This is a genomic window from uncultured Lactobacillus sp. (assembly GCF_944327175.1).
Classification (GTDB): domain Bacteria; phylum Bacillota; class Bacilli; order Lactobacillales; family Lactobacillaceae; genus Lactobacillus.
This window is the reverse complement of record NZ_CALVGT010000014.1, coordinates 55,945-109,059: the sequence shown is the minus strand read 5'-3', so window position 1 is coordinate 109,059 and position 53,115 is coordinate 55,945. Positions and strand designations below refer to the sequence as shown.

Below are 53,115 nucleotides of genomic sequence, written 5' to 3'. Positions count from 1 at the left end.
CGCCGTTAACAAGTGCAAATAAAGTGTCGTCTCCACCTTGACCTACGTTCTTGCCTGGGTGAATCTTAGTACCACGTTGACGGTAAATAATAGTACCTGCGTGGATAGTTTGACCGTCACCAGCCTTAGCGCCTAAACGACGACCAGCTGAGTTACGACCGTTGGCAGTAGAACCGCCACCCTTGTGGTGGGCAAATAATTTCATACCTAAAATATTCATAATCATTTCACCTCTGAATTAAGCTTCAATCTTTTCAACTGTAACCTTAGTGTAAGGTTGACGGTGACCATACTTGCTGTGTGAGTGCTTCTTAGGCTTGTACTTGAAAGTTACAACCTTCTTTTCCTTACCTTGCTTTTCAACTTTAGCAGTAACCTTAGCACCTTTAACTAATGGAGTACCAACCTTAACGTCGTCACCATTAGCTACCAGGATAACTTGGTCAAAAACAACTTCTTCGCCAGCTTGTACATCAAGCTTTTCAACGAAGATACTTTCGCCTTCGGCAACCTTGTATTGCTTGCCACCGGTCTTAATAACTGCGTACATTAGTACACCTCCGTATAAAATTACTTAGACTCGCCATCAAAGGTGCTGCCCAAAGCAGGCTTGTCAACCTTATCTGCGCGGTTGCAGAATCGAGGTATCACTCAAATTGCAACTCTGTTAGTATAGCACGCTTTACCCGCCTGGCTCAAGTCTTTTGTCAGGCAAATTCCTGTTTTTGCCGGATTTTTTGCGTTAAACTCAAAAGAGATAATTTGAAGGAAGAAATCGAGGGAAAAATATGCCAAAATTCTATGGATACAAGCGCTGCTCCACTTCCCGCAAGGCCCAGAAGTGGTTTGACGACAAGGGTATCTGCTATGACTTCCAGGACCTGGTAGAGACTCCGCCGGAAAAAGACCAGCTCTTGTCCTGGCTGACCAAGTACCAGGACCGCGGCCTGCGCTACTTTTTCAATACCAGCGGCCAGCACTACCGGCAAATGGGCCTAAAAGACAAGTTGCCAGACATGACAATAGAAGAAGCCGCTGATCTCTTGTCTAAAGACGGCAAGCTGATCAAGCGCCCCTTGGTCGTTGACGACCAGCACTTAACCTGCGGCTTTAAAGAAGAGGTCTATGAGCAGACCTGGAAATAAGCAAAAACAAGTTCCAAAAACTGGAACTTGTTTTTTTATTTCTTTTATTCCCCTAAGGCTTGGGTCAGGTCGGCAATCAAGTCATCCGCGTTTTCCAGGCCAACTGAGAGCCGCAAAAGCCGCGGCGTAATCCCCAGCCGCAGGCGCTGGTCTTCATCAACGTCGTCATGGGTCTGGTAGTAAGGAATGGTCAAGAAGCTTTCCGCCCCGCCCTGGCTTTCCGCGAAAGTAATCAGCTTGACGCTCTTGAGTACCCGGTCGACTTCTTCGTCGCTGTCCAAATAAAAGGAGATCATCCCCGCCTTGCCTGGATAGAGGACTTTTCCACGTGCGGGGCCTGCTCCAGGAAGGAAACGATCTTTTTCGCGCTGGCCGTGTGCTGCTGCATTCTTAAAGGAAGAGTCGTCAAGCTTCTGGTCAAAAGCCAGCTGTCAAAAGCCGACATGGTATCGCCAACCGTGATCGTGTATTGGAAGTAAAAGTCAGCCAAGACCGGATCCTTGACCACCACGATCCCGCCTAAAATGTCGTTGTGCCCGCCCAGGTACTTGGTGGCTGAGTGAATAACCACGTCTGCCCCTTGGGTCAGCGGCTTTTGGTAATATGGCGTGTAAAAAGTATTGTCAACGGCGACCAGGATGTCCGGGTTGTAGTCATGAACGGCATCGGCCACGGCCTGGATGTCCACGCTCTTCATCATTGGGTTGGACGGGGTTTCCAGCCAGACCAGCTTGGTCTTTGGACTCAAAAGTTCCCGCAAATTTTCCAAAGCTTCCCCGTTCCAGAGCTTGAACTTGATCTGGAAGTGGTCTTCCAGGTGGCGGAAGTAGCGGAAGTCGCCACCGTAAAGGTCGTCTAAGCTGACAACCTCATCCCCGGTCTTCAATACGCTCAAGACCAGCTGGACAGCGGCCATCCCGCTGGCCACAGCAAAGCCTTGATAGCCTTCTTCCAGTTTGGCCAGGGTCCCTTCCACAGTTTTCCGGTTGGGGGTTTCCACCCGGGAATAAGTAAAGCCCTGCAAGCGGTCAAAGTTGACCGCCTGGTCCAAGTCTGGGTGCCGGTAACAGGCCGACAAGTAAAGGGGCTGGGCAACCGGATTAGCACCGTCTTTGATACTGCCAGCTTCCGCTACGATGGTCTCAAAAGACCGGTTATCTTTTTCTGTCATCTTTTTTCTCCATTTCCTCAAATCCGTTATCTTTTAGCCTTGGCCAGGGCCTGGTCAATGTCGGCGATCAGGTCCGCCGCATCCTCAATACCCACGGCAAAGCGGATAAGGCCCGGCTTGATGCCGGCGGTCAGCTGCTCCTCTTCTGACAATTCAGCATGGCTCATCTTGCTTGGCAGTTCGACCAGGCTTTCAACCGCCCCTAAGCTTACTGCCAGGCTGAACAGATTCAGACTGTTGACGAAAACTACCGGGTCATAAATTTCCTTGTCCAGTTCACAGGAGAAGACCCCGCCCGCTCCCTTGGCTTCTTTGCGCAGGTCATCATAGCCGGCTAGGTCCGGGTCACCTGGATAGTAGATCTTGGCGATTCCGGCCTGCTTTTTCAAAAATTCAATAATCGCCTGGACATTTTCCATCTGCCGGTCTAAGCGCAAAGACAGGGTCTTGATCCCCCGGGCAAGGTCATTGGAATCTTCCGGCGACAAAATCCCCCCAATGGCATTTTGCACGAAATAGACCCGGTCAGCCAGCTCTTCTCCCTTGGCAATGACGGCCCCGGCACTGACATCAGAGTGGCCGGCCAGGTACTTGGTCGCGCTGTGAACGACCAGGTCTGCCCCATATTCAAGCGGCCGCAAAAGATAAGGGCTAAGGAAGGTGTTGTCGGTAATGGCCAGAATACCGTGCCTATGGGCTAATTGGGCAATCTCGGAAACTGGGGTCACCTGCAAAAGCGGGTTAGTCACCGGCTCAAAGTAGACTGCCTTGGTATTCGGCTGGATGGCTTTTTCTACTGCCGCCAAATCCCGGGTGTCAACTGCCGTGAATTCCAAGCCCCGGTCTTTGAAGTACTGGTAGACGATCCGGAAGGTGCCCCCATAGATCTGGTCACCGATCACGATATGGTCCCCTGCTTCAAAAATTGCCAAAGCCGCGTGAATTGCCGCCATCCCGCTGGCAAAAACAAAAGCCCGGTCGCCGCCCTCCAGGCTGGCCAGCTGTTCTTCAACGGCATTTCTGGTCGGGTTGCCTGACCGGGAGTAGTCATACTTTACTTGCGCCCCGATTTTTGGGTAGGCAAAAGTGGTCGCCTTGTATACTGGCACGGCAACAGCCCCTGTTTGATTGTCATTTTGCCGGGGCTGGTGGACCAGCCTGGTGTTGAATCCCGCCATCTTTTTCCTCCTATTTATATTAAATCTCATTTCATTATTAACTGTTTTTCTTAATCTAAAACTAATTATACCCGAAGGATCAGCCTTTTCCTAGCAGATAAGAAATAAAGAAAAAATAACCTTCGAAAGCAGTTTCCCGCTTTCGAAGGTTATTCTTTTTAACCACCAAGGTAGGCCTTTTGCACGGCTGGATCGTTGAGCAGGGCCTGCCCGCTGCCGGTCATCTTGACTTCGCCTGAGGCCAAAACGTAGCCCCGGTTGGCAATGCTGAGGGCCTGCCGGGCGTTTTGTTCAATCAAGAGGACAGTCATGCCTTCCTTGTTGATGCTTTTAATAATGTCAAAAATTTCCTGGATATAGATTGGCGCCAAACCCATAGATGGTTCATCCAGCAAGAGCAGCTTCGGCCGCGCCATCAAGGCCCGGGCCATGGCCAGCATCTGCTGTTCCCCGCCGGAAAGAGTTGCGGCGTCTTGCTTTTGCCGTTCCTTCAAGATCGGGAAGCGCTTGAACATGGCTTCCATGTCCTTTTCCACCCCGTCCTTGTCCTTTCGGAGGTAAGCACCCAGCTGCAGGTTTTCCTTAACCGTCATCCCGGCAAAAATCCGCCGGCCTTCTGGTACCTGGGAAACCCCGGCAGCCACAATCTTAGGCGCGGTCAGCTTAGCCAGGGACTGGCCCAGAAAGACGATTTCGCCATTAGCCGGCTTCAAAAGACCGGAGATAGTCTTCAAAATGGTCGACTTGCCGGCCCCGTTGGCCCCGATCAAGGTGACGATTTCGCCCTCCTTAATGTCAAAGCTGACATCGCGGACCGCCTTGATTGCCCCGTAATTGACTGAGAGCTGGTCGACTTTCAAAATTTCTTTAGACATCTGCTCCACCTCCGAGGTAAGCGTTGATAACGGCTTCGTCATTTTGGATTTCACTTGGCGTCCCCTTAGCCAGCAGCTTGCCTTCGGCTAACACATAGATTCTTTCCGCCAGGTTCATGACCAGGGACATGTCGTGTTCAATCAAGAGAACAGCAATCCCGTATTCAGTCTGCAGGCGCTTGATCAATCTGGTCAAGTCAGCCGTTTCTTCCGGATTCATCCCCGCGGCTGGTTCATCCAGGCAGATGATCTTGGGGTCAGTAGCCAGGGCCCGGACGATTTCCACCCGCCGCTGGGTCCCGTATGGAAGGCTGCCGGCCGGGAAGTACATGACATCTTCCAGGTCAAAGTCCTTCAAAAGTTCCTTGGCCCGCTCTTCCATGGCTTCTTCCGTCTTATAGTAAGCAGGAAGGCGGAGAACTGCCGTCAAGAAGTTTTCCTTATAATGGTTGGTCAAGGCGATCAAGACATTTTCCAAAACGGACAACTGGCTGAAGAGGCGGATGTTCTGGAAAGTTCTGGAAATCCCCATCTGGGCCACCTTGTAGGCCTTGGTGTTCTTCTTGACTTCCTGGCCACCAATCTTGACCGTCCCGGTTGTGGCTGGTGCCACCCCGGTCAGGCAGTTGAAGAAGGTGGTCTTCCCGGCCCCGTTTGGTCCGATCAGGGCAACCAGTTCTTTTTCGCCTACGTGCAGAGAAACATCGTCGACCGCGGTCAAACCGCCAAAGACTTTGGTGATGTGGTCCGCGTTTAAAGCATCTGTCATTTCAGTTCCTCCTCACTACTTGCTTTCTTTTCCAGCTTCTTTCATGTCGCCGTCTTGCTTTTTCGTCAACAGGCGCTTGAAAGAGAATTCCCATTTACCAAACAGACCGCCTGGCTTGAAGATCATGATGATAATCAAGGCAACTGCGTAGAAGACCATCCGCAAAACTCCTAGGCTTTGCAGGGCCGCGTCCAAAACGCCCAAGAGGGTGGTGGCCACGAAGGTCCCGGTAATGCTGCCCAGACCGCCAAGAACCACGAAGATCAAGATATTGATTGATTCCATGATCCCGAAGCTGGATGGCACGATCGTCTGTAGGTAAGAAGCGTACAGGGAACCGGCGATAGCTGCCGTTGCCGCCCCTAAAACAAAGGCTGACAACTTCCACTTGGTCGTGTTAACCCCCATGGCTTCAGCCGCGATTTCGTTTTCCCGGATGGAAATAACCGCCCGGCCGTCCCGGCTGTGAATGAAGTTGACAGTTACGATCGTGGTCAAACAAACAAAGATGTAAACCACATCCCAGGTCGCGAACTGGGGAATGTTGAACAAACCAGCTGCCCCGTTGGTGATCTTCATATTGTTGATCACGATTCTGATGATTTCCGCTGCCCCCATCGTCGCGATGGCGAAGTAGTCGCCGTGCAGGCGCAGAGTCGGAATACCAACCAGCAAGGCAACGATAATTGCCAGAACTACCCCGACCAGAACTGACAGGTAAAAGCCACCTGCTGAGTTCATTGTCTGGGTCATGATCCCGGTGGCGTAAGCCCCCAGGGCCATGAAGCCTGCGTGGCCCAATGAGAATTGACCAGAAAAGCCGATGACCAGGTTCAGCCCGACCGCCAGAATGATGTTGATCCCAATCGTTACCAGCATGTTTTCCAAGAAGGTATTGATCACGCCGGTCAGCATCAAGGTGTTGATCAAGTAAAATCCTGCCACCATGAGGAGCAGCCAGCAAAGATTGTATTTCCAGTTTTTCTTCATCTGACTTCTTCCTCCTAAACCTTTTCAACTTGCTTCTTACCAAACAGACCGCCCGGCAGAACAAGCAGGATAACAATCAAAACGATATAGACAGCCGCGTCTCTGAAGGCTGAGAAGCCCATGGCCTGGACAGCCGTTTCCAGAAGACCAATCAAGAAGCCGCCGACAGCCGCGCCTGGGATGGACCCGATCCCGCCGAGTACGGCGGCAACGAAGGCCTTGATCCCTGGCGTCATCCCCATCAACGGGTCGATTGAGTTGTAGTACAAGCCGATCAGAACGCCGGCCGCCCCAGCCAAGGCACTGCCCAGGGCAAAAGTAATTGAAACCGTGTGGTTGATGTTGATCCCCATCAAGCTGGCTGCGTCGTAGTCAGTTGAAACTGACCGCATGGCCCGCCCGGTCTTGGTGTAGTTGATGATGTACATCAAGCCCAGCATCAAGATCAAGGTCGTAACCAGGATGATCAGCTGGATGTTGGAAATCGTCACCCCGCCCAGGTCAAAAGTCTTCCGCTTAATGACCTGAGGGAAGTTCCGGGTGTCTGAAGTTACCAGGTAGGACATCCCGTTTTCAAGGAAGAATGAAACACCAATGGCCGTAATCAAGGCCGCCACCCGGGGCGCGTTTCTCAAGGGCCGGTAGGCAACTGCTTCAATAATCACACCGGCCAAGCCACAGACAATCATAGCCGTGATCAAGGCGGTGATAAAGCCAAAGTGCAGGTAGTTGATCGTGTAGTAACCCCAGTAAGCACCTAGCATGTAGACGTCCCCGTGGGCGAAGTTAAGCAGCTTTGAGATCCCGTAAACGATCATGTATCCCAAAGCCAGCAAAGCATAAATGCTGCCGAGGGAGAGCCCATTTATCAATTGCTGGAAAAATGTTTGCAAGTTTAAAACCTCCTTGACTTGCCTGTGGCATTACCGGCTAAAATATTAAATCAAAAATTAATTACTTAACCGTGTAAGCCTTTGATACTTTACCGTCAGTCATTTGTTCAACAACGACTGACTTTTGCGGGTTGTGCTTGGAGTCCATGGTGATGTTCCCAGTTACGCCCTTGAAGTTCTTCAGGTTTGCCAGGCCCTTTTGGATAGCACTTGAAGATACTTCGCCTTCATTCTTGGCTGCGTCGACAATCATGTAAACTGAGTCGTATGCCAGGGAGCTGAAGGTTGCTGGTTCTTCACCGTACTTAGCCTTGTAAGCCTTCAAGAACTTGACAACTTCTGGTTCCTTGGACTTGGTTGAGAAGTGGGTAGTGTAGTAAACGTTGGTTGCGTTCTTATTGCCAGCGATTTGAGCAAGCTTTGGTGAGCCCATCCCGTCACCACCAACAACTGGAACGTTTAAGCCCATTTCGCGGGCCTGCTTGAGGACCAGACCAATTTCAGTGTAGTAACCTGGCAGGTAGATTGCTTCTGGCTTCTTGCCCTTGATGGTAGTCAGAGTTGAGTTGAAGTCCTTGTCACCTGACTGGAAGTATTGGGTAGTAACGACCTTGCCGCCAAGCTTGGTAAATTCTTTAGTGAAGGACTTAGTCAGACCAGTACCGTAGTCAGTTGAGTTGTCAGCCATGATAGCCACACTCTTCTTCTTTAAAGTGTTGTACATGAAGTCCGCAGCCTTCTTACCCTGGAACGGGTCGATAAAGCAAGCACGGAAAGCGTACTTTTGGGTCTGGCCACTCTTGGTTTGGGTGAATTCAGCAGCGGTTGCTGATGGACCAACCATTGGCACGCCGGCCTTGGTCAGGTTGGCAATTGAAGCAGTTGCGTAAGCCGTAGCTGCTGGCCCAACTTGAGCAACGATCTTGTCGCTGTTAGCAAGCTGAGCTGCTACAGAAGCAGCAGTTGAAGTGGATGACTTGTTGTCACTGATATACAGCTTAACCTTATAAGTCTTGCCGCCGATCTTAACACCCTTCTTGTTGATTTCTTGAGCTGCTAAAGCAACCCCCTTCTTTTCTTGTTGGCCGTAGCTGGCAACTGCACCAGAAAGTTCCAGGTTGACCCCGATTCTGATCGTGTTGTCGCTGGCCTTATTACCAGAGTTTGAGCTGGTCTTGGCAGTTGCACAGCCAGTCAGGGCTGCAGCGGACATCATGGTTGCGGCTGCTAAGCCGAAAGCTTTCTTGAATTGCATAATGAATTTCCCCATTTCAATCAAATATATTAGATTCCAAATTCTTTCTTAACACTTAAACCTAAATTAAAAAAGTCTTCACTCATCCTGTGAGTGAAGACTCTTAATCCGGATCATTGAGCTCACTCACAAATGCAGACGAAGAAGAGCTCACACAAAGCTCTACATAATTTGCAAGAGAGTAATGACGGAAGATGAGAACAGTATGGCATTATTCATTTGTTGACACATTTGGCATTTCATAATTCTCAGCTCCTTTTAATTTTAAGTTGCTTTTATTTTATTTGACTTTCTCCTTAAAGTCAAGCTTGTTTATCATTTTTATTTAATTTTTCTTTGGGCAAAATAAAAAGGAGCTAATGGCTCCTTTTTTCTAGCTTTAAAACTTCTTGCCGGTTGCCCGGTAGCCGATATCGCGCCGGTAGAAAGTCTGCGGGATATTCAGCTTGGCCAGGTAGGCATAAACGTGCTCTTGCGCTTCGTTTAAGTCAGCAGCTTCAGCCCGGACCATTAAGATCCGGCCGCCGCTGCCGGTCAAATTATCAGCCGGGCCGGTTACGTTGGCATAGTCAACGAAAATACCGGCTTCAGCTGGCAATTGGCCCAGTTCTTGCCCCTTGAGCGGCTTCTTCGGATAGCCTTCAGCGGCCAAAATGACGCCGAGGACTGCCTCATCCTTTTCTTCAACGGCTGGCATTTCCTCATCATTTACGCAGGCATCAACCAGTTCCGCAAAGTCGCTCTTCAAGCGCGGCAAAACAACTTCTGTTTCTGGATCGCCCAGGCGGACATTGTATTCGATCATTTTCGGCCCCTGCTTAGTCATCATGAGGCCCAGGTACAAAACGCCGTGGTAGTCATAGCCGCCAGCGAGAAGCCCCTTGGCCGTTGGCTCAACCAACTGGTCAACGATTTCCTGGTATTCAGCCTGGCTCAATTGCGGAACCGGGCTGTATGACCCCATCCCGCCGGTGTTCGGTCCCTTGTCGCCGTCATAGGCCCGCTTGTGGTCCTGAGCCAGAGGCAGGAGGCGGTAATTGCCCCCCTGCATAACGGCAAAGACGGAGTATTCCGGGCCAGTCAGGAATTCTTCAAGAACTACCTGCTTTTGCCCCTTAGCAAACATTTCCGTCAAAGTACTTTCCGCCGTTTCCTGGTCTTCAGCGATGACCACGCCTTTCCCGCCGGCCAGGCCGTCTTCTTTCAAAACGACTGGCAGGCCAAAGTCTGGCAAGGCACTAATGGCAGTTTCTGCATTCTGGAAGGTTTCATAACGCGGGTGCGGCACCTGGTACTTTTCCATAAACTGCAGAGCATAGTCTTTTGACCCTTCCAATTGGGCTGCCCTGGCATTTGGCCCGAAGATCTTCAGGTCAAAAGCGTGGAAGTAGTCAACAATCCCGGCTACCAAGGCATCTTCGGGACCCACAAAGGTCCATGCAATGTCTTCCTTAATAGCAAAGTCCTTCAAGGCCTTGAAGTCGTTTTCTGGAATGCCGGTAGCTTTGACGCCAATCGCGGCCATCCCACTATTGCCCGGAGCACAGAAGACTTCAGCAACATGCGGGCTCTTCTTCAAAGCGCGGGCAACGGCGAATTCCCGGCCGCCAGACCCGACTACCAAAATTTTCAGCTTGTCTTTCATTTTTTATCAGCCCTTTTAGTGTCTAAAGTGACGAACGCCGGTGAAGACCATGGCAATGCCGTACTTGTTAGCCATGTCGATGGATTCCTGGTCACGGACTGACCCGCCTGGTTGCACGATGGCCTTGATGCCGTGCTTGCCGGCATATTCAACGCAGTCGCTGAATGGGAAGAAGGCATCGCTGGCAATGACTGCCCGGTCGTCCAAGGCTTCTGCCGCGTGGTCGATGGCAATCTTTTCAGAGTCGATCCGGTTTGGCTGGCCGGCACCAACGCCCAAAGTCCGTTCATTGTTGGCCACGACGATGGCGTTAGACTTGGTGTGCTTGACCGCCTTCCAGGCAAAGAGGAGAGTTTCCAGCTGCTCTTGGGTTGGCTTGGCTTTAGTTACGCATTCCCAGTCAGCAAAGTTTTCGTCCAGAACGTCCTGGTCTTGGACCAGCAAACCACCCATGACGGAGACAGTTTCCTTGCGGGTTGCTTCGTCCTTCTTGCTGAAATCCAGCTTGAGGATCCGCAGGTTCTTCTTCTTGGTCTTCAAAGCGGCCAAAGCATCCTCATCATAGTCTGGAGCGATAATAATTTCCAGGAAGATCTTGTGCATCTTTTCAGCAGTTGCCAGGTCAACCTTCCGGTTCAAAGCAATTACCCCGCCAAAAATTGATACTGAGTCAGCCGCGTATGCCCGGTCCCAGGCTTCTTCCAAAGTGTCCCCTTGACCGATCCCGCATGGGTTCATGTGCTTCATGGCCACGACAGTTGGCTTGCTGAATTCGCGGACGCATCTCAAGGCTTCGTCAGCATCCTTGATATTGTTATAGGACAGCTGCTTGCCGTTTAATTGTTCAGCCTGCAGAACGGAGAAGGCCTTTGGCAGGGCATCTTCGTAAAGCCAGGCCTTTTGGTGACTGTTTTCCCCATAGCGCATTGCTTCCTTTAAGTCGTAAGTTAAAGTCAGCTTTTCCGGAGCAGTTTCGCCGGCCTTTTCAGTCAGGTATTGGGAGATCAGGGCATCGTATGAAGCAGTCAGACGGAAGGCCTTGGCCGCCAACTTAGCCCGGGTTTCCAGGCTGGTAGAGCCATCTTCTTCAATTTCAGCTAAAACCTGGTCGTAGTCGGCTTGGTCAACCACGATAGTCACGTCGCGGTAGTTCTTGGAAGCTGACCGCACCATGCTTGGGCCGCCGATATCAATGTTTTCGATGGCTTCAGCCAGGGTCACGTCAGTTTTTTCAATAGTCTGCTTAAATGGGTAGAGGTTAACGCAAACCAGGTCAATTGGCGTAATCTTGTGTTCCTTCAAGGTTGCCACGTGTTCCGGCAATTCCCGTCGGGCCAGGAGGCCGCCGTGGATGTAGGGATTCAAGGTCTTAACCCGGCCGTCAAGAATTTCTGGTAAGCCAGTTACATCTTCAACTGAAATAGTTGGGATGCCGGCTTCGTCCAAAACCCGCTTGGTACCCCCAGTTGACACGATTTCGTAATCATTGGCTACCAGGCCCTTGACGAAAGGAACCAAGTTAGTCTTGTCTGAAACACTTACAAGTGCACGCTTCATTTATTTGTTCTCCTCTTCAAATTTCAGCAAAGCTTTTCTCAAGGCTTCTGGATACAGGTGGTGTTCACATTCGTGAATTCTTGCTTCCAGAGTATCAACCGTGTCGTCGTCGTAGATCGGCACGTGCTTTTGGGCAATGGCCGGACCAGAGTCCAGGCCAGAGTCGATATAGTGAACCGTTACCCCGGTTTCAGCTGGGTGGTCGGCAAAGGCCCGCTCAATTGAGTGCAGGCCTGGGTAAGCCGGCAAATAAGCCGGGTGAAGGTTGACGATTCTACCTTCATATTCATTCAAAACCGTTGGCCCGATTACCCGCATGTAGCCAGCCAGGGCAATAAAGTCAATTTGGTAGTCCTTTAAGACTTGAAGGATTTTTTCTTCGTACTTTTGCTTGCCACCGCAGGATTTGACCGTAAAGGTCACTACCGGGGTGTGGAATTTTTCCGCCCGCTTAATCACCGGAGCGTCCGGATGGTCACAAAAGAGCAGGGCAAGTTCGCCGGGCAGGTCACCCTTTTGAAAATATTCGGCCAGAACTTCATAATTAGTTCCGTTGCCGGATGCAAAAATTGCTACTTTCATTATTTTACCTATTTGATAATGATCTTCTCGCCGTCAGTTCTCTCACTCAAACGGCCAACTTCAAAGATCTTTTCGCCACTTTCCAAAAGCAGCTGCTTGGCTTCTTCCTTCTTGTCAGCTGGTACTGCCAGGATCATCCCCAGACCCATGTTGAAGGTCTGCCAGCAGTCATCATCTGACAAATTGCCAACTTGCTTGAGGTAGTTGAAGATGTCCGGGACTTCCCAGCTGCCAGCGCTAATTTCTGCTCGCAGGCCGTCATTGAACATCCGCGGCACGTTTTCAATGAGGCCGCCCCCGGTGATATGAGCCACGCCGTGAACCAGGCCCTGCTTGATCAAAGGCAAAACGGACTTAATGTAGATTCTGGTTGGAGCCAGGAGACTTTCGCCCACGCTCTTGCCCTTAAGGTCAGCTGGCTTGTCAGTCAGCTTGGCGTCATGGTCCTTAAAGAGAATCTTACGGACCAAGGAAAAGCCATTGGAGTGGACCCCACTTGAAGCCAGGCCCAAGAGAACATCACCAGCTTGCGGAGTGTCAACTGACAAAAGGCGGTCTTTTTCGGCCACCCCAACCGTAAAACCGGCCAGGTCGTATTCATCTGGGGCGTACATGTCCGGCATTTCCGCGGTTTCACCGCCGATCAAGCTAGCTCCGGCCTGCTTGCAGCCTTCAGCCACGCCCTGGACAACTGATGCTAAGAGGGTTGGATCATTGTGCCCGCAGGCGATGTAGTCCAGGAAGAAGAGCGGTTCTGCCCCTTGAGCCAGAACGTCGTTGACGCACATAGCCACCACGTCAATACCGACGGTGTCATTTTTGTCCATCTTTTGGGCAATCATTAGCTTGGTGCCGACCCCGTCAGTCCCGGAAACCAGGACCGGGTGGTCATAGCCCAGGGGATCAAGGTCAAACAGGCCGCCAAAGCCGCCGATATTGCCGACGTAGCCTGGCCGCTTGGTTGAGGCTACCGCCCCCTTGATCCGCCTTACCAGTTCATAGCCGGCATTAACGTCAACGCCTGCATCCTTATAGCGATTCACGATCATTCACCTCTGTTTTGCTTCTTTAAAACTTCTTCAACCGGTACCACATTCAGCGGTTCCTTGATTTGTTCTTCGTAGTCGTACAAAGGAGTCGGGTACTTGCCGTCAAAGTAGGCAACCGTAAGGCCGCCGTTTGGCGCGTCGCCGGCATCCGGCATGTCGACTGCCTTGATCAGGCTTGGAATGCTTAAAAAGCCCAGGCTGTCGGCCCCGATCAGCTTGCACATGTCGCTGACGCTGTACTTGGCCGCCATCAAGTCTTTTCTTTCAGAAATATCAATCCCGTAGAAGTGCGGGTATTTGAAAGGCGGAGAAGCAATCCGCATGTGGACTGACTTGGCCCCGGCTTCTTTCAGCATCTGCACGATCTGCCGGGAAGTCGTCCCGCGGACGATTGAATCGTCAACGACCACGATATTTTTGCCGCTGACCACCCCGCGGACAGGAGCCAGCTTCATTTTAACCCCCTGCTCACGCAGAGCCTGGGTCGGCTGGATGAAAGTCCGGGCAATGTACTGGTTCTTGATCAAGCCCATTTCATAAGGCAGACCAGCTGCTTCCGCATAACCAGTCGCGGCAGACAGTGAGGAGTTCGGCACCCCGATGACCATGTCCGCATCTTCTGGAGCAGGCTGCTCTTTGGCCAGCAGCATCCCCATCCGCTTTCTGGCGGTGTGGATGTTAACCCCGTGAATAATGGAGTCTGGCCGGGCAAAGTAGATGTATTCCATTGAGCAGACAGCCAGCTGGGTTTCAGTCGTGTAGTGGTCGATCTTGATCCCGTCTTTGTTAATAATGATGAGTTCACCTGGCTGCACGTCCCGGACCAGCTGGGCGTGTACCGCGTCAAGGGCGCAGGATTCGCTGGCCACGACATAGCTGCCGTTGTCCATCTGCCCTAAAACCAGCGGCCGGAAGCCGTTAGTGTCAAGGGCAGCATAGAGGGTGTCATTGGTCATCAAGAGGAAGGCAAAGCCCCCCTTGACTTCGTTCAAGCTGGCCTTCAAGGCTTCGATAAAAGGCATGCGAACCTTGCGACGGATCAAGTGGATCAAGACTTCCGTGTCAGAGCTTGACTGAAAGACTGACCCAGAATCTTCCAGGCGTTTTTTGAGCGTCTTGGCATTGGTCAAGTTCCCGTTGTGGCAAAGAGCGATTTCCCCGTCCTGGAAGTGGAAGAGGAAGGGCTGGACATTGGCCAGGGAGTCTGAACCAGCAGTACCGTAGCGGACATGGCCGATAGCCATGTTCCCTTTTAAAAAGTCCAGGTCAGCCGGGTTGGAGAAGACTTCTGACAAGAGACCCCGGTCGCGGAACTGGCGGAGCTTCTGGCCATCGCTAGCCACGATCCCGGCCCCCTGCTGGCCCCGGTGCTGGAGGGCATGGAGACCAAAGTAGGTCACGTTGGCCGCGTCAGGGACATTGTAGATCCCGAAAACGCCGCATTCTTCATTTAATCCTTTGATTTCATAAGGCATGGCAGGGCTTCCTCCCAAATTTGCTTCAATTCCGCTACCGGCAAGTCGGCTGCTTGGTCCTTCAAGGTCAGCTTTAGGCTATCGCCAGCCGTTTGGCCGATCTTGACCGCGTCAGCTGCCAAAGCTGCAGCAAATTCGGCTGAGTATTCACTTGGCACGCTAACCAGGAAGCGGCCTGGAGTTTCGCTGAAGAGTTCGGCACTGGTCAAGTCGCAGGCAACTTCTGCCCCGATCCCCTGGCCAAAGCTGCTTTCAGCCAGACTGACAGCCAGGCCGCCTTCGCTTAAGTCGTGGGCGCTGGCCACATGGCCGGCTTCCATTTGAGCCAAAAGGCGTTTCTGGTAGTCCTTAATATGGTCTAAGTCCAAATCGTTCAAGGACCCGGAGATTTCCCCGATCAGCATCTTTTGCAGTTCTGAGCCGGCGTAGTCTGCCCCAGTTTGGCCGACCAGGTAAAGGTCGTCACCTGCTTCTTGGAAGCTGTCTCTGACCAGGTGGTCCAGGTTCTTGACCAGACCCACCATGCCGACCATTGGGGTTGGGTAGATGGACTTGTCGTCAGTTTCGTTATAAAGGGAAACGTTACCGGAAACAACTGGAGTTTCCAAGACTTCACAGGCCTTGGCGATCCCCATGACTGAGTGGTGGAGTTCCCAGAAGACTTCTGGTTCGTTCGGGTTACCGAAGTTCAAGCAGTCAGTGATGGCCAGAGGTTCTGCCCCGCCGGCGATGATGTTGCCAGCTGCTTCAACAACGGCCCGCTTGCCGCCAATTTCCGGGTCCAGGTAGATAAAGCGGCCGTTGCCGTCAGTGGTCATGGCAATCCCCTTGTGGGTGCCGCGAACCCGCAAAACGCCGCTGTCTTCACCAGGCCCGACAACCGTGCTGGTTCTGACCATGGAGTCGTAGGTCTGAGTGAGCATTTCCTTAGAAGCAATGGTTGGCTGAGCCAGCATTTGCTTGAAGGTCTTCGCTAAATCAGTAATCTTTGGTTCCCAAGCTGGCTTAGCCGCGTCATCGATCATGTGCTGCGGCTGCTTTTCTTCGCTAGCTTCTTCCAAGACGTCTTCAGTCAGGCTGGTTACCGGGATGTCGCAGACTACTTCGCCCTGGTGGCGCAAAACGTAGTTGTGGCCGCTGGTAATCCGGCCGATAACAACGGCGTCAAGGTCGTAGAAGTCGAAAATCTTCTTGACGTCTTCTTCGTGGCCCTTCTTGACGCAGAGCAGCATTCTTTCCTGGGATTCACTCAGCATGATTTCATAGGCTGACATCCCGCTTTCTCTTTGCGGTACCAGGTCCAGGTTCAGTTCCATGCCGGACTTGCCTTCTGAAGCCATTTCTGAACTTGAGGAAACGATCCCGGCTGCCCCCATGTCCTGGATGCCGACCAGCCAGTCAGCGTGCTTTTGGGTCAATTCCAGGCAGGCTTCAAGCAGCAGCTTTTCCATGAAGGGGTCGCCGACTTGGACAGCTGAGCGCTGACTTTCATGTTCTGAGTCAAATGAGTGAGAAGCAAAAGTTGCCCCGTGGATCCCGTCCCGGCCAGTCTTGGCCCCAACGTACATCACTGCGTTGCCTTCACCTTGCGCCAGGCCCTTTTGCATGTCCTTGACGTCCAAAAGGCCAACGCTCATGGCGTTCATGACCGGGTTGCCCTTGTAGATGTCATCAAAAGTGAGTTCGCCGCCGACAGTTGGGATCCCCATGCAGTTGCCGTAGCCGCCGATGCCGGCGACAGTTTCGTTTAAGAGCCAGCGGGTGTGGGCGTCATCTAATTCCCCAAAGTGCAGAGAGTCCAGAGTTGCAACTGGCCGGGCACCCATGCTGAAGACGTCACGCAGGATCCCGCCGACCCCAGTAGCTGCCCCTTGGTAAGGTTCAACGGCAGTTGGGTGGTTGTGGCTTTCAGCCTTGAAAACGACAGCTTGGCCGTCACCGATGTCAACAACCCCTGCCCCTTCACCAGGCCCTTGCAAAATGCGGGGACCCTTGGTTGGGAAGAGACGGAGAACTGGCTTAGACTTTTTGTATGAGCAGTGTTCGCTCCACATGGCTGAGAAAAGGCCGGTTTCAGTGTAGTTTGGCAAGCGGTGCAAAAGCTTGTCACAGATGTAGTCGTATTCTTCTTCCGACAAGCTCCAATCGAGATAAGGCTTCTTTTCTTTGATTTCTTCTGGAGTCATTTCCTGCATCATTACGCTTTTACCTCCGCGTGGTCCAAAATTGACTTAAACAGGCGCAAGCCGTCGGTGTTGCCCAAGAGGGCTTCGACTGCCCGTTCCGGGTGAGGCATCATCCCTAAGACATTGCCTCTTTCGTTGGTGATCCCGGCAATATTGTTCAATGAGCCGTTCGGGTTTTCCTTTGAGTAGCGGAAAACGACCTGGCCGTTGTCTTCGATCTTCTGCAAGGTTTCAGGGTCGGCGTAGAAGGAGCCGTCAGCGTGCGCGATCGGCAGGTTGATCTTCTCGCCCTTTTGGTATTCAGAAGTAAAGATGGTGTCGTTATTGACTACTTCCAGTTCAACCGTCTTGCAAACAAACTTTAAAGAGTCATTTTTCTTCAAGGCCCCTGGCAAAAGGCCAGCTTCAGTCAAGATCTGGAAACCGTTGCAGGTCCCGAAGACTGGCTTGCCGGCCTTGGCCATTTCGACAATGGCCGGCATGATGTTGGTAAAGCGGGCAATAGCACCTGCTCTCAGGTAATCCCCGTATGAAAAGCCCCCTGGCAGCATGACAGCATCAAAGCCGTCCAGACTGCTTTCCTTGGAAGGAACGTAAGCCACGTCAGCTCCGCAGACTGTGTGCAGGGCTTCGTAGAGGTCGATGTCGCAGTTGGAGCCCGGGAATTGGATTACCGCAAACTTCATTATTCTTCCTCCAAGATCTTGTAGCTGTAGGTTTCCATGTTGAAGTTAACCAGCAGCTCTTCAGAGATTTCCTTAACAGTTTCAGCTACAGGCTTGTCCTTTTCTTCAATAGTTACGTCAAAGAACTTGCCAACCTTGACAGCCTTGACTTCATCGTGGCCCAAGGAGTGAATTGAGTTGGCAATGGCTTCACCTTGCGGGTCAAAAACTGATTGCTTGTAAGTAACGTAAATCCGTACAGTAGTCATTTGCTTAATCCTCCTTGGCCAAAGCATCCTTCAAACGAGCCAAAACTCTTTCATAAACATCGATCAGATTGCCGATTTGCCGGCGGTAAACGTCCTTATCCATGTGGTCCTTGGTTTCCATGTCCCACAGGCGGCAGTTGTCTGGTGAGAATTCGTCAGCCAGGACGACTTCACCATTTGGCAGGGTCCCGAATTCAACCTTGAAGTCAACTAGCAGCATGCCGGCATCGGCAAAGAGCTTAGTCAGAAGTTGGTTGACCTGGCGGGAGATTTCCCAGATCTGTTCATGTTCTTCATGAGTCAGCAGGTGGAAGGCAATGGCATCTGATTCATTCATCAGTGGGTCGTGCAGGGCGTCGCTCTTCATGAAGAGTTCTTCAACTGGAGTGTCCAGCTTCTCGCCTTCTTCCTTCAAGCCATAACGCTTGCAGAATGATCCAGCCGCGATGTTCCGAGTAACGACTTCCAGGTCGATCATCTTGACCTTCTTGACCAATTGTTCGTTTTTAGACAAGCGCTTGATAAAGTGCGTCTTAACCCCATGCTTCATCAAATATTCGAAAACCAGGCTGGAAATTTCCGCGTCAAGTTCGCCCTTGTTTTGGAAGACATCGTGCTTCAAGCCGTCCAAAGCGGTAGCGTCGTCCTTGTAAACAGCGCGGAGCACTTCTGGATCGTCAGTGGTCCACATTTCCTTAGTCTTACCCTGATAAAGCAATTCTGCCATTTTTTCCCCTCCGATTAACACGAACTATAATAATATAAACAGGAATTAATATTCGTAATTTCTTTCTTGAACTAAGGATAACAACTTAAAAAAGTTTGGTCAAGTGATTAACGAACATTTTTTATCTAGCGTTCCGTTTAAAGGCGGAAATAGCCTTATTCTTTTTTTGGTATAATCTAAAAACGAAAGATATATCAATGAAAATACGAACAAAAAAGCGACTCATTTTATGAGTCGCTTTTGATTATCTAAATTTCTCTATCCTTTTTATATTGGCAATCGCATTGAAAATTATTGCCTTTTTACACTTATTACAAACCCAGGCGCTTGTAGATGTCGTCGACGTGGCGCAGGTGCCAGTGGTAGTCGAAGGCATCGTCAAGATCAGCCTTAGTCAGTTGCTTTTGAATGGTTGGGTCTGTTTCCAAGAGAGGCCGGAATGGAACTTGTTCAGCCCAGCACTTGGCCGTGTATGGCTGGATCAAGTCGTAGGCAGCTTCCCGGCTCATGCCGCTTTCAACCAGCTTGAGCAGAACACGGCCAGAGTAGATCAAGCCCAAAGTCTTGTCCATGTTCTTCTTCATGGTTTCAGGGAAGACGTCCAAGTTGGCCAGGATCTTGCCCATCCGGTTGAGCATGTAGTCAAGACCGATGGTGCTGTCTGGCAGGATTACCCGTTCAGCACCTGAGTGGGAGATGTCTCTTTCGTGCCACAGGGTTACATCTTCGTAGGCAGTTACGACATTGCCGCGGAGAACTCTGGCCATCCCGCAGATGTTTTCAGAACCGATCGGGTTGCGCTTGTGCGGCATGGCGGAAGAACCCTTTTGCCCCTTAGCGAAGTGTTCTTCAACTTCGTGGATTTCAGTTCTTTGCAAAGAACGGATTTCCGTAGCGATATTTTCCAAAGAAGTTGCGACCAGGGCAATGGCGGCAATGTATTCAGCGTGCAGGTCACGCGGCAGGACCTGGGTTGAAATTTCCTGGGCACGTAAGCCCAGCTTCTTGCAGACATATGCTTCAACTTCCGGGTCAACTTCAGCGAAAGTCCCAACGGCACCGGAGATCTTGCCAGCTTCCACCCCACGGGCAGCATGTTCAAAGCGTTCCTGGTTCCGCTTCATTTCTGAGTACCAGCGGGCGAACTTCAAGCCGAAAGTAGTTGGTTCAGCGTGAATGCCGTGGGTGCGGCCCATGCAGACCGTGTCCTTGAATTCAAGGGCGCGTTTAGCCAAGATGTCGATAAAGTCCTGGATGTCCTTGCGGAGGATGTCGTTAGCCTGTTTCAGTTGGTAACCCTGGGCAGTGTCAACCACGTCAGTACTGGTCAAACCGTAGTGCACCCACTTCTTTTCCGGCCCCAATGATTCAGAAACGGTCCGGGTGAAGGCGATGACGTCGTGGTGGGTCACGGCTTCAATTTCGTTGATGCGGTCAACGCTGAACTTGGCGTTCTGCTTGATCTTTTCCACGTCTTCTGCCGGAATGTGGCCAAGCTTGGACCAGGCTTCGTCAGCAGCAATTTCTACTGCCAGCCAGCATTCATACTTCTTTTCATCAGTCCAAATGGCGCCCATTTCTGGTCGGGTATAGCGTTCAATCATTTATTTTCCACCTTTAAAAAATTAACAATAATCTGCTTTTTAATTATACATCCCAAACTTTAGTCTCGGCAATCTCAGCCAGGGTCTTATCGACATCATCAGTCAAGATCGTCACGTGTCCCATCTTCCGGTCTCTGCGGACTTCGCCCTTGCCATAGTCATGGAAGGACCACTGCGGCTTTTCAGCAATCAGCTTTTCAGTCCCGGCAACGTGCTGGCCTAAAACATTGACCATGACGACCGGGCTGAGCAGCTTGATTTTTGGCAAAGGCCAGTTGCAAATTGCCCGGTTGTGGACGGCAAACTGGGAGAAGTTGCAGGCTTCAATCGAGTAGTGACCGGAATTGTGGGGCCGGGGAGCCAGTTCATTGATGACGATTTTGTCGTCTTTAGTGATGAACATTTCCACGCCCAAGATCCCGCGCAGGTCAATGGCTTCAGCAATCTTGACGGCAGCGTCCTGGGCCTCTTTGGCCAAGGCCGGAGAGATCCGGGCCGGAACGATGCTTTCATGCAGGATTTCGCCCTGATTGACATTTTCGCTAACCGGGAATACCGTGACTTGGCCATCGCAGTTGCGGCCGACCATGACGGAGGCTTCCATGCGGAAGTCGACGAATTTTTCCAAAATGCAGTCACCGCAGGCTAAGACATCAGCAGTCTTGTCCAAGTCGGCAGCTTCTTTTAAAACAACCTGGCCTTTGCCGTCATAGCCGCCTTCACAGGTCTTTAAAACAGCAGGCAGACTCAAATCATTAACAGCAGCATCCAGGTCAGCCCGGTTCTTGACCGCTCTGAACTTGGCCACTTCACAGCCAGCACTTTGGATAAAAGTCTTTTCCCGGATCCGGTTGTTGGTCGTGTAAAGGAGCTTGGTCCCCTGCGGGATAAAGACCTGGTCCTTGACGCTTTCCAGGGCATCCAGGTCCACGTTTTCAAATTCATAGGTCAAGACGTCGCTTCGCCGGGCCAGTTCATGGATGGCGTCGATATCACTGTATTTAGCGACGATCTGGTCGTCAGCGGCTTGGCCAGCCGGGCAAGCCGGAGTTGGGTCCAGGATGATGACCTTCATCCCGCTGGCCTTGGCATCAAAAGCCAGCATTTGCCCTAATTGTCCCCCGCCAATGATGCCGATAGTTTGGCCGGGCTTGATTTTAATAGACAAGGTCTGCACTGCTTTCTTTGGCTTGGTCGTGCATTTCCTTGCGGTAGTCCACGATCTTTTGCTGGAGTTCTTTATCTTCGATGCCTAAGATCTGCATGGCTAAAAGAGCCGCGTTCTTGGCACCGGCCGGGCCGATGGCGGTCGTCGCTACAGGGATGCCGGCTGGCATTTGCACGATGGAAAGAAGGGAGTCCATCCCGCCTAAAGCGCTGGTCTTGGCCGGGCAGCCAATTACCGGCAAGGGAGTGTTGGCGGCAATCATGCCTGGCAGATGGGCAGCCCCGCCAGCACCAGCGATGATCACCTTAGTGCCGTTTTCTGCTGCCTTTTGGGCAAAGGCGAACATTTCTTCCGGCATTCTGTGCGCTGAAATAACCTCCTTGTCGTAGTCAACCCCGAACTTGTCGAGCAGCTTGCAAGCTTCCTGCATATAGCCCCAGTCTGACTTAGAGCCCATTACAACACTGATTCTACTAGTCACGATTATTCCTCCTGTCTGCTTTCCCTTAGGATAACAGAAAACGGGCTTTTTTTAAAGAGAAAGGTGAACTATTGTCCGTAAATACGGTTAGATAATTCGCTTTTAATTAAAAATCGTAAGAAAAAGACCACCTTTCGGTGATCTTAAATGGCATAAAATCAAACTTCCTTTTCTGCCCGCCAGTAATGATGGCCATAAGGGTCCCGTTCCAAGCGGCCAGTGTCAACCAAGTAGCGGCGCAAAATCGCGTAGTCGTCATAGACTGCCGTCAAAATCTCATTGACTTCCTTTTCAGTATAATCCCGGCCAAATTCAAAGCGGTCAATCAAAGCATCAAACAAGGCATCTTTCGCCTTTTGCTTGCGGGGAATGACCTGCAGGCGGCCGTCCTTGAAAAATCCTGTAATCTCCATTTAAATTTCCTCAACTTCCAACTTTTTACTCTGTATGCCAAAAATTGCCAGCAAAAAGATCAGCAAACCGACAGCAGCTAGACTTACCCAGGCAAAGCCGATGCCATAGCGGTCTGACAAAAAACCGTTAATTGCCAAAATCACGACTTCGGCGCCCGCATCCAAGGCATTGGCAACCGACATAATAGTCGCTCGGCGGTTCTCTGTTTGAATCGTCGTTTGCAAAACAATGCCGCCCAGCATGTTTTCCAAGCTGCCAAACATGGTATGGAACATGAACAAGGCGAGAGACCCATAATACCAGCTTTTCAGACCAACCACGCCGAGCAAAGTAGCAGCCATCATAACCGTGCCGACAACAATCAAGCGGGTCTGCCCCCTATTAGACAGCGGCTTTTTAGACACATAGCGGTTGTAAAGGGAAATCGCCAGCATCCCGGACAGACTCATTAAGACAGAAATCGTCCCGGAATTAACAGTCTTGCCCCTTTGAAAGTACATCTGCCACTGGTCAAGCGGGCCAGCTGAAATAATTGCCACGGGAAGCAGCAGCAAGATCCAGGCAAAAGTCTTCTGCTCTTTCTTGACCGTGTATTTTACATCGGCAACCAAGTTCAGCTTCGGCATCCCTTCTTCCGCCTCAGCCAGGTTTTGGCTGTCATATTTCAAGAGGGGGATGATGGTCAAACTAGTTAAGAGCAAGAAGGCCGCGCCAATGAGCAATGGCAGATCCAGGCGGATATTGCCTAAAATATTAGCCCCAACGAAGGTGGCAGCCATAGTCAAGGGCGTGCCGATAAGACTGTAGCCAGAGAAAATAACGCCAAGCTGGTCTTTTTCGCCATGCTCAACTGCCTTGTTGGCAATCCAGGAAGTCATGGTGCCCGATTGCAGGGAATCCCCCAGCGCGGTCAAGACCCCGCTGACTGTCATCCACAATAAATTCATGGGACTGAGTGCCAAAATCACCAAACCTAAGGCTCTGATGATCCCGCTGGCCATAATTGTTTTTAAATAGCCAAATTTGTCAGCAATGTAGCCGGATGGTATTTCGGCAAAAAAGGTAACCAGCCAGAAAATCTCCAAAAAAAGATTGATCAAGCTGTAGCTGTAGCCCCTATGCCGCATGAACAGGTAGATCGTTCCGCTCCATAGCGAGGTCCCCACCGTATACAAGATGCTGATATAGTAAAAAATATATTTGTATTTTTTCATTACTCCTCCAAAGTTTTTATCTTCCCCAAAATTTGCTCTTGCCGCATTTAAGTATGCTTCTTTAATTTACCACCTTTCTAAAAAAATCCAGTTTCATTTTAATAATTTATTAATAATAATCATCACTTATGCCATTAAGCGTGTATTATTGGCACTGAATTATTAATTCCAAGATTAAAAAATACTAAGCGGACAATTCTACTTAGTACTTTTCATAGATATTTAAATTTAGTTATTTCGCCATGTTGGAGTCAAGAACTTCCGCCCGCTTGTTCATGGCAATGTAAATCTTTGACTTGTAAGAAGCCAGGCCTTCGACTTCCCGCTTGGCGTTGAAGCGGTAGTAGTTGGCCAGGTTGCCCTTAGCGTCAATCTTGAAGAGATAATCGTTAAAGGCAATGTAGTAGCACTTGTGGGCAACATTGTAAGTAAAGCCCTGCACCTGGCTGGAGTTGGAAATCAAGTCACCATTCGTGGCTGCCGCTTCCTTAACCTTGAAGCTGTTGCCCGTCCGGGTGATCTTCCAGATTTCAAAGCGGTGCTTGGACTTGCTGTGGAACAAGGCCAGCATGGTATGGTCATCGATCACGTCCGCGTTTAAGAAATAGCGGTTGTTTTCTCGCTTGCCATTGCTTACGGCAAAAGTCCAGATCCGCTTAACCTGCATATCCCTCTTGTCGACCTGCAAAAGCTCGTTTGACCGCAGTTTCTTGGTATGGTTCCAGTTGGCCAGTTCATAAATATAGCGTGACGTTGACCCAACAGACTGGCCATGGCCAAGTTTGATGTACGGACTGATCTTGATGCTCTTGACGTAATTCTTCCAAAGCTGGTAATTCAAAGTCTTAGTTGGAATATACTGCAAAGCATACTTTGGCACTTGATTCAATTGATAAAGCACCATATGCCCCCGGGCTCCGTCCATGGATGATTCAGGCCCGCCATAAAAGTTGGTCGTGACTATATCCCGGCCATAAACGTCCAATCCCTGGACATTGCCCCGGACATTGGTTTCCTGGCTGCCTTCCAGCAGGCTCAAAGAATTCGGCTCATAAAACTTGGTAGTCAATTTAGCCGTCTTCTTGCCCTTCTTGTCGGTCCCCACGTAAGTATGTGGGAAGACCTGGGCACTGTAGTTGCCTCTAAAAGCCAGTTCATGCGGGAACCAGGTCTTGCCCACGCTGCCGCCCTTGCCCAGCTTGGCATCGGCCTTGGAAATTCCTTCATTGGCATCGCTTCTGACCGTCATTGTGACCTTCCCGCTGGCCTTGCCATAGCGGTAAGTCACCACATACCGGCCAGGCGTCTTTTCAGAAATCCGGTCGGCCGACCGCTTCACCGAATTAACGTCAACCACGCTGCCGTGCTTGTCTGTCACATAGTTGATAGCATCAGTCGTCACAAAGCCGTTGGTATCCAGCTTGTTGTTAACCAAGCTGACGCTCTTGACCAAAGACATCTTGCTTCTGGCAAAAGCCCGCTCGCTGACATAGCCGACTCCCCGGCCGTCAACATAGACATAGTAATACCGTCTCCCCCGGGCGAGTTTGTAGGATCGGGACTGAACATGGGCTAGCTTGAATTCTTTTGTAGTGGCCATCTTCTTGCCAAACTTCCAAACCAGCTTGGTCTTTTTCTTCTTGCCCTTGCCAGTTTTGACCTTCACCTGCTTTAAGCTGGAATAGATCCCGTAGTTCTTCTTCCCGTCAATCACCTTGGTTGACAGTTGTTCACTAGCTGCTTCAACTGGCTGACCAGCTTTCAGCGAAAAGCCAATAGCTACAAGAGCTGCTGAAAAGGCCAGTGTCTTCCTCAATTTCATTCTTCTTACACTCACAATCATTAAACTCAACTATTTTGTAATATGGTCTACTTTCAAAGTTTCCGTCGGATGGTTCAAGTTGACGTAGAGCTCGCCCTTGTAGCTGCCCAAGCCTTCAAATTCCCGGCCAGTGTCAAACTTGTAGTAGTTCAAAAGCTTGCCGGCTTCCGTTTCGCCATCTAAGCCTGCCCCGATCTTAAAGAGGTAGTCGTTAAAGGCAATATAATAAACGTCATAGGCGCTGTCCCAAACAAAGCCCTGGACTTCAGCGGAATTGCTGATAAGGTCACTGCCAGTGGCTCCGACCTCCTTGGCCGTAAACTTGTCCCCAGTTCTGCTGATCTTCCAGTATTCATAGCGGTGCTTAGAAGCGTTGTGGAAGAGAGCAATCAAGGTATTGTCATCAATCACGTCCGCGTTGAGGAAAATCCGCGGATACTTGGCTGACCCGTTCCAAACCTTGAAAGTCCAGATCTTGTCAATTTCCATGGTTGACTTCTTGACCCGAAGCAGTTCCTGAGAGTTGGACCAGTTGTTGGACCGATTCCAGTTGGCCAAAACGTAGACATACTTCTTGGTGCTGCCGACTGATTGGCCATGACCCAGCTTCATATACGGGCTGACCTTGATATTCTTGATGTAGCTCAGCCAAGTGTTGAAGCTCAGCATCTTGCTTGGAATCAGCTGCCAGTTGTACTTCTTGACTCCGCGCATGTTGTAGTAAACCATGTGGCCCCGGGCTTCCCGGTTGTCAGCCTGGCCTAAGTCCAAGTTGCTGGTCACCAAATCGTTGTCATAAAAGTCGATCCCTTGAACAGCGCTGGACACCTTGGCCTCCAGGTTTCTTGAACCTGGAGCGCTCAAAACTGCCGGATGATAGAAGATAGTTTCGATATCCGCGCCTTTGCTGTTGCCGGACATGTTAGTCGCCCAATAATTGTGGGAACTAGAAACCGCGTCTTCTGAAGTAATAGTTGAAGACGAAGATATGCTGGCCATGTCGCTGGCTGACCAGGTCTTGATCTCTGTCAAGTCAGTTTTTACTGGCGTTACATTGGCGGAACTAATCCCCTCTTTAGCATCCCCCCGCACCGTCAGCTTGCTAGTCGCCTTGGCCTTGCCATACTTGAAGGTCAAAACTGCCGTCCCGGCCTTCTTGCTGGATACATAGCCTGTGTCAGAAATATGTAATTTAGCAGACTTGCAGCTGATTTCCACTGAGTCATTGTCAACCAGGCTGCCGTGCTTGTCAGTCACGTAGTTAATCGCGTCTTCAGCATTAAAGCCAACTGAATCAGACGGGTTGTTAACCAAGCTGACCCGGGAAACCACATTAGCCTTAGAAAGGGCAAAAGCCTTCTCATTCACGTAGCCGACCGGCCGGCCGTCAACATAGATGTAATAGTAGCGCTTGCCATCTTTGACCTTGTAGGACTTGGACTGGACGTGAGCATATCTGAAGTCAGCAGATTTGGTCAATTTCTTGCCGAACTTCCACTCCTTCTTCTTCACGTTCTTGTAATCCGTCTTGGTCACTAATTTGTACTTAACCTGCTTGACTGTCTTGTACTTGGTCTTCCCCTTCTTTTTGTAGGCAATCTTCTTCTTGACCGTGTACTTCTTCTTTTCCTTGGTCTTTGTCTTGACCTTCTTAGTTACCTCTTCCAGCTTGAGCGAGGAATAGACCTGGTAGCTCTTATCTCCCATGATCTTGGTCACAAGATCGGTCTTCGTATTCTTACTGTAGTCTTTACTGCTGCTTGCTTGCGCCTGACTAGCCAGGCCGGCCATTAGGGCCGCGCTGGTCATCATGCCCAGGGCAAAACGTCTCATCAAACTCTTCCCTTCACCTCTAAAAATACAAAACTCATAGTTCTACAATTTTAACAAAAAGCACCCAGATAATTTACACTTTTAGCAATAAATGCCTTTCCCCACTTTACCACAGTTTTCGCGCACTATTTCATTTGTAACGAAATTGTTAACTCTTTTTCGAAATCGCTGTTTTGAAAATCAGTCAAAAGACAAAGACAGCTTGTCCCCCTCCAGCTGCAGCTTGGCTGAATACCGCTGCCCGCTCTTTTTAGAGACAAAACCGTCCAGCTTGTCAGTCTTGCCCTTGCTGATCAAAGTCTTTACGATCCGCTTGCCCATGTTCTTGCCAGCAAATTTCTTGGGCAGGGTAAAGTGGCAGCCGCCCCGGTAATTAGTGCAGCCGTAAAACTTACCCTTATCAGTGATCTCGCCTTTCTTGCAGACCGGGCAAGGGCCGATTGCCGCGGCTTTGACCTGCCAGGTTTGAGCTTCTTCTTGCAGGCCTTGGTCAACTTGGATCTTGCCTGGCAATTCCGTGATCATCTTTGAAATGAATTTCTTGATCTGCCCTAAAAAGTTATCCTGGCTCCGTTCTTTGGCTCCGACTTGCTTTAAGGCCTTTTCCCACTGGGCCGTCATCTGCGCGCTGACTAAAAGCGGCTCAGCTTCTGCCGCCTTACAAAGGATAGTTCCTTCCGGGGTGACCGACAATTTGTTTTGCCGGCTCTGCATGTAGCCTCGTTTCTTCAAAATTTCGATGGTGCTGGCCCGGGTGGCTTCGGTCCCGATCCCTTCCACGTCCTTTAAAATGGCCTGGGCTTCTTCATCATCCAGGGTCTTGCCGGCCGTCTTCATCGCCGTGATCAGGCTCCCTTCCGTAAACTTGGCTGGAGGCTTGGTCTCTTCTTCTTGCTCTTTCAATTTAGCTGTCAGTTCCTGGCCAACTTCCAGAGCTGGCAGCTGGGCATCTTTCACTGGCCCTTCCAAAATCTTCCAGCCCAAGTTCACGCTGACATTGCCGCTGGCTTTAAAAGTCAATTGGCCGACATTAATCAAAGCCGTGGTCTTCTCATAGACATAGGCCTTTAAAAACATCTCCAAAGTTCGCCGCAAGACCAGGTCATAGACCTGTCCTTCCAGCTTGGAGATTTTGCCCAGTTGTGCCTGGCTAGGCACGGTCTTGGTCATGATGATAGCGTGGTGCTCTTGAACCTTACTGGAGTCGACATAGCGCTTCTCCGCCTTTAAGGGCTTCATTTGCTCTTTAATTTCTGCAGAATTTGGCAAAAGCCCCTGGTAGCGGTCCAGGTTCTGGGCCAGGTAGGCATACTCATTGTCCGTAATATAGTTGCAGTCAGTCCGCGGGTAGCTCAAAAACTTGTTTTCATACAAATTCTGCACGGCCTGCAAAACCTGGCTGGCTGAGGCGTGGAAGCGGCGGTTGGCTTCCGTCTGCAGGCTGGACAAAGAGAAGAGGCGGGGGCTGGCCAGGCTCTTTTGCTCCTTGTCTACCTTAGCCACCCGGCCGGTCTGCTTGCCTAAACTTCCGCTTTTAGAAAGCAAAAATTGCTCCAGTTCTGCCGGGCTCTTAAATTTCGTTTCTGGCAAAAGCCGGCCGGTAAACTTCTTTCTCCCCTGCCAAAAATCTGACATGAGCAGCCAGTACTTCTCTGGCTTAAAATTGGCGATCTCCTGGTCACGCTTGTAGACCATGTACAAAGTCGGCGTCTGCACCCGGCCGATGGAATAGGTTCCCTTGATCCCCTGCTTTCTTAGCAGCAAGGTAAATAAAGGGCTGCCGTTCATCCCGACCAGCCAGTCGCTGATCTGCCGGGTCTGGGCTTCCTTATAGCGGTAGTAGTAGTCCCAGCCTGGCCGCAAGTTCTGGAAGCCTTCACGAATCGCGGCTTTTTCCAAAGAATTGATCCAAAGGCGGAAAAGCCTCTTCTGCTTTAAGTCAATTCCTGCCTGCCGCATAATGGACCAGGCGATGTTTTCCCCTTCCCGGTCACTGTCAGTGGCAATCACGATCGTATCTGCCCGCTTGAGCAAATTAGCGACAATATTGAACTGCTTCTTCTTGTCCCGGGGAACAAGATACTTGTACCGGTCTGGAAAAATTGGCAGCTTCTTTAAAGACCAGTGCTTGTAGCTGGCGTCATAGGCTTCCGGCAAGGCCATTTCCACCAGGTGGCCAAAGCCATAGGTGATCACCGTGTCTGCCGGCAAAATCGGGTCAGCCACTTTGATCTGCCCCTCCCCCTTCTGGCTCTGGGCAAAAGCTGCCGCGTATGCCCGGGCCTGGCTGGGCTTCTCTGCTAAAATTACCGTCGTCATTACATTTCCTGCCTTGTGTCAAAAATCGCGAACAAATAAAAAGGACCCGGCCAAGTGGCCAGGATTGCTCGAACAAACGTTTATTATTTATTTCATTATAGTTTACTTTTGCGAGCCTGGCAAATTATTATGCGGATATAACAAAAAATCACCGAGGCAAGCCTCAGTGATTTCTCTAGTTGCAATCATGATTCGGGTGAGATTCGAACTCACGACCCACGGTTTAGAAGACCGTTGCTCTATCCAGCTGAGCTACCGAACCGTTATGCTCTGACGCAACAAATTAAGTATATTAGACTAGGGATTAATTGTCAAACATATTTCAGAAAAAAGTTGCTTTTTTTCTTATTCATTTTTTCCTTGACAAAGAGGAAGCGGTTTGCTTGCATTAACTTGAGAACTTGCTTAAAAAACAGCTAATAAACTGGAAAAAGCAAAAGATTCAACAACCTATAAATGTAAAGATACAAAGATACAAAGTTATAAAGATGAGGTAAAGCATGAAATACAATCAATATGCCTACGTTGAAACCAGTCCACAAAAAGCTACAGAGGAAATGCGGGCGATCAACTTTTTGCCGGAAAACTACTCTTCCCTTTCCTTTGGTGAGCTCCTGGCCGTCTTAACCGGGAATGTTCTGGCGGAAGCCACGACCCGCCAGGCTAAAGACGCCAAATTGGCGGAATTTGCCGTTGATGACCAGACCGACCTGGCTGCCTTTCTGCTGGAGACGCCAACCGCCATCACCGCTAGCCAGTTTGCCAACGTCGCCTTGCAGCTTTTAGGCTACCACCCAAACTACGACTACAGCTTGACTGATCCTTTGACTTGCGGGAAAAAGCATGCCCTGCCGGCCTTTAAGGACTTGACCAGCAAGGAAGACTTGCTTTTTGCCTTCTACCGCCTGCTCAACACCCGGAGCAAAAACGGGCAGATCCTTTTGGACGTCATGGCCGGCAAGGGCTACTTCACCCAGTTCTGGGGGGAAGGCAAGTATATGTTCTTTAACGGCAAGTCCCTGCCAGTTTTTGACACAAGCCAGGTCATCCGGGAAGTGGTTTATGTCCAAAGCGACCTGGACACTGATGGCGACGGGCTTGGCGACCTTTTACCAGTCACGGTTTTCCGGCCAGTCGAAAGCCAGGACCAGCTGAAAGTCCCAGCCCTTTACACGGCTTCACCATACTTTGGCGGGATCATTGAAAATGAAAAAAGCAACCACAATGTCGATGAGAACTTGACTGACGCGACCTGCTGGACTAATCCTAAATATGTGGCCAAGCCTTTGGTCAAGAGCCCGGCTCCAAGTGACCAGGACGTGCCAGCCACTGAACTGGCCACCGGCAAGTCTTCTTACGGCTTAAACGAATACCTCCTGGCCCGGGGCTTTGCCTCTGTCTTCTCCGGAGCTATCGGCAACCGGCACGGGGACGGGATCCGGATTACCGGGGCACCCGAAGAAACCATCTCTCAAAAAGAAGTCATTGAATGGCTGACTGGCGACCGGGTGGCCTACACCGACCGAACCCGCCGCTTTGAGACCAAGGCCAGCTGGTGTAGCGGCAATGTCGGCATGACTGGCCGCTCCTACCTGGGCACTTTGCAAATTGCGATTGCCACTACCGGGGTCAAGGGGCTGAAGACGGTGGTTTCTGAAGCCGCTATTTCTTCATGGTATGACTACTACCGGGAACACGGCCTGGTAATTGCTCCTGGTGAATGCCAGGGTGAAGACCTGGACAAATTGGCTGAAGTCTGCCAGTCCAACCTCTGGGATGGGGGCAATTTTACCGCCAAAAAGGCTTATGAAAAAGAGCAGGCTGACCTGTTTGAAAAACAAGACCGGGCGAGCGGCCAGTATTCTGACTTCTGGGAGGCCAGAAACTACCGCCACCATGCTGACGGTATCAAATGCTCCTGGATTTCCGTTCACGGCTTAAATGACTGGAACGTCAAGCCGAAGAACGTCTACAAGATCTGGCAAAAGGTCAAAGAACTGCCAGTTGAATCCCACCTCTTCTTGCATCAAGGGCCGCACTACAACATGAACAACCTGGTTTCCATCGACTTCACCGACCTCATGAACCTCTGGTTCGTCCACGAGCTTTTGGAAGTGGAAAACGGGGCTTATGAGCAATGGCCAAAGGTCATGATCCAGGACAACCTGGAAGCTGACAAGTGGCACGAAGAAGGCGACTGGTCCAACGACCTGGGCGAGGCCAGCCTCTATTCGCCAACGGCTGACGGCGACCTGTCAACGGTTGAAAACGGCCAGGGCCAGCTGACCTTTACCGACTTGGGCGGGACAGAATTCAAGCAGGCCGGCATCAGCGAAACTGACTGGGAATACCAGTTTATCAGCGGGGAGGAAAAATGGGCCAAGGCTAGCCTCCGCTTTGAAAGCGAGGAATTCCTCCACCCGACTACCCTGGTCGGCCGGCCGAAGGTTCGGGTCCGGGTCGCGGCTAACAAGACTGTCGGCCAGCTGTCCGTTGCCCTGGTTGACCTGGAGACCCGGCAGCGGCTGACGGCTACGCCAAAGATTTTTGCCAGAGGAAACCAGCCATTTGGCTTCCGCTTTGGAGCAGACTCCCTACAGGAATTCGTCCCAGACAAGGCCACTAAGGCCAAGCTGATCACCAAGTCCCACATGAACCTGCAAAACTACCAGGACATGAAGCAGCCAAGCAAGTTAACGCCAGGCCAGTTTGTCGACTTGGAATTTGACCTGCAGCCGACCTACTACACCCTGCCAGCTGGCGCTAAGTTAGGCTTGATCATCTACTCAACTGACCAGGGCATGACCAAGCGGCCACTTGACCCGGAAGACTACACTATCGACCTGGCTGAAACTACCCTTTTGCTTTACCGGAAATAATTGCTCAGGCAAAAAACAGTAATTTATGCTAGAATAACTTTAATGGAAATAAATCAAAAGGCTGTCGCGGAGCTATCGCTGACAGCCTTTTTGTGTTATTAGAAAGGTCGGCGGATGATCTTTTGGCTGCTTTTGCCCCTGGCTTTGGTCAGCATGGTTGGCGGCCAGCTTTACATCCGCAACCAAGTTGTCAGCCGGCAGGAAAAATTTGATGCTCCTGCTTTGATCCTGCTGGGCTTGACTCTTTTCACCATCATCTACGCCCTGTCCTTAATCGGCAGCAGTAATCTGGCCTGGATCCTGCTTCTAGCCGGTGTAATACTTTTTGCCCTCTTCATTTTTGTCAACAAAAGCGGAGACAATCATCTGCTCAACTTATCAATCTTCAAAGAAAAAACTGGCTGCCTGGCGGCTTTGACCGGGATCGGCCGGGCCTTAAAGAAGGCCGGTGACGTCAAGGTCTACGCCCTGGAACCTGCAGAATCCCCGGTTTTAAAGGAAGGCAAGAGGGGGCCGCACAAGATTCAAGGGATCTCTGCTGGCTTCATTCCAAAGAATTTAGACCAGTCCATCTACGACGGGATTGTCGAAGTTTCCAGTGATGATGCCTTTGCAATGGCCAGAGAAGTTGCCCGCCTGGAAGGCTTTTTGCCAGGGATTTCTGCCGGAGCCAACATCCACGGGGCTATTGAACTGGCTAAAAAGCTGGGTGCTGGCAAGAAGGTGGTCACTGTAGCGCCGGACAACGGGGAACGCTACCTGTCAACGGCACTGTACCAATAAGATACAGACAAAAAGAAATAAGATAACAAACAACAGATTCAATCTAATTTAGTACTTAACACTTTACAGCTTAACATCAACAACTAATCAAAAGAGCTGCATCCCCAGGGATGCAGTTTTCTTCGTTCTAAAATTCTTGACGTTTATTTTTCCAGTAAAGTAATAGGCGGTCTTTCTCCTCCTGGCTGGCAAAAGCCGCTCTAACCGAGTTCAAATAGAGCTTTCTTCGGATTCGGTCAAGCCCTGCTATTCCATAAGCTGGTATTCATGTGGCAGGTTGGTAGCTGAAACCGTCATGTTGTCAGTGTTCAAGGTCACCCGTAATTTTTTCCCCAGCATAGAGCGGAGCGGATATTCAGCGATCTGGTCAAAAACCTTGGTATTCAAATTTGAGCTGGCACAGCATTCTAAAGTAATGCCGTCTGCATTAAGGACAAGGGGAAGTCGAACTTATCCAGGTATTCATCCAGCTTCCGGCAGGCTTTTGCCTCCTTTAGCCAGCAGTTTGCGGACGGTTTAGTGAGGCACGGAGCCATCTAAGTGCAGGTGGAGGTCAATCAGTTTTTTCATAGTGTCTTTTAACCCTCTAAGAAAATAATTGTTACTATTCTAGCACCATTTCTGCATTTTTAAAGGGAATTTTTTACTAAAAGCTTTAATGCTATTAACACAGACCATGCATAGTCAACCTATTGTTTGGAATTTGCCGGTAGATATTTTCTTTAAAAAAGCAACATCCTGCTTGAAAGCAACATTGAACTTCCAAGCAGGATTTTTCACGGCAAATTAGTATTGTCTGTGTTTTTTATAAATCTTTTTAACTTTTTCAAAACCGGTCTCTTCCAGCTCGCAGACCAGACCGTGCGGCAGGACGTAGAGCACCCGCCCCGTCGCCCCGTCGTCAATCAAGTCGTACAGGCGGCCGGCACTGCGGCTTTCGCCCAAGACCGTATACGGGCTGTTGGCCACGTAGCCGATCTTGCCCAGGGCCCGGGCTTCGACCCGGATGGCTTCCTTGTCATACTTGTTGTCAGGTTCCTTGTACAAGGTTACCTTCATTTTCGGCTTGAAAGCTTCCGTGCCGTAGTAGTGGTTGCAGCCAGTTACCGTAAAAAAGATGTCTTCCATAGCGCTCGCCCCCATTCGCGTAATAAATGTTATTCTTCTCCTATTTAATATCATAACTCTTTTTTCTAGTTTGAAAAGGCATTCTTTTCCCTGCTCCGTTTTCTTGCCCAATCGTCCATTTTTCACTAAAATATAATCAGTATAAAAGTTTTTAGACTAAAAATGCTCGGAGGAAAAATATGAAAATTGCTGTTTTAACTGACAGTTCTGCTTACCTGAGCAAGGAGCAACAAGAAAAATACCACATTGACGTGGTTCCGATTCCCTTGATTTGGGACGGAAAGACCTATTACGACTTAGTCGATATCAGCTATGAAGAATTTTATGAAAAAATCTCCAGCAGCCAGACCCTGCCGACCACTTCCCAGCCATCTTTGGGTCAGATCATGGAATTCGTCGACCGCTACGTGGAAGAAGGCTACACCAACGTAATCATCCTGCCATTGTCCAGCGGGATCTCCAGCTCCTACAACAACCTGGTCAACTACGCGTCTGAAGAAGACCGGATCAAGATCCATCCTTTTGACTGCCGTACGACCTGTGCCGGCCTGGCTGACTGCGCCATTTTGGCTGCCCGCCTGGTTAATGCGGGAGCCAGCATCGACCTCATCATGAAGGACCTGGAAGACCTGCGCAAGACGATCGGCGTCCGTTTCCTGGTCGACAACCTGGCCCATCTCAAGCGGACCGGCCGCCTGTCAAACGCGGCCAGCTTTATCGGCACCTTACTCCACATTACGCCAATCCTAGCCATGGACGTGCAAAAGACTGGCCATATCTCCGCTATTGCCAAGGAGCGGCAATACAAGCGGGCCTACAAGCATGTCCAAAATGACTTCCGTGAATTGACGGAAAACAAGGACTACCCGATCCAAGCCACGATTTTTGACGCGGCCAACCCGGACCGGGGCGAGGAATGGCTTAGAGATTATCAAGCTGCTTTCCCAAAGGACAAGTTCGACCGGTCCATCATCGGTCCTGTTGTCGGCGTTCACTGCGGGAAAAACACCATCGCCATTATTTGGTGCCGGGACCTGGACAGCTACTTTGACCAAAACGGCCAACCTCTGCCGGATGTTGAATCTGCTGAAGTCGGCGAAAAATTTTAGTTAAGCAAAAATAGAATAAGCAACAAATAAACTCCTGTGCATTTAGCTTGCACAGGAGTTTTTGTCTATATTACTTAGTCAGTTTACTGTTATTCGCCCCAAACTTCGTCAGCGACTTCCTTGATGAACTTCAGCTTTCCCCCCTTCAGCTTAGGAGAATTTCGGTCTTTAAACAAGCAAGCCTTGCATGACAGCAAGTAAAAAAGAGAAGCAAATTGCTTCTCTTTTTCTTTTGGTCAATTATTTTAACTGAATCTATTTTTTTACCCTTCTTCACCGTCGCGCTTTCTCTGCCACTTGGCAATGAGCGGCAAAATTACGCCGAGAGCAATCATGAAGAGAGGTTCAACGATGTTAAGAATCAGCATGTGGGTCCACTTGGCCGTCCCGAATTTAGCATCGATTGGGACAATCCCGAAGGTAGCCCCGGTCAGAGTCACGATCAAGCACCACCAGCCGACAAAGATGGCAAACTTCCGGTTCTTGATGTAGACGTAAGCTGACGGGTAATCTTCTTCATGCATCCGCACCTTGATGAAGGCCCAGAAAAGCAGGCCGGTCACGTAAGGTGATACGATCCCGTTCAAGTTCAAAAGCTGGTTGAAGATGTCGTTCACCGTTGGCAAAGTTGAGCTCAAGAAGAGCAAAACTGAGCAAATGAAGGTGGTCAGCCAGTAGCCGTTGATTGGCAGGCCGTTCTTGTCCACCTTGGTCAATTGCTTTGGCAGGTACTGCTTGGCCGTGTCAGACAGGAAGATCCGGGCCCCGCCGTCAACCAATACCGCCAGCTGGGCCAGCATGTAGAGGGCTTGGGTGATGATGAAGGCATACAAGAAGAAGTTGCCCATCCCAAACTGGTCCCCCATGGCCTGGAAGGCGTAGTAGGACCCGTTCATCTTGAGGTCATCCGGCAGCTTGTGGGCATTAAAGAAGACACCTAAACTGAAGGAACCAAAGATAGTCAAGAAGCCCGTCATCGCGGCCAGCATGTACATGGCCTTCGGGAAGTCCCGGGGACCATTTTTCATTTCATTGACATAAGGGGCGACGAATTCGCTGCCGTTCATGGCAAAAATCAAGAGCCCCAGGGACATCATGAACTTCATGTCAAAAGTCGGCAAGAAGTTCTTGAAGTGGAAGGGCTGGGTCGCTACCGACCGCCCCTCGCCCAGGTAGGCAAAGGTCATAATGACAAAAAGAATGGTCATTACAAACATGGCCCCGCCCCCGATAATGGACAGCCATTGCAGGGAGTTGGCAAATTTATGCTGGAAGAAAATGAAGGCCACGAAGATCAAAGCCGTGAACAAGGCAAAGACCCAGTTGGACATTTCACTATCATCCAGCGCCCGCCCCTTAAAGAGCCAGGCAAAGGAAATGACGGTTGAGTTGGCCACGTCAACTAGGTAAGGCAGAGAAACCACCCAGTAGCACCAGGCAGTAATGTAGCCCATCTTGTCGCCAGAGGTATGCCGGATCCAGGAGGACAAACCGCCCCCTTCTTTGGCAAAAACGCTGCCCAGGTGACCGACCATCATTTCATAAGGAATGACGAACAAGACCAAGAGCAAAACCCAGTCACTGACCACAGCCAGGCCCTGGTTTTGAAAATTGTAGATGATGTCATCGAAACCAATCACGGTCACGAAGTCCATCAGAGCGATCACCGGCCAGGAAATATATTTCCGCTTGCCGGTTTCATCTAAAGAATCCATACTTTTATATTCTTCCTCCTTACTTCTTAAGCAATAAAAGAAATCATGATTTCCAGCTGCATCAAAGCGCTGATGGCGCCTGGCAAACTTTCTTCACTGACCGTCTGCGCAATCACGGCATTGTCTTCATCAAAGTCAAAACCAGCATCCATGACCATCCCGGCCGCGTACTCGTTTAAATCCTCGTTTTCTTCCGTAGGATTGTACTTGTACATGAGGTAGCCGTCATCAGTTACCGTATATTTATCCCCGCTCTTTTCGACCAGGACGAAAGGCTTGCGGCCGTATGCATCAACCAGTTCATTTTCAACTTGGACAACCGTGTCTGACCAGGGGTTAAAAACCGTCTGCCCCACCACCCAATTGATGTAGTCTGCCTTCAATTTTTCGCTTTCCATTATTGCTGCCTTCCTTCCAAAAATTTTACGCTAACGACCATTATAGCCAATTAGCGGGCAAAAGAAAAATCAGCCTGGCGGCTGGCTTAATTTTTGGATTTTAATGATTATCAATTGCCCCATTCAAGCGCTTACGCCAAACCAGGTAAACGATCAAGGCCAGCGGCACCACGATCAGCTGAACCAGGTAGAACCAGCGGCCTGGCAGGGCCTTGGCCACCACCCCAGCCAGCATTGGTCCAAAGGCCATGGCAATGTCCAGGCCCAGGTAAAAGGTAGAGCTGCCCAGCCCCTGTTCATTAGCCGGTGACAAAAGCAGGGCCGTTGACTGCAATACTGAGTAAATCAAGCCATAGCCGACCGCCATCCCAGCTGCCCCTAAAGCCATCATCCAGTTGCTGTTCATGTAAGCCAGTAAGACCAGGTAGATGGCCGTAGCCACCAGGCTCAGCCAGAACCAGACCCCGAAGCGGACCGTGTCAAAGTAGTTCTTGAGGAAGGTCCGGATCAAGAGCAAGACGATAGCGTAGATGAAAAAATAGCTCCCTACTGCCACTGGCATGTGCATCTTGGCCACGTAAGTCACGATGTCGGCCTGGGTGACGAAGTAAGGGATACCGAAGCAGGTCATCAAAAGTGCCACTGGCAAAGCATTGACGGAGATCAGCTTGAACTGCTTCTTTTCTTTTTGCCGGGGACTAGGTACAGCCCGGTTGCCGACGAACTGGATGATGATGATCATGATCAAAGTCGCTGCGGCTGGCAGCATCATGGTTTCCCGGTAGCCAATTACCTTGTAGAGATTGATGGAGATGGCCGGGGCAATAGACATGGCCAAGGCATTCATCAGCCCGTACAAGCCCATGGCCGCCCCGACGTGCTGGCGGGGAACCAGGAAGGCGATCCAGGTGGTCATGCAGACGGTGCAAAGGACAAAGCCGGTCCCGTTGATGATTCTGAACAAGAGCAGGAGCTCCCCATTAGGTGAAATGATATAGCCCACGATTCCGATAAGGATCAGCACCCCGCCGATAAAAGACAGCTGGTATTTGGAGAATTTGTCAGTCAAGTTGCCGGCGATTGGTCTGAGAAACATGGCCGCGAAGCTCATAATCCCCACGATCACCCCGGCTAAAATGCTGCTGGCCCCCAGGCTTTCTGCATAGCCGTTGATCAATGGGTTGTTGAACATGGTCCCGAACAAAAACAGGAAAGAGGCGGTCATGACTAAGATGACGTCTTTGGAATAAATCGACTTGCCCTTTTCCTTCTCCATCCGCCCCGCTTTGGCCGGGAAACTACTTGCGCTCTTGTTGCTCACTTTAAAACCTTCTTCGGTCTCAATCTATTCAATCAATGATTTTTGCTTAAAAACAAGTTAGATTTTACCATATTTCTCCCTCCTGCGCTAAGGCTGACAAAAATCTCTTTGCCTTTTTTTCATAATTCAGCAATAAAGCGCTAGCAAGAGCCTGCCAGCTTAAGATAATTAAGTCTGATTTCTTCATAAGAAAAAGCCTACCCAAAAGGCAGACTTTCTGATTAGTCAATGATAAATATCGTATTCTGAATTTTAGTAGTTGAAGTAGCGCTTTACTTCCCATTCTGAAACTGATTGGGTGTACAGAGCCCATTCAGTTTTCTTCATTTCCAAGAAGCTGTCAACAATGTGTTCGCTGAAGGCAGACTTGATGACTTCGTCTTCCTTGAAGGCCTTAATGGCGTTGTGCAGGGTTGATGGCAATGGCTTGATGCCCAGTTCCTTGCGTTCGTCATCAGTCATTTCAAACAGGTTGGAAGTTACAGGGGCCATCGGCAGCTTGCCTTCCTTGATCCCGGCCAAACCAGCCTTCAAGCAGGCTGACAGAAGCAGGTATGGGTTAGCAGTTGGGTCCGCTGACCGCATTTCCAAGCGGGTGCCGACTTCGTTAGCGTTAGGAATCCGGACCATTGGTGACCGGTTCCGGCTGGCCCATGAGATGTAAACCGGAGCTTCAAAGCCTGGGATCAGCCGCTTGTAGGAGTTGACCGTTGGGTTGGCCACGCAGGTAATAGCACGGGCATGTTCCAAAATCCCGTTCAAGAAAGTCAAGGCAGTAGTTGACAGGTGGTATTGACCATCCTTGTCGTAGAAGGCGTTCTTGCCGTCCTTAAAGAGGGACATGTTGGTGTGCATCCCGTTGCCGGCCAAGCCTTCAACTGGCTTAGCCATGAAGCTTGCGTACAGGTGGTATTTGCGGGCGATAGTCTTGACAACCATCTTGAAAGTTTGCAGCTTGTCAGCGGTTGCCAAAGCGTTGTCGAAGCGGAAGTCGATTTCCTGCTGGCCGTCGCCGACTTCGTGGTGAGCAGCTTCTACGCGGAAGCCCAGCTTTTCCAAAGTTTCAACAATTTCCCGGCGGCACTTGGCGCCTGCGTCTTCAGAAGCCATGTCGAAGTATGAGCTGTGGTCGGAAACTTCAGTGGTTTCTTCCCCGTTCTTGCCTTCCTTGAAGAGGAAGAATTCAGCCTCAAAGCCGATTTCAAAGTCGGAGAAGCCCATTTCTTCCATTTCAGCAACGACCTTCTTCAAGTTGTTGCGTGGGTCACCTTCAAATGGCGTGCCGTCTACGTTGTGGACTGAGCAGATCAAGCGGCCGATAGTGCCTTCTTCAACAGTCGTCCATGGCAGAACTGACCAAGTTGACAGGTCTGGGTACAGAACCATGTCGCTTTCTTCCAGACGAACGAAGCCATCGATTGATGAACCGTCAAAACGGGTTTGGTTGCCCAAGACGTCGTCCAATTGACTGACAGGAACTTCCAAGTTCTTCAGCGTGCCGTTAATGTCAGTGAAGGCCAGGCGCAAAAAGCGAACGTTCTTCTCTTCTACATCTTTACGGATTTCTTCTTCAGTAAATACCTTACTCATGTTCTCACCTTTAAAAATCAAGAATAAATTTACGATCAACTAATCAATTGGCTCTGTGCTAATCGATGCTTTAAAGATACCACTCTGCCCACTTGAGGTCAAATTGGTCTAAAGACTTCTTTAATAAAAAAGGACTTTTAGCCTTTTTCCTTAAAAAATAAATGACTTACGGCATTTGTAACCGCTATTCTATCGTGAGCATAAGTTAGACCACCCTGCATGTAGAGGGCGTAAGGTGGCCGGATAGGACCATCTGCAGAGAATTCCATGGTTGAACCAGAGACGAAATTGCCGGCGGCCATGATGACTTTATCTTCGTAACCGGGCATGTCGCTGGGGATCGGCTCAACAAAGGAGTCAATTGGCGAATTTTTCTGGACTTCTTTAGTGAAATTGATCATCTTTTCCGGATCATTGAAGATAATCGTCTGAATAAGGTCAGTCCGCGGCTCATCCCACTTCGGCGTGACTTCACAGCCCATCTTTTCCAAAAGGGCAGCCGAGAAGATCATCCCCTTGATGGCTTCACCCGTCGTATGCGGGGCCAGGAAGAAGCCTTCATAGAACTCGTGCATGTTGGTCAAGGTAGCTCCTTCTTCCTTGCCGATCCCCGGTGCCGTCAAGCGGATGGCCGCGTTTTCGACCAGTTCTTCTTTGCCGACGATGTAGCCGCCAGTCTGGGCGATCCCGCCGCCGGCGTTCTTGATCAAGGAGCCGGCCATGAAGTCGACCCCGTATTCAGTCGGCTCATGCTTTTCAGAAAACTCCCCATAGCAGTTGTCGACAAAGACCAGGCTCTCTGGGCTGACCTTTTTGACAAAAGCAGTCATTTCCTTAATTTGGTCAACCGTGTAGCTCTGCCGGGTATCATAGCCTCTGGACCGCTGGATGACCACAATATGCGGCTGGTCGCGCTTAAGGACCTTTTCTGCTTCCTCATAGTCAACCCCGCCTTCTGCGTTTAAAGGCACGTAAGAGAAGTTGATCCCCTTTTGAATCAAGGTCCCCCGCTTCTTCGGGGCCAGGCCGATCACCTGCTGCATAGTGTCATAAGGCATCCCGGTCAGGTAGGTCAAAGTTTCACCTGGCAAAAGGTTGCCGTCTAATGCCACGGCCAAGGTGTGGGTGCCGGAAACGAACTGAGGCCGCACCAGCGCGTCTTCAGTATGGAAAACCTGGGCATAGATAGCTTCCAGCTTGTCTCGGCCGATATCGTCATCCCCGTAGCCGTTGGTCCCCTTGAGGTCGGCTTCTGCCACCTGGTGGTCGACAAAGGCCTTGAGGACCTTTTCCTGGTTATAGACCACCTGGTCGTCAATTTCCCGCAGGCGGGGTGCGATTTCCTGGTCAACTTCAGCCAGGATTGCCTTTAATTCATCTGGTAATTTTTTCATTTTTCTTCCTTCATCCATTCTTCTATTCTGACAGCAATTCTATTCGCGCAGTTTGGGTCGGTCAAGGGGTCGTACCACTCAACTGGCAATTTGTTTCTAAAGTAGGTTAGCTGCCGTTTGGCATACCGTCTTGAGGCCGTCTTCAAGGTCGTCACGCAGGCTTCCAAGCTGGCTTCGCCTGCAAAATAAGGGAAAAATTCCTTATAGCCGATGGCCTGCAGGACCTGGTGCTCGCCGGCCCGGTGCTCGTAGACAAAGCGGGCCTCTTCTAACAGCCCGGCCTCCATCATCAAGTCCACCCTCTGGTTGATCCGCTGGTAGATGGCCTCCCGGTCACCGTTTAAGCCGATGATCAAGTAGTCGTAGCGGGGCTTGATTTCAGCCTGCTGCTTGGAAAAAAGCCCGCCCGTCCGGCTGATCACGCTTAGAGCCCGGAGGATTCTTCTGCTGTTGGCTACCGGGATCTTCTTAGCAGCTTCTGGGTCTCTCTTGTTTAATTCCTCCCACAAGGCCTGGGGGCCCTTGGCTGCTAAAAAGTCCTCCCATTCCGGATCCACGCTGGCTGCTTCTTCTTCCTTGTCGCCCAGCTGCATGTCGTTTAAGAGGGCATTGACGTAAAAGCCGGTGCCGCCGGCAATGATGGGCAGCTTGCCTTTGCCCGCGATTTCTCCGATGGCAGACCGGGCTTCATCGACGAAATTTTTAACGGAAAAGTCTTCAAAGACCGAATGGGCGTCCACCAGGTAATGCTTGATTTCTGCCTGCTCCTGGGGACTGGCCTTGGCCGTGCCGATGGCTACTTCCCGGTAGATCTGCATGGAGTCCCCGGAGACGATCTCTGCGTCCAGTTTCTTGGCGAGCTCGATGGCCAGGCTGGTCTTGCCCACGGCGGTCGGCCCGACGATAGCCACTACTTTTTGCATAAAATCCTCCTGCAATTTTCTCTTCTATCATCATAAACCAAAAAAGCCTGCTTGAGAAATTTTCTCAGCAAGCTTTCAGCTTAGTTCTTGGCTGCCTTCTTGCGGCCATCCCATTGGGAGAAGCCGTCCTTGAGGTAAAAGATCTTGGCAAAATTGTGCTTGCGCAGAATACTGGCGCAGCGCAGGGTCATGGTCAAAGAGTCCGAGTAGAGATAGACCGGCAGGTCTGGCCGCAGTTCTGAGTATTGGTACTTGAACATGGTGTAAGGGATGTTTCTTGCCCCGTCAATATGTTCATGCTTGAACTCATCGGCTTCGCGGACGTCGATGATCTGCGCCTTCCGCATCCCGGCCTTGAATTCTTCGTTGGTCAGTTCCCCGCCCAGGCGCTTGGCCTGGATCCGGTTGTAGGCCCAGAAGCCCAGAAAGCCCAGCAGGATGACACCCAAAATGACGTCAAGAACGATTAAAAAATTGGTCATGTGAAAAAAGCTCCTTCTTGCAAGTCTTATCTTATAATAACGCTAAATTCAGCCTGGGGCTAGCTAGTCCAGCCTTTTTTCCCGTTCAAGCCGCTCTTCGTACTCGTGCTCATGCTTTAAGACTAGTTTCGCGTTTAAATAGATTTTTTTCTCTAAGAGGCCGGCCTTATACAAATTGTCTAATTCAATCGCCATTAATTCGATGTCCCACTTCCGCTTGCCCAAGTGGACCAGGATGCCGTATTTTTTCAAAAGCTGCTGGACATCGTAAAGATTTTTCAAAACAGTCATTATACCGTCACTGCCATTCCCAAACGCAAAGTCAAAACCACATAGACAATCAAGCCGGCCGCGGCCAAGAGCCGGCCGCCCTTGCTGTAGCCCCGGTAGGTCGCGTCCCCCAGGATAACTGCCAGCAAGGCCCCGGTGATCAAACCACCAAGGTGGCCCAGAATGTCCACGTCAGGCATGAAAATGTCTAAGACCAGGTTGATCACCGCCAAAGCTAGCGCCTGCCGGCCTAAAAATGACAAAAGAGCGTTGTCTTTGTCCTTAAAGCCGGCACAGGTCATGGCCCCAAAAAGGCCAAAAAGGGCAGTTGAGGCCCCGGCACTAATAGCCTGGTCATTGCCAAAGGCCAGGGTCAGAAGGCTGCCGCCGACCCCTGAGAGCAGGTAAATCAGCAAAAAGCGCCAGTGGCCGAAAACCGGTTCAGCATATTGGCCGATATAGTAGATCATGATCGCGTTTGAGGCAATGTGCATGATCCCGATATGGAGGAACTGGGCGGTAAAAAGGCGCCACCACTGTCCTTCCATTACCACGGCCGGGTTGAACATGGCCCCCATTTTCAGCAAAACAGAAGTGCTCTCAGAGCCTCCCATAAATGTTTCCACCAGGAAAACGGCAAAGAGGACTACAACCAGCGCGGTTGTCATATAATTACGCCGCAGATTATTCATCGCCGGCCTCCTTTACAAGTATCAAATCATCCATGGCTATGTCATGGTCTTTCATTGGCCAGGCAGGAGTCTTGAAGTACATGGCTGAATTGACCAGGGCCAGGGTCTTGACGGGATTTTTAGCCAAAAAGCGGTCGTAGTAGCCCCCGCCAAATCCGATCCGGCTCCTGCCCGCCGGGCTGAAGGCTAGGCCGGGGACAAATAGCAGGTCCAAATCGTTGTCGGCTTCCTTCTCTTCAGCCAGCTCCCAGACCCCAAACTTGGTCTGCATTAAGGGAGCATCTTCGTCCCATCTTAAAAAGTCCAGCTGCCAGCCGGGATGGCACTTGGCCAAATAGAGCTCCTTGCCCTCTTGCCTAAGCTCTTTAATCAAGCCGCTTATATCCACTTCCAGCGGCAGGGGCAGGGTTACGCCGATTTTTTCCGCTTGCTGGACCATTGGGTTCTCTAAGGCTAGCGCCGTCAATTCCCGGTCTTGCTGTTTTTTAGCTGGACTCTTGGCAAAATCCGCCAGCCTTTGCCTTTGCCAGGAGCGGAAAGTTTTCTTGTCCATCAAAGCAATCACGCCCTCTCTTCCTGCAAAATAAAAAAAACAGGCCTTTCGACCTGCTATCTTTTATTACTTAGTCTCGCGGTGAAGAGTTACCTGTCTTTCAACTGGGCAATACTTCTTCAAGGTCAAACGTTCCGGATGCTTACGCTTGTTCTTCTTAGATAAGTAACTTCTGTCGCCACATTCGGTGCATTCTAAAATGATGTTGTCTGCCATTATTTTCACCACCTACAATTAATATCTGACTGTACAATCATAACATTTTCAAGGGCAAAGAGCAAGTTATCTTGCTAAATTAACTATTAATTTGTGCTTGAAAACTTCCCTTTATGCATCTTGTAGTAAGTCGTCACCATCGCCTTGGCCATGTTCTTGTTGTAGCTGCCTTCCTTGTCCGGATCAATGCCGGCAAAAATAATCGCGAAGGCAATCTGCGGATTGTTGGAGGAAGCCCAGCCGACCATGGTTTCGTTGATCAATTCTGTATCGGTCGACTTTCTGGTCTTGGTATTGTAGTAGAAAGTCTGGGCCGTCCCGGTCTTGGCCGAGATCGATGGCTTGACATTCTTCAGGGCGTGAGCCGTCCCCCAACCGTTTGTGCCGTGGACAACCTGGTAGAGCCCCTGCTTGATGACGGCTAATTCATCCTTTGCCCAAGGAATCTTGAACTGGACGGTTGGCTTCTTGTTGTAGTAAGCATAGAAATGCTTGCCGTCGCTGCTGGTGCGGCCAATAGACTGGACAACGTAAGGCTGCATCCGGTAGCCTCCATTGGCAATCGTTGAAATGTACTGGGCCAGTTGAATCGGGGTGTAGGCATCGTAGTTCCCATAGGATTCGTCGAGGACTGACCCGGACAGAATGATCCCGTTTGAGTTGGTTGACGCCCCTTCAATCCCGGAACTTTCACCCGGCAGGTCGATCCCGGTCTTTTGCCCCAGGCCAAACATCTTGAAGTTGTTTCTCAAGGTTTCAAAGGCCGTCTGCGGCATGTGGATGTACTGCTTGGCCACATAGCTGGCCTTTACCCAACGCAGGGTCAGCTGCATCATGTAAATGTTGGATGATACTTCCAAAGCGCTTGCTGCTGTCAAGGAGCTGAAGATCCCAACCGGGTAAACAGACTTCTTGACCGGGGAACCCGGCAGGTAGATAGCCGTATCCGGCAGGGTGTTGTTGGTTGGCGTGATGACCTTGTTGATCAAGCCCCCGGCCACCTGGGCCCCCTTGACAGCGGAACCCATAACGAAGGACTGGTTGATGTTGCCCAGGGCGTTGTCAGAAATCTTGCGCGTTGACGGGTCATAGCTGATCCCGGACATGGCCAGGACAGCCCCCGTATTCGGGTTCATGGCAACAGCGTAAGCACCGCTGGACAGGCTGGCTGCCCCGGCGCTCAAGGCTGAGTTAAACTGCTGCTTAAGGGCCTTGGTTACGGCTGCCTGGTACTTGGCGTCAATCGTCAACTTCAAGCTGGCCCCGGACTGGCCCTTGTAAACTTGCTTGGTCTTGGTGATTTTGTTATTAGAGTTGCTGGTGACCTTGTAGCTGGCCTTGGTCCCCTTCAAAAGGGCTTCATATTCCTTTTCTAGGTAAGAAGTCCCAACCCGGTCGTTTCTGGAATAGCCGTTAACCAGGTAGTACTGGAGGTTGTCACTCGGCAAACCGGTCTTGGTCGTGGAAACTGACCCGATAATACTCTTGATTGAAGACCCGTTCGGGTAGTAGCGGTTCCAGTCGGTCCCGATCCCGACCCCCGGCATGGAGGACAAGTGCTCGCCGACCTGGGCGATTTCCTTGTTGCTGAGGCCGTTGCTCTTCAAGTTGATCGTCGACAAGGTCGTCGCCCCTGACATCTTGTTATACAAGAGGGCAGCTGTCTTTTCCTGGCTGGTTAAAGACGGCTTGATGGTGTTTTCAACATAAGCCACTTCGTTGTCGTTGACCTCTGAATTCGACAGGCTCGACTTCTTCTGCGACTTGGGCAAGGCGGCCAGGACCTTCTTAGCACGGCTTTCGTCAGCCAGGTAGTAATCGGCAATTTGTCTTTTTGTCGGCTTTTCGTCGGTAATTTTTATATAATTACTAAGGGTATTAGCAACCTTGTACATCTCTTTGGAACTTGCCGACAAGCTGCGCATGTAAGTAATCGCGTTTTCAGCCTTGTTGCCGACCAGGATCCGGCCCTGGGAGTCGTACATGACCCCCCGGGGGACAGACTTGGTCATGGTCTTTTCGTCGGTGGCATTGACCTCCGCGGAAAAGCGCGAACCGTAAAAGAGCTGCAAGTGTGCTAATTGGCCGATTAAGGCCGCGAACAAAATTACGATGACCCCGACCAGAATCTTCATTCTGAGAGGGGTGTTTGCGGTTTGACTACTGTTGCCAGTTCCGCTATTCTTTCTAAAATAACTCACGATAAAACCATCCTCACTAACAAGTAATTTTAGCAAAAAGACCTAAGCAATTCTATCATTCAGAAGAGGAGTTAGCTAATTCTTAATGTACATGTCCAAAATAAAACGTTTTTTTCGAAAATTCAGCCTTAGGCAGCTTTATGCCTGCCTGGCCTTTGCCCTGCCGGCCTTGATTTTTGCCGGCTACTTCATCAGCAAGAAGGGCAATATCCTGACCGTCGACCTGGGCCAGCAGTACGTTGACTTCCTGGCCTACTATCAGCAAAAGCTCTTTAAAGACCCAAGCAAGTTGATTTACAGCTTTGCCAGCGGCCTGGGCGGCTCCATGCTAGGGACGGACAGCTACTACCTGCTCAGTCCCTTCAACCTGCTCTTGCTCTTTTTCCCGCAGAAGTTCCTGCCTCAGGGAATCCTTTTGGTCATCTCCTGCAAGATCGGGGCCAGCGGCCTGTCGGCCTACCTGGTCTGGGGGAAGAAGTACAAGCTGGCTAAAGAATACGTTCTGGCTGCCAGCCTGGCCTTTGCTCTCTGCGGCTTTGTGGTTGCCAACAATTTGAACTTGATGTGGCTGGACAGCCTGGTCCTTTTGCCCTGGCTGCAAAATGCAATTGACCGCCTTTTGGCCGGGAAGAAAAATCACCTGGTCCTGGTCACCTTCCTGCTCTGGCTGACCAACTTCTATACCGGCTACATGACCCTGCTCTTTGGCCTGCTCTATTTGCTGGTGGGCCTGGCCACAAATAGGGAGCCAAAAGCCCGCTTTTGGACCTACTTCAAGCGCAGCTTCTTTGGCAGCTGCCTGGCCGGGATCAGCCTCTGGCCGACTTTTTTAGAGCTTTTAGCCGGCAAAACCGATGCCGACATCAGCTGGAAGCTGAATTTCCAGTTCCCGCCCTACCAGCTGGCCGCTAAATTAGTTGACGGGGCCTACAGCTTCCATGAAATGTCGGACGGCCTGCCCAACATCTTCATCAGCTCCTGCTTTACCCTCCTGGCCCTGCTCTTTATCTTTAATTCCAAGTTCAGCAAGCGGGAAAAACTGGCCCGGGGCCTGCTTTTGGCCTTCTTAGTCCTTTCGCTGTCCTTTACACCTCTGGTTTTGATCTGGCATTTAGGCCAGTTCCCAGTCTGGTACCCGGCCCGGTTCAGCTTCCTGGTCTCCTTCTATGCCTTGAACCTGGCCCTGGAAAATATGGACAGAGAGCCTGCCTTCAACCTCAAACAGAAGGTCCTGGCGGCTCTTTTAGGAGCCTGCCTTTCTGTTTACCTGGCTATTGACCCTAATAAGCTGGAATTCATCCGGCAAGACGGGAAAATCTCGACTGGCCTCTTTCTTTTAGCCAGCCTGCTCTTCATTCTCTTCATCTACGGCCAGCACTACCTAGCCGGCCACTACGCCCTGCTTTTAGTCGTTTCTGAAGTTACGGTCAACTTGATTTTTTCATTAAACGCGATTTCCTACCAGGAAAACAAGAACTATGCCAAGTTTGAAGAGAACGTCAACCAGGCCACCAGCTACCTGGCCAAGACCGACTCCAGCCTCTACAGAACGGAAAAGAGCTTCAGCCGGTCGGATGATGACCCCTTCACTGGCAGCTATTACGGGATTACCACCTTCAACTCCATCAGCAATTCCAGCACCTCCAACCTGCTCAGCCGCTTGGGCTACGTCCATAACAGCAACTCTTATACCAACCAGGGCGGAACTCTCCTAACTGATGCCTTCTTAGGAGTCAAGTACTACCTGGAGCCGAATTATTCTTATGACGGCGTCTCGGCTGCCCAGCGGATGCCTTATGACAACTTAAACCACCGGGCCGATTTAAACAGCTATTATCCCAAAAAGCAGTTTAAGCAAATCAGCATTTTGGAAAACAAGCAGGCCCTGCCAGTCATTTTTGCCAGCCAGAGCCGGCAGAAAAAGGTCAAGTTCCTAGACAACAACCCAATTTACAACCAGCAAAGGCTCTGGGAGAGCCTGGGTCTGTCCGGCCAGCTTTTCAGCAAGGTCAAGAGCCAGGTCAAGCTGACCAGCTTGAAAGTCAACCAGTCCAACCCCCTGGCCTTTAAGAAGGCCAACTCAGCTAAGCCGGCTTCTGTCACCTTCATCTTGACGCCAAAAAGCGATGACTCTTACTACCTGCAGCTCCCGGACGGCTTTGACTTCAAGACCGCCAGCTTGAGCGTCAACAACATCTTCTATAACTACGAGAGCCGGGACGGGCAGATTCGCCTGGTCAACATTGCCAGCCAAAATAAAAAGACCAGGATCAAGGTCACTTTCAACTTGACCAATTCGACCCTGGACTTAACCGGCCTCCTCTTCTGGCACTTCAACAATTCCGCCTTCAAGGCCGGGATCAAACAGCTGAAAAAGCCAGAACTCAAGTTAAAGCAGACGGGTTTGAAAATTTCCAGCCAGACTTTTAAGAGCCAAAAGAAGCTCTGGATCACGACCATTCCTTATTCCAAGAACTGGCTGGTCTATGATAACGGCAAACGGGTCAAGACCAGCCAATATGCCTCCAGCCTCCTGGCCTTCAACTTAAAGGGGGGCAAGCACCAGCTGACCCTGGTCTATTTGCCGGTCAGCTTGATTGCCGGCAGCGTGATCAGCTTGGTAACTTTGGCTGTCTACTTGCTTTTGAAAAAGAAACAGAGAATCTAAACAGTAAAACAGAGCGCAAAAAAAGGTGCTGTCCGGGTGGACAGCGCCTTTTTAGTCGGTCGTCTTAACGTCGTTGATTACGACATCGTAGCTGACGTTGGCTGAGTCAACGTTGATCTTGACTGTTTCACCCTTCTTGTGACCAAGCAGGGCCTTGCCGATCGGAGATTCGTTGGAAACCTTGCCATGGAATGGGTCAGACTGGCTGCTCCCCACAATTTCATAAGTTTCCGGTTCGTCTTCGCCGACTTCAGTAACCGTAACGGTCTTGCCGATACTTACTTCGTCGGGGTCAACTGCATCAGTGTCGACAACGACAGCATACTTCAATTGTTCGGTGACGGCATCGATTCTTTCTTCCAGCCGCATTTGCTCATCTTTGGCTGCGTCGTATTCTGAGTTTTCAGACAAGTCCCCGTAAGAACGGGCAATCTTCAAACGTTCCACGATTTGCGGCCGCTTGACAAACTTCAGGGTCTGCAGTTCTTCTTCCAGCTGCTTCTTGCCTTCGGCAGTCATTTCATAGGTTTTTTCAGGCATTTTGATTCTCCTTTATTTAACGCATTATGCATTGTTAAATATTAGAGTTTAATTCCGGGAAAGTCAACTATTAACGAATGTTTGCTTCTAATTTTTCTTCCAAAGCAGCTTGAACATTGTCGGTTGCCTTAGTGACAACCGCGTCAGTCAAGGTTTCTGCCTCATTCAAGAAGGTCAAGCGGTAAGCCAGGCTCTTCTTGCCGGCGGCCAAGTGGGACCCTTGGTAGACGTCGATAACTTCAACGCTGACCAGGTACTTGCCGGCATTTTCCTTGATGCAGCTTTCAACTTGGGCATTAGTAACATCTTCGTCAACCAAAATTGACAGGTCCCGTTGCACGGCTGGGTACTTCGGAGCCGGCTTAGACTTGACACCTTTGGCCATGAGAGGCAGCAAGGCATCCAGGTTCAGTTCGTAAACGTAGATTTCCTTGCCAGCAAAGTTCTTGTCAGTCATGGTCAAAACCGGGGCGATTTGGCCGATCAGACCGATGTATTCATCATTTACGTAGATGCCAGCAGTTCTGGTCGGGTGCATCCCCTTAATTGCTTCTGCCCGGTATTCCACGTCCTTAACGCCGATCATTTCAAATACGTCTTCTAGCTGCCCCTTGACGTAGTAGAAGTCAACGACTTCGTCCTTGTGCTGCCAGTTGCTTTCCCCGGCCAGGCCGACGTAAGCGGCTGCCAGGTGTTCGTGTTCGTGGTAGTCGCCGCCTTCCATGTCGTAGACGCGGCCGTTTTCAAAGAGCTGCAGATCAGTTTGCTTACGGGCAAAGTTGTAGGCAACCGTGTCCAAAAGGCCGCAAATCAAGTTTTGCCGCATGGTGGTTCTGGCTGAGTTCAGCGGCCAGTTGACCTTGACTGGGGCCAGGGCCTTTTTGACAAAAGTCGTGGCTAGTTCTTCAGAAGTCAGGGAGTAGTTGATCGTTTCGCTGAGCCCTTGCCCTTCCAGCAATTGGCGCAGGTGGCGGACCTTGACTTCATCAGCCGCGTAGCCGCCAGTCAGTTCACCGGTAGCCGGATGGGTGGACTTGATGTTGTCGTAGCCGTAAATCCGGCCGACTTCTTCAAAGATGTCAGAGTCAATGAAGATGTCCCAGCGGCGGTTTGGCACAGTTACCGTGTATTCGTCGCCCTTTACTTCAACCGGGAAGTTCAGCTTGCCCAGGATCTTGACGATTTCGTCCATGGACAGGTTAGTGCCCAGGATCTTGTTGGTCCGGGAGGCAGTAGTGGTGATGACAACTGGCTCCTTATCCTGGTCGCTAGCCTTGATTTCACCAGCTAAGACAGTGGCGCCGGCATTTGCCCGCAAGATCAAAGCACAGGCATCCAAAGCCTTTTGGGTGTTGTCCCAGTTGATTCCCTTTTCAAACAAAGCTGAAGCGTCAGTCCGGTTGTCATGCCGCAGAGCTGCCTTTCTGGTCAAGGCTGGGTCAAAGACAGCGGCTTCCAGGATCACGTCAGTGGTCCCTTCAGTAACTTCGCTGTTTAAGCCGCCCATTACGCCGGCTAAGCCGACTGCCTGTTCACCGTCAGTGATGACGATGTCTTGCGGGTCCAGGTCGATTTCTTTTTCATTTAAGAGCTGCAGCTTTTCGCCTTCCTTGGCCAGGCGGACTTCGATCTTCTTGGTCTTGTCAAAAAGCTTGGCGTCGTAAGCGTGCATTGGTTGGCCAGTCAAGAGCATGACATAGTTGGTCGCGTCGACCACGTTATTGATCGGGCGGATGCCGGCATTCCATAAGCGGGCCTGCAGCCAAAGAGGACTTTCAGCGATCTTGACCCCGGTCAGCTTTCGCAAGTAGTACTTCGGCGCAATCTTTTCATCGGCAGCGGCAGTAAAGTCGCCAGTCCAGTCTGCCCCGTCTTCTTTAAGGACAAGGTCTTCGATCTTTGGCTTTTGGTCGATCAAGGCACCAACTTCGTAAGCTGCCCCTTCCATTGAGGAAGTGTCGGCCCGGTTTGGAGTAATGTCGAAGTCCAAAACGTAGTCGTCCATCCCCAGAGCTTCAAAGACAGAGTCACCAGGCTTGAGGTCCGGATCATGGAAAACCCAGATGCCGTCAGCGTACTTCGGCGGAACAACGGAGTCGCTGAAGCCGAGTTCTTGCAGGCCGCAGATCATCCCGTTGGATTCAATCCCACGCAACTTGCCCTTCTTTATCTTGATCCCGCCTGGCAAATGTGCCCCTGGCAGAGCTACGATCACGTCCTGGCCGGCGGCCACGTTAGGTGCCCCGCAGACGATTTGGCGGGCTTCATCTTCGCCAACGTCAACCATGGTCTTGTTGAGGTGGGTCCCTTCGATCTTCTCGCAGGTCAAAATGTGGCCCACGACCAGCTTGCTCAAGCCTTCTTCCGGGTGAACCGTTGAGGCGATTTCAACCCCGGACCGGGTCAGTTTTTCAGCCAAGGCGTAAGGGTCCACGCCATCCATATTCAAGAAATCTTTCAACCAATTGTAAGAAACTAACATTAATCTTCCTCCTGACGGAATTGTTGCAAGAAGCGCACGTCGTCACTGTAAAAGTCGCGGATGTCGTCAATGCCATACTTCAAGATGGCGAAGCGATCCAGGCCCAGGCCAAAGGCAAAGCCGGAGTAGACGGCCGGGTCAATGCCGGCAGCGGACAAAACATTCGGGTGAACGATCCCGGCACCCAGAACTTCGATCCAGCCGGTGTTCTTGCAGATCGCGCAACCCTTGCCGCCGCATTCAAAGCAGGAAACGTCCATTTCAACTGACGGTTCAGTAAATGGGAAGTAGCTTGGCCGCAGGCGGGTTTCCCGGTCCTGGCCGAATTCGTGTTTGGCCACCAGTTCTAAGGTCCCCTTAAGGTCGCTCAAGGAGATGTTCTTGCCGACAACCAGCCCTTCCATCTGCATGAACTGGTGGGAGTGGGTGGCGTCGTCATCGTCTCTTCTGTAGACCTTGCCTGGGGAGATCATCTTGAGGTCCCC

At 50.7% G+C, this 53,115-nt stretch carries 45 protein-coding genes, 1 tRNA gene, 3 pseudogenes and 1 other annotated feature (1 of these 50 only partly in view); of the genes and pseudogenes, 5 read left to right on the top strand and 44 right to left on the bottom strand.

What is annotated here, in order from left to right; all coding sequences use genetic code 11:
• Both rpmA and rplU read right to left on the bottom strand, forming a co-directional pair.
• A partial coding sequence (gene rpmA / locus Q0J41_RS02130) for a 50S ribosomal protein L27 (protein ID WP_296225539.1) occupies positions 1-220 on the bottom strand: 220 nt, incomplete at its 3' end.
• Between the two features lie 18 nt (positions 221-238).
• The gene (gene rplU, locus Q0J41_RS02125) at positions 239-550 is read right to left on the bottom strand and encodes a 50S ribosomal protein L21 (RefSeq protein WP_296225537.1); all 312 of its coding nucleotides are present in this window, start codon (positions 548-550) and stop codon (positions 239-241) included.
• A gap of 16 nt (positions 551-566) precedes the next feature.
• Positions 567-643: a sequence feature (ribosomal protein L21 leader region), on the bottom strand.
• A 145-nt stretch (positions 644-788) separates the two neighbouring features.
• Here rplU and Q0J41_RS02120 point away from each other — a divergent pair.
• Entirely contained in the window at positions 789-1,145 is a 357-nt protein-coding gene (locus Q0J41_RS02120) for an arsenate reductase family protein (protein ID WP_296225535.1), read from the top strand.
• Between the two features lie 44 nt (positions 1,146-1,189).
• On the opposite strand, the pseudogene Q0J41_RS02115 reads toward Q0J41_RS02120, so the two are convergent.
• From Q0J41_RS02115 to Q0J41_RS01995, 25 genes and pseudogenes are all read right to left on the bottom strand, one after another.
• Positions 1,190-2,316, bottom strand: a pseudogene (locus Q0J41_RS02115) (PLP-dependent transferase).
• A gap of 26 nt (positions 2,317-2,342) precedes the next feature.
• Positions 2,343-3,494 carry a PLP-dependent aspartate aminotransferase family protein gene (locus Q0J41_RS02110; protein ID WP_296225533.1) on the bottom strand — a complete coding sequence of 384 codons (1,152 nt, stop codon included), beginning with the start codon at positions 3,492-3,494 and terminating at the stop codon, positions 2,343-2,345.
• 158 nt (positions 3,495-3,652) lie between these two features.
• Positions 3,653-4,369: an ABC transporter ATP-binding protein gene (locus Q0J41_RS02105; RefSeq protein WP_260268452.1), complete on the bottom strand. Its 717-nt coding sequence runs from the start codon at positions 4,367-4,369 to the stop codon at positions 3,653-3,655.
• The gene (locus Q0J41_RS02100) at positions 4,362-5,138 is read right to left on the bottom strand and encodes an ABC transporter ATP-binding protein (RefSeq protein ID WP_296225526.1); all 777 of its coding nucleotides are present in this window, start codon (positions 5,136-5,138) and stop codon (positions 4,362-4,364) included. Before Q0J41_RS02100 ends, Q0J41_RS02105 begins: the two co-directional genes overlap by 8 nt.
• A gap of 15 nt (positions 5,139-5,153) precedes the next feature.
• Positions 5,154-6,128, bottom strand: coding sequence for a branched-chain amino acid ABC transporter permease (locus Q0J41_RS02095; protein ID WP_296225525.1), 975 nt, complete (start codon positions 6,126-6,128; stop codon positions 5,154-5,156).
• Between the two features lie 14 nt (positions 6,129-6,142).
• Positions 6,143-7,021, bottom strand: a complete 879-nt coding sequence (locus Q0J41_RS02090; protein ID WP_260268455.1) for a branched-chain amino acid ABC transporter permease — start codon at positions 7,019-7,021, stop codon at positions 6,143-6,145.
• 61 nt (positions 7,022-7,082) lie between these two features.
• On the bottom strand, positions 7,083-8,276 hold the full coding sequence (locus Q0J41_RS02085) for an ABC transporter substrate-binding protein (RefSeq protein ID WP_296225521.1): 1,194 nt from the start codon (positions 8,274-8,276) through the stop codon (positions 7,083-7,085).
• Positions 8,277-8,655: 379 nt separating this feature from the next.
• Complete coding sequence (purD, locus tag Q0J41_RS02080) at positions 8,656-9,921, bottom strand: phosphoribosylamine--glycine ligase (RefSeq protein ID WP_296225519.1); 1,266 nt, start codon at positions 9,919-9,921, stop codon at positions 8,656-8,658.
• A gap of 15 nt (positions 9,922-9,936) precedes the next feature.
• On the bottom strand, positions 9,937-11,478 hold the full coding sequence (gene purH, locus Q0J41_RS02075; RefSeq protein WP_296225516.1) for a bifunctional phosphoribosylaminoimidazolecarboxamide formyltransferase/IMP cyclohydrolase: 1,542 nt from the start codon (positions 11,476-11,478) through the stop codon (positions 9,937-9,939).
• On the bottom strand, positions 11,479-12,060 hold the full coding sequence (purN, locus tag Q0J41_RS02070) for a phosphoribosylglycinamide formyltransferase (protein WP_296225514.1): 582 nt from the start codon (positions 12,058-12,060) through the stop codon (positions 11,479-11,481).
• A gap of 8 nt (positions 12,061-12,068) precedes the next feature.
• Positions 12,069-13,103: a phosphoribosylformylglycinamidine cyclo-ligase gene (gene purM / locus Q0J41_RS02065; protein WP_296225512.1), complete on the bottom strand. Its 1,035-nt coding sequence runs from the start codon at positions 13,101-13,103 to the stop codon at positions 12,069-12,071.
• Positions 13,104-13,105: 2 nt separating this feature from the next.
• Complete coding sequence (gene purF, locus Q0J41_RS02060; RefSeq protein WP_296225510.1) at positions 13,106-14,584, bottom strand: amidophosphoribosyltransferase; 1,479 nt, start codon at positions 14,582-14,584, stop codon at positions 13,106-13,108.
• Positions 14,560-16,782, bottom strand: coding sequence for a phosphoribosylformylglycinamidine synthase subunit PurL (gene purL, locus Q0J41_RS02055; protein ID WP_296225508.1), 2,223 nt, complete (start codon positions 16,780-16,782; stop codon positions 14,560-14,562). The genes purF and purL overlap by 25 nt, the downstream gene beginning before the upstream one ends.
• Positions 16,782-17,456, bottom strand: a complete 675-nt coding sequence (gene purQ, locus Q0J41_RS02050; RefSeq protein ID WP_296225507.1) for a phosphoribosylformylglycinamidine synthase subunit PurQ — start codon at positions 17,454-17,456, stop codon at positions 16,782-16,784. The genes purL and purQ overlap by 1 nt, the downstream gene beginning before the upstream one ends.
• On the bottom strand, positions 17,456-17,704 hold the full coding sequence (purS, locus tag Q0J41_RS02045; RefSeq protein WP_296225505.1) for a phosphoribosylformylglycinamidine synthase subunit PurS: 249 nt from the start codon (positions 17,702-17,704) through the stop codon (positions 17,456-17,458). Before purS ends, purQ begins: the two co-directional genes overlap by 1 nt.
• A gap of 4 nt (positions 17,705-17,708) precedes the next feature.
• Complete coding sequence (purC, locus tag Q0J41_RS02040) at positions 17,709-18,431, bottom strand: phosphoribosylaminoimidazolesuccinocarboxamide synthase (RefSeq protein ID WP_003615550.1); 723 nt, start codon at positions 18,429-18,431, stop codon at positions 17,709-17,711.
• A 311-nt stretch (positions 18,432-18,742) separates the two neighbouring features.
• Positions 18,743-20,035 carry an adenylosuccinate lyase gene (gene purB / locus Q0J41_RS02035; protein ID WP_296225492.1) on the bottom strand — a complete coding sequence of 431 codons (1,293 nt, stop codon included), beginning with the start codon at positions 20,033-20,035 and terminating at the stop codon, positions 18,743-18,745.
• A gap of 43 nt (positions 20,036-20,078) precedes the next feature.
• Positions 20,079-21,203: a 5-(carboxyamino)imidazole ribonucleotide synthase gene (gene purK, locus Q0J41_RS02030; protein WP_296225490.1), complete on the bottom strand. Its 1,125-nt coding sequence runs from the start codon at positions 21,201-21,203 to the stop codon at positions 20,079-20,081.
• Positions 21,193-21,660, bottom strand: a complete 468-nt coding sequence (purE, locus tag Q0J41_RS02025) for a 5-(carboxyamino)imidazole ribonucleotide mutase (RefSeq protein WP_296225547.1) — start codon at positions 21,658-21,660, stop codon at positions 21,193-21,195. The genes purK and purE overlap by 11 nt, the downstream gene beginning before the upstream one ends.
• A 182-nt stretch (positions 21,661-21,842) precedes the next feature.
• A complete protein-coding gene (locus Q0J41_RS02020; RefSeq protein ID WP_296225488.1) occupies positions 21,843-22,097 on the bottom strand; it encodes a DUF2087 domain-containing protein in 255 nt (84 codons plus the stop codon).
• The gene (locus Q0J41_RS02015; protein ID WP_296225486.1) at positions 22,098-23,312 is read right to left on the bottom strand and encodes an MFS transporter; all 1,215 of its coding nucleotides are present in this window, start codon (positions 23,310-23,312) and stop codon (positions 22,098-22,100) included. It abuts the gene before it with no gap.
• Positions 23,313-23,544: 232 nt separating this feature from the next.
• Complete coding sequence (locus Q0J41_RS02010) at positions 23,545-25,134, bottom strand: hypothetical protein (protein WP_296225545.1); 1,590 nt, start codon at positions 25,132-25,134, stop codon at positions 23,545-23,547.
• A 30-nt stretch (positions 25,135-25,164) separates the two neighbouring features.
• Entirely contained in the window at positions 25,165-26,967 is a 1,803-nt protein-coding gene (locus Q0J41_RS02005) for a hypothetical protein (protein ID WP_296225484.1), read from the bottom strand.
• A 180-nt stretch (positions 26,968-27,147) separates the two neighbouring features.
• Positions 27,148-29,286, bottom strand: coding sequence for a type IA DNA topoisomerase (locus Q0J41_RS02000; RefSeq protein WP_296225482.1), 2,139 nt, complete (start codon positions 29,284-29,286; stop codon positions 27,148-27,150).
• Positions 29,287-29,474: 188 nt separating this feature from the next.
• Positions 29,475-29,548: transfer RNA gene (locus Q0J41_RS01995), tRNA-Arg, on the bottom strand.
• Positions 29,549-29,786: 238 nt separating this feature from the next.
• Here Q0J41_RS01995 and Q0J41_RS01990 point away from each other — a divergent pair.
• Entirely contained in the window at positions 29,787-32,165 is a 2,379-nt protein-coding gene (locus Q0J41_RS01990) for a Xaa-Pro dipeptidyl-peptidase (protein WP_296225480.1), read from the top strand.
• Between the two features lie 414 nt (positions 32,166-32,579).
• Positions 32,580-32,948, top strand: a pseudogene (locus tag Q0J41_RS01985) (pyridoxal-phosphate dependent enzyme); the annotation flags it as partial.
• Positions 32,949-33,075: 127 nt separating this feature from the next.
• Here Q0J41_RS01985 and Q0J41_RS01980 read toward each other — a convergent pair.
• Both Q0J41_RS01980 and Q0J41_RS01975 read right to left on the bottom strand, forming a co-directional pair.
• Positions 33,076-33,371, bottom strand: a pseudogene (locus Q0J41_RS01980) (hypothetical protein); the annotation flags it as partial.
• A 363-nt stretch (positions 33,372-33,734) separates the two neighbouring features.
• Positions 33,735-34,076, bottom strand: a complete 342-nt coding sequence (locus tag Q0J41_RS01975; RefSeq protein ID WP_296225477.1) for an HIRAN domain-containing protein — start codon at positions 34,074-34,076, stop codon at positions 33,735-33,737.
• Between the two features lie 179 nt (positions 34,077-34,255).
• On the opposite strand from Q0J41_RS01975, the gene Q0J41_RS01970 reads away from it, so the two are divergent.
• Positions 34,256-35,185: a DegV family protein gene (locus Q0J41_RS01970; RefSeq protein WP_296225475.1), complete on the top strand. Its 930-nt coding sequence runs from the start codon at positions 34,256-34,258 to the stop codon at positions 35,183-35,185.
• Between the two features lie 263 nt (positions 35,186-35,448).
• On the opposite strand, the gene Q0J41_RS01965 is transcribed toward Q0J41_RS01970, so the two are convergent.
• From Q0J41_RS01965 to Q0J41_RS01910, 12 genes are all read right to left on the bottom strand, one after another.
• Complete coding sequence (locus Q0J41_RS01965) at positions 35,449-36,900, bottom strand: amino acid permease (RefSeq protein WP_296225474.1); 1,452 nt, start codon at positions 36,898-36,900, stop codon at positions 35,449-35,451.
• Between the two features lie 26 nt (positions 36,901-36,926).
• Positions 36,927-37,298 carry a hypothetical protein gene (locus Q0J41_RS01960; protein ID WP_296225472.1) on the bottom strand — a complete coding sequence of 124 codons (372 nt, stop codon included), beginning with the start codon at positions 37,296-37,298 and terminating at the stop codon, positions 36,927-36,929.
• A 100-nt stretch (positions 37,299-37,398) separates the two neighbouring features.
• A complete protein-coding gene (locus Q0J41_RS01955) occupies positions 37,399-38,619 on the bottom strand; it encodes an MFS transporter (RefSeq protein WP_296225469.1) in 1,221 nt (406 codons plus the stop codon).
• A gap of 252 nt (positions 38,620-38,871) precedes the next feature.
• Positions 38,872-40,209 (bottom strand): type I glutamate--ammonia ligase, encoded by a 1,338-nt coding sequence (gene glnA / locus Q0J41_RS01950; protein WP_296225467.1) that lies wholly within the window; start codon positions 40,207-40,209, stop codon positions 38,872-38,874.
• Between the two features lie 137 nt (positions 40,210-40,346).
• Positions 40,347-41,603, bottom strand: coding sequence for a methionine gamma-lyase family protein (locus Q0J41_RS01945; RefSeq protein WP_296225465.1), 1,257 nt, complete (start codon positions 41,601-41,603; stop codon positions 40,347-40,349).
• Complete coding sequence (miaA, locus tag Q0J41_RS01940) at positions 41,600-42,526, bottom strand: tRNA (adenosine(37)-N6)-dimethylallyltransferase MiaA (RefSeq protein WP_296225463.1); 927 nt, start codon at positions 42,524-42,526, stop codon at positions 41,600-41,602. The genes Q0J41_RS01945 and miaA overlap by 4 nt, the downstream gene beginning before the upstream one ends.
• A gap of 80 nt (positions 42,527-42,606) precedes the next feature.
• The gene (locus Q0J41_RS01935; RefSeq protein ID WP_296225460.1) at positions 42,607-43,008 is read right to left on the bottom strand and encodes a rhodanese-like domain-containing protein; all 402 of its coding nucleotides are present in this window, start codon (positions 43,006-43,008) and stop codon (positions 42,607-42,609) included.
• Between the two features lie 63 nt (positions 43,009-43,071).
• Positions 43,072-43,299, bottom strand: coding sequence for a YqgQ family protein (locus Q0J41_RS01930; RefSeq protein ID WP_003614169.1), 228 nt, complete (start codon positions 43,297-43,299; stop codon positions 43,072-43,074).
• The gene (locus tag Q0J41_RS01925) at positions 43,299-43,970 is read right to left on the bottom strand and encodes a rhomboid family intramembrane serine protease (RefSeq protein ID WP_296225456.1); all 672 of its coding nucleotides are present in this window, start codon (positions 43,968-43,970) and stop codon (positions 43,299-43,301) included. Before Q0J41_RS01925 ends, Q0J41_RS01930 begins: the two co-directional genes overlap by 1 nt.
• Entirely contained in the window at positions 43,963-44,535 is a 573-nt protein-coding gene (locus tag Q0J41_RS01920; RefSeq protein ID WP_366937232.1) for a 5-formyltetrahydrofolate cyclo-ligase, read from the bottom strand. The genes Q0J41_RS01925 and Q0J41_RS01920 overlap by 8 nt, the downstream gene beginning before the upstream one ends.
• A gap of 54 nt (positions 44,536-44,589) precedes the next feature.
• A complete protein-coding gene (gene rpmG, locus Q0J41_RS01915; protein WP_002879260.1) occupies positions 44,590-44,739 on the bottom strand; it encodes a 50S ribosomal protein L33 in 150 nt (49 codons plus the stop codon).
• Between the two features lie 86 nt (positions 44,740-44,825).
• Entirely contained in the window at positions 44,826-46,940 is a 2,115-nt protein-coding gene (locus Q0J41_RS01910) for a penicillin-binding protein 2 (RefSeq protein ID WP_296225440.1), read from the bottom strand.
• Between the two features lie 85 nt (positions 46,941-47,025).
• Between Q0J41_RS01910 and Q0J41_RS01905 the strand changes: the two genes are divergently transcribed.
• Positions 47,026-49,608: a YfhO family protein gene (locus Q0J41_RS01905; protein ID WP_366937231.1), complete on the top strand. Its 2,583-nt coding sequence runs from the start codon at positions 47,026-47,028 to the stop codon at positions 49,606-49,608.
• Between the two features lie 51 nt (positions 49,609-49,659).
• On the opposite strand, the gene greA is transcribed toward Q0J41_RS01905, so the two are convergent.
• From greA to pheS, 3 genes are all read right to left on the bottom strand, one after another.
• Positions 49,660-50,148 (bottom strand): transcription elongation factor GreA, encoded by a 489-nt coding sequence (gene greA, locus Q0J41_RS01900; protein ID WP_296225436.1) that lies wholly within the window; start codon positions 50,146-50,148, stop codon positions 49,660-49,662.
• 70 nt (positions 50,149-50,218) lie between these two features.
• A complete protein-coding gene (gene pheT, locus Q0J41_RS01895) occupies positions 50,219-52,630 on the bottom strand; it encodes a phenylalanine--tRNA ligase subunit beta (protein ID WP_296225433.1) in 2,412 nt (803 codons plus the stop codon).
• Positions 52,630-53,115, bottom strand: the final stretch of a protein-coding gene (gene pheS, locus Q0J41_RS01890; protein ID WP_296225431.1) for a phenylalanine--tRNA ligase subunit alpha. It continues 564 nt past the right edge of the window; 486 of the gene's 1,050 nt are visible here — the last part of the coding sequence; its start codon lies beyond the right edge, outside the window; its stop codon occupies positions 52,630-52,632. The genes pheT and pheS overlap by 1 nt, the downstream gene beginning before the upstream one ends.

Excerpts from the sequence above, each read along its gene's own strand:
- glnA (WP_296225467.1), bottom strand. The coding sequence starts at position 40,209 with ATGAGTAAGGTATTTACTGAAGAAGAAATCCGTAAAGATGTAGAAGAG.
- purQ (WP_296225507.1), bottom strand. The coding sequence starts at position 17,456 with ATGAAGTTTGCGGTAATCCAATTCCCGGGCTCCAACTGCGACATCGAC.
- rpmG (WP_002879260.1), bottom strand. The coding sequence starts at position 44,739 with ATGGCAGACAACATCATTTTAGAATGCACCGAATGTGGCGACAGAAGT.
- Q0J41_RS01945 (WP_296225465.1), bottom strand. The coding sequence starts at position 41,603 with ATGAAAAAATTACCAGATGAATTAAAGGCAATCCTGGCTGAAGTTGAC.
- purC (WP_003615550.1), bottom strand. The coding sequence starts at position 18,431 with ATGGCAGAATTGCTTTATCAGGGTAAGACTAAGGAAATGTGGACCACT.
- purB (WP_296225492.1), bottom strand. The coding sequence starts at position 20,035 with ATGATTGAACGCTATACCCGACCAGAAATGGGCGCCATTTGGACTGAT.
- Q0J41_RS01930 (WP_003614169.1), bottom strand. The coding sequence starts at position 43,299 with ATGACTGTTTTGAAAAATCTTTACGATGTCCAGCAGCTTTTGAAAAAA.
- Q0J41_RS02120 (WP_296225535.1), top strand. The coding sequence starts at position 789 with ATGCCAAAATTCTATGGATACAAGCGCTGCTCCACTTCCCGCAAGGCC.
- Q0J41_RS02095 (WP_296225525.1), bottom strand. The coding sequence starts at position 6,128 with ATGAAGAAAAACTGGAAATACAATCTTTGCTGGCTGCTCCTCATGGTG.
- purE (WP_296225547.1), bottom strand. The coding sequence starts at position 21,660 with ATGGGCTCTAAGTCAGACTGGGGCTATATGCAGGAAGCTTGCAAGCTG.
- Q0J41_RS02000 (WP_296225482.1), bottom strand. The coding sequence starts at position 29,286 with ATGACGACGGTAATTTTAGCAGAGAAGCCCAGCCAGGCCCGGGCATAC.
- Q0J41_RS02010 (WP_296225545.1), bottom strand. The coding sequence starts at position 25,134 with ATGAAATTGAGGAAGACACTGGCCTTTTCAGCAGCTCTTGTAGCTATT.
- Q0J41_RS02020 (WP_296225488.1), bottom strand. The coding sequence starts at position 22,097 with ATGGAGATTACAGGATTTTTCAAGGACGGCCGCCTGCAGGTCATTCCC.
- Q0J41_RS01905 (WP_366937231.1), top strand. The coding sequence starts at position 47,026 with ATGTACATGTCCAAAATAAAACGTTTTTTTCGAAAATTCAGCCTTAGG.
- purL (WP_296225508.1), bottom strand. The coding sequence starts at position 16,782 with ATGATGCAGGAAATGACTCCAGAAGAAATCAAAGAAAAGAAGCCTTAT.
- Q0J41_RS02100 (WP_296225526.1), bottom strand. The coding sequence starts at position 5,138 with ATGACAGATGCTTTAAACGCGGACCACATCACCAAAGTCTTTGGCGGT.
- purN (WP_296225514.1), bottom strand. The coding sequence starts at position 12,060 with ATGAAAGTAGCAATTTTTGCATCCGGCAACGGAACTAATTATGAAGTT.
- Q0J41_RS01965 (WP_296225474.1), bottom strand. The coding sequence starts at position 36,900 with ATGGATTCTTTAGATGAAACCGGCAAGCGGAAATATATTTCCTGGCCG.
- Q0J41_RS02110 (WP_296225533.1), bottom strand. The coding sequence starts at position 3,494 with ATGGCGGGATTCAACACCAGGCTGGTCCACCAGCCCCGGCAAAATGAC.
- miaA (WP_296225463.1), bottom strand. The coding sequence starts at position 42,526 with ATGCAAAAAGTAGTGGCTATCGTCGGGCCGACCGCCGTGGGCAAGACC.
- Q0J41_RS02105 (WP_260268452.1), bottom strand. The coding sequence starts at position 4,369 with ATGTCTAAAGAAATTTTGAAAGTCGACCAGCTCTCAGTCAATTACGGG.
- Q0J41_RS01925 (WP_296225456.1), bottom strand. The coding sequence starts at position 43,970 with ATGAATAATCTGCGGCGTAATTATATGACAACCGCGCTGGTTGTAGTC.
- purD (WP_296225519.1), bottom strand. The coding sequence starts at position 9,921 with ATGAAAGACAAGCTGAAAATTTTGGTAGTCGGGTCTGGCGGCCGGGAA.
- Q0J41_RS01990 (WP_296225480.1), top strand. The coding sequence starts at position 29,787 with ATGAAATACAATCAATATGCCTACGTTGAAACCAGTCCACAAAAAGCT.
- purF (WP_296225510.1), bottom strand. The coding sequence starts at position 14,584 with ATGCCTTATGAAATCAAAGGATTAAATGAAGAATGCGGCGTTTTCGGG.
- Q0J41_RS01970 (WP_296225475.1), top strand. The coding sequence starts at position 34,256 with ATGAAAATTGCTGTTTTAACTGACAGTTCTGCTTACCTGAGCAAGGAG.
- Q0J41_RS01935 (WP_296225460.1), bottom strand. The coding sequence starts at position 43,008 with ATGACCAATTTTTTAATCGTTCTTGACGTCATTTTGGGTGTCATCCTG.
- Q0J41_RS02015 (WP_296225486.1), bottom strand. The coding sequence starts at position 23,312 with ATGAAAAAATACAAATATATTTTTTACTATATCAGCATCTTGTATACG.
- purH (WP_296225516.1), bottom strand. The coding sequence starts at position 11,478 with ATGAAGCGTGCACTTGTAAGTGTTTCAGACAAGACTAACTTGGTTCCT.
- Q0J41_RS01975 (WP_296225477.1), bottom strand. The coding sequence starts at position 34,076 with ATGGAAGACATCTTTTTTACGGTAACTGGCTGCAACCACTACTACGGC.
- greA (WP_296225436.1), bottom strand. The coding sequence starts at position 50,148 with ATGCCTGAAAAAACCTATGAAATGACTGCCGAAGGCAAGAAGCAGCTG.
- Q0J41_RS02085 (WP_296225521.1), bottom strand. The coding sequence starts at position 8,276 with ATGCAATTCAAGAAAGCTTTCGGCTTAGCAGCCGCAACCATGATGTCC.
- Q0J41_RS02005 (WP_296225484.1), bottom strand. The coding sequence starts at position 26,967 with ATGAGACGTTTTGCCCTGGGCATGATGACCAGCGCGGCCCTAATGGCC.
- purS (WP_296225505.1), bottom strand. The coding sequence starts at position 17,704 with ATGACTACTGTACGGATTTACGTTACTTACAAGCAATCAGTTTTTGAC.
- Q0J41_RS01960 (WP_296225472.1), bottom strand. The coding sequence starts at position 37,298 with ATGGAAAGCGAAAAATTGAAGGCAGACTACATCAATTGGGTGGTGGGG.
- pheT (WP_296225433.1), bottom strand. The coding sequence starts at position 52,630 with ATGTTAGTTTCTTACAATTGGTTGAAAGATTTCTTGAATATGGATGGC.
- rplU (WP_296225537.1), bottom strand. The coding sequence starts at position 550 with ATGTACGCAGTTATTAAGACCGGTGGCAAGCAATACAAGGTTGCCGAA.